Raw genomic sequence first — 57,002 nt, forward strand, 5'->3', positions numbered from 1 at the left:
GCGTAGTTGCGCTGGGCACGGGTGGCGTTGTGAACGGCCGCGGCCACGTCGCTACCGTCGGCTAGGAACCTGTAGATATTTTCCGCGAGGTCGACGGCGATCTGGTCGTTGATGGGCCACAGCGTGGCGATGACATGCCGNTAGCCGGCGAGCTGGAAGGCGGAGGCGAGGTGCATCGCCTCGTCGGAAAGCTCGCCGCCCGGGCGGGCGGTTTCGCACGCGGACAGGTATGCAAGTTCGGCGTCGGTGAGCCTGAGGCGGTTGACGTCCAGAACGGTGAGGGGCTGGTCGTGTAGTAGCAGACGGCTGGTCGATGGGGCGGAGATGGCTGCCTCGCCATGGCAGGCGAAGTGNACCCAGCGTGCCTGCGGCAGGGCGGCCAGCACCGCAGCGCGGGTCGCTTTGTCCTGGACCAGCGTGCTCACCCGTTCGTGCAGAATCCGCGTGAGGATGGCGGCTTCGAGGTGTGCGCCGGGCAGGTCGCCGGCGTCGGGGGTGTGGGGCATCACCACGACCAGCGCGCGCCTGCCCTCGTCGTTCGCTGACGGAAGGCCGACAAGCGTCGCCGCGTCGGGCGCGGTGCGCCGAGCATGGCCCAAGGCGCGGATCGTCGGAGTGTACGAACAGATCACTCTGTCGATCAGCGTGTCCGGCGCCGGATCGAACCGAGCCTGGTGGTGGCCTGCCGCGTGCACGGGAAGGAACGACAACAGCCCCGACAGGCACCACCACATCCGCGGCCACGAGGTGCCCGTTGCCGGTGGTCCGTGGATGTCCAGGCGTTCCAACACCGGTCCGGCGAGGACGTCCCACAGCCAGCCGAAGACGTTCGAGAGCCCCTTCTCGTCGCCGCGTTCGACAGCCGTCAGGAAAGCGAGGACCTGGTCACCAACGGCTTCTTCAGTGAGGTCCGGCAGGGGTAGGAGCTGCACGCCGGCCGTGGTCAGGATCAGGGCATCGCAACGGATCTCGCTGACGTTGACGGCCACGATCGGCCCCTGGCTCGCGGCGTGCCGAAGATCGTCGATGGTTGGTGGCAGAAGAAAACGCTCGAAGTCCGGCAGGCTGCGGATCCCCGAGACGAGGCTTGCGAACCGCGCCGCGCGGGCATGCCGCCGGTCGGCACCGCGTCGTGCCGTGCCCGTCGCGTCGTTTCCGACGAACGGCGGGGACGCCTGCTCCGCCAGCGGTGTGTCGGATCCGTCGAAGGCGGGAGGAGCGTCGAACTCATCCTGAAGCCGCCTGAACAGCGCGGCCTTCTCCGGGTCTCTTGCGGCAAGGAGGGCGAGGTCCGTACGGGCGTCGAGAATCTGGCCGAGGATGACTCCGCGTCCTTGCTCCCAGAGTTCCAGGGCGCGTTCGACCTTGCCGACCTGTAAACACGCTGCGGCGGCCTGCGATCCCAGCCGGGACAGGGTGACGAGACGATACTCCTGGTCTTCGCGGTCAAGGCTGCGCGGCGCGACCTGTCCCAGCAGGTCCACAGCGGTGCTGTAGCCGGCGACAGCCTGCTGCCAGTCGCCCGCGGTGGCCGCCAGGCTCGCCCATGCTCCCGCCGCCTTCGCTCGGATGCTGGGTGCTGCCGTTGCCAGCGCGGCGGCACGTCGAAACACGGCGATACTGACATCCCGATCCGCCGGCCTCCCAGTGTGTTCGAAACGGTTCCACAAACTAAGACCGAGGCCGGACAGGGAAGTGGCAGCATCCGGGTCATCGCCGCGAGCATCGACCGCCATCCGGTACGCCGCCACGGAACCGTCCAGGTCGGGCATGTCTTCTGTCCGGTCAAAGCGGAGATGGAGGGTCTCGCCGAGATTCGACGCCGCGGCCGCGACAAAGGCTCTGTTCTCTTTGGCCTCGGCGGCGGCGAGCGCCGCGCGGGCAGTTTCCACCGCCTCGTCCAGATCTGCGGAGGTACCAGCCAGCCGGGCGCGTCGTGACAGCGCCCTGCAGAGGTTCACCATGACGGGGACCCAAGCCGTGTGCTCCGTCGAGGTGGCAGCCGCCGCCTGTCGGCCGACGGTGACTGCCTCGTCCAGGTCGGCCGCGCGCCCGATTCGATCCGCGCGCAGACCCACCACGGCCCCAAGATTGGTCAGTATCACGGCCCGTTCCGCGTGGCTGGCCGGCGTCGCCACTACCGCCTGCCGGCAGACCTCCACAGCCTCATCCAGGTCAACCAGCAGCCCGACCCGATCAAAACGTGCCCGGAGAATGTTGCCCAGATTGGAGAGACGCCGGGCACGGTCCGGGCTGCCGGGAGGAGTCACAGCCACTGCCCGCCGGGCCGTCTCCACCGCCGTGGTGAGGTCGGAGTCCGTCCCGGTGTGCAGCGCCCGGACCAGCAGCGCAGCACTCAAGTTTCCCAAGACGACCGGAAAGTGCGGATGGCTGGGAGGCGTTACTGTGGCCGCGCGGCCAAAGATATCGATGGCGGCCGTTAGATCCGTCGAGACCCCGGCCTGCACGAAACGCGTCTGCAGCGCGACGGCCAGATTGGTGAGCATCGTCGCGTACTGAGGATGGTGGGCCGGCGTCACATCGACGGCGCGTCGACCCTGTTCCACTGCCTCGTCGAGATCGGCTCGCGCGCCCGTCCACTCGAACCGGGAACGCAGAATGTTACTTAGGTTTGACAGATAACGGCCGCTATTAGGATCTTGTGGCGGGATGACCGCGACCGCCTGCCGGATTGCCTGCAGGGATTCCTCCAGGTCCGCCGGCGACTTCCGGTGCACACATCGCGCCCATAGCGAACCACTGAGACCCGACAGCACCAGGAAGCGGGAAGGGTGGTTCTCCGGTGCCCGGGTGGCGGCCAGCCGGCCGAGGTCGACCGCCTCGTCGATGTCGGAGTCCGAACCCGTCCAGGCGAACCGCGTCTGTAACGCCGTCGCGAGATTGGAAAGGAGCCCGACGTGAAGCGGATGACTCACGGGCGTAACAGCAGACGCGCGTCGGAACAGGGCGATCGCCTCGCTGAGACCGTCGACGTCACCGGTTTTCGTCGACTGGCCGTACAGGTGTTCGGCGCGAAGTGCCAACCTTTCCCGGCTGCTCGGGTTCATGTCAGCCTCGTCAAGGGCGTCACGGATCTCGCTGGGTAGAAGGGTCGGATTCGACCGGTGGACCGATGCCAGCAGTTCCCGTGCCCGCGCCAGGTCCGGCCGGCCATCGTCACCTCCCAGCACAAGATAACGACACCAGTACAGAAGACCGGCCGCGAGCAGAACATCCGTGTCGATGGACGGATCCGGGACGGCGTTCAAGAGACCCATCACCTCCAACACCGCATCGTTGGCCAACACGATCTCGGGGGAGCTTTCGGCGGCGAACAGCTCCAGTCGCCCCTGGACCCTGGCAAGAAGATAGTCCCGCATCGACTCGTTCCCCTCTCCTCTGTGACGAGGCTTCCTCAGCGTCCGGCCTTCCGGGCCGGACCCATACCTGCCGAATTTGCTGGTTTCGAACGTGGCAGAGTCTCCCCTTTGTCCGCAGTGTCTGTCCAGAACCTCGACGTTTGAGAACCTCGACGTTTGAGGAAAAGGACGCGTGACGGTGTTGGCAATGTTGTTGCAGCGAGATCAGAGGGAGATCACGGGGCGGGCTGTGTGAAGTTAGGGGTGTTGTTGTCGGAACCGCGCCAGAGGTAGGCGGTGAGGGCTTGCCCCGCGGGTTTTTCTTCTGCGGGGGTGTGGGGGAGCGGCCAACGAAGGTGGGTGTAGAGCTGGGTGCGGTGAGTGTCGAAGGCGACTTCGATCAGTTCGCCGAACGCCTGCGCACGGGCGGGGATGACGACGGTGACGGTGATGGTGGCGACGGCGAGACCCGCAGGGATGGCAAGCAGGGTGTAGAGGCCACCGGTGGCGGCGAAGAGCAGCGCCCACAGGGTAATGGTGGCGGCAGTGTCGAGGGCGGTGCGGGCGGCGGCGAGGTCGGTCCGGTGGGTGTCAGGGAGCAGAGGCCAGAGACGGGGCCAGCAGATAATGGTGTCCAAGCCGTATTTGTCAGTGGGGCGTCGTTCGGCGGCGCGCAGGATGTTGCCCGTGCGGGTGGCTAGGAAGAAGCCGGGGGCGCCTGGGGATGGATGCTGTCGGCGACGCCGTTCGAGGCGGGTGTAGACGACGAGCTGCCGGTTTGTGGGGGNGTTCGGGGGTTGCACGGCAGTGTGTGCTGTCTGCCAGGCGAGGTCGTCTGCGGCGGCGCGTGCCGCAGCGCGGGCGGCGAGGCGGTGGCGGAGGGGGTCGGCGATGGCCGGCCAGTAGCCCTCAAGCAGTCGGAGCAGCGGAGTGGCAGCGCTGCTGACCAGGACCGCGGTGGCTGCGATGCCGAGTAGGGCGGTGAGGATGGCGAGGGTTTGGATTGCGGGGGTCTGCCGGTCGAGCCAGCTGGTGTGGTTGCTGAGGGTGTGAAGGCCGCCGTGGTGGTAGGTCCAAACGGCGAGGAGGGCGAGCCAGTACACCAGGGCGGGGGCGGCGATCGATGCCCATCGGTCGGCGACTTTCTCGCCGACTGTTTTCCAGAACTCCTCGAGCATGCCTGTCAGCCTCGTACGAGGGTGACCTGGTGGGTGGGGCAGGTGGGGATGGCGCTGCCTAGGTCGGGCCGGTACCAGGTGTAGTCGCCGCGCGGGCAGTTGTACCGGTCGGCGGCGACTGGACCTGGGTCGCCGAGGGGGCTGGGGCGGGGGGTGCGCTGGTAGCGGGGCTGCTGGTCGGGCGGCCTGTAGTGCGGGGCGTCGGCGAGAACATCGCGCAGGAACCGGCCGGTGTGAGGGTGGCCTTCGAGGAGGGCGCGCAGCTGACCAGCCTGGGTTCCTGCGTCGGCCGGGTTGGCAGTGGTGAGCAGGGCGGCGATCCCTTGGTCGAAGGCTGCGGCGTCCTGGGGGGCGAACCAGTCGGCGAGGTAGGGGCGGATGGCACGGCCGGCTTCGATGATGCCGTGGTTGTCGCTGGTCAAGGCGGAGACTCCCTGCAGAAGGGGGTGGGTCGGTCCTGGGGCAGGAGCCGGCGGCGGGTGGGATCAAGCGCCGGCGTGCAGGTGGGATGCCCACACCGACCCGGACCTGTGCCGCTGGCCGGTAGCCCGGCTGCGACGTCGGCGAGGTGGGCGGGCAAGTCGCCGAGCTCGACATGAGGTCGCACCCGGCCAGTAGGCGGAGGTGAACTCCGCCTACTGGCGGACGTCGAGAACATACGCGCCGCCGACCTGGTCTGGCCGAACCGTCAGGTCGATAGGCGGTCGAGGAGGCCGAACCGCTGGGCGAACGCGGATATCTCGTCGCGCTGCTGAACTGGATCGATGGCCGTGGCGCCCACGACGATGCGGGTCACACCCTGCGCGGCGAACGCCTCCACCCGTTCCGGTGTCATGTCGATCGACCCCCATCGCGTGTACTCCAGAGCATCCGGATTACGGCCAGCCTCGAAGGCGGTCGACCGGGCGAGGTCTAGTTGGAGGCTACGCTCATCAGGACCGAGCGCACCGCCGGGAAAGTAGCCGTCGCCTCGCAGCCCGGCCCGGCGTGCAGCCGCCCGACTTGATCCACCAACGTGGATGGGCAGCTGGGTAACGCCGTAGGGCTTCGGGAAGCTGCACAGGTTGTCGAAGTCGAAGAACTCCCCGCGGAAGCTGACCCCGTCCTCGCCCCCGGCCCAGAGCAGTCGCATCACGTCGATCGCCTCGTCGGCGCGGCGACCACGGGTGCTGAAATCCACCCCCACCGCCTGGGCCTCGCCCGGCAAGGTTCCCAGCCCCACGGTCAATAGCCGCATCCGCCCCTTGGACAGCACATCAATGGTGGCCAGTCGCTTGGCGAGGACCACTGGATGGTGGTAGGGAAGCAGCAGCACGCCCGTGCCGAGCAGCATCCGGTTCGTGGCCGCGGCGACGAGGCTCAGGCAATCGAGGGGATCGGCGTAGGGCAGCGACGGCGGGATCTCGATGGACCCGACCATCGCCCCGGGGTACAGCACGATGTGCTCCGGCAGATACAGTGCCTCGAAGCCGCATTCCTCCGCATGCTGGGCGTAGGCAGTGATCCGGTCCGGGTCGACACCGTAGTAGGGCGTGCTGTAGCCGATTGCGAACTTCATCTCATTCTTCCGATCTGCTGATNCCCCATTGCNCCCCGCCCGCCGTTGGCCGGGCGGACAGGGACGTTGAGCTCGATGACTGTTCGTCGGTCAGCGACGGCTACTACGGCCGCATCGCGATCGTTTGAGCGAGCTGGCTCTGCAACTGCTGCCGTACCGCGTCGAGCCGCTTGATACAGACATCGACTTCGGCGAGTTTGCGTCGCAGCACCAGCACAGAGTCCGGGCAAACGTGTCCCGACGTGTTGCCGGCCCGCAAACAGGCGACGAACGGGCGGATGTCGTTGAGGTCGAAGCCCACAGCGAGCAGGGCCCGAATTTCGTGGACGACTCGCAGCTCTGTCTCGTCGTAGACGCGGTAGCCGTTGGCGGAGCGCCGTGGCCGTACCAACCCGTGTGACTCGTAGTAGCGCAGCGTGCGGGTGCTCGTGCCGGCCCGTTCCGCCAGTTCGCCGATCAGCATCCGACCTCCTTCACCCGCCCGGGGCAAGACGCTAAACCTTGTCGCCGGCGTCAGGGCAACGTGCCGCCGGTAAGAAAGTTGCCGGAGGAGGTCACGGTGCCACCGCAGCACGGTGGCCGGGGTGACGAAGAAGACGTCCCAGCGGGCCCGGGGTAACAGCCGGGACAGCGCCGCGAGGATCACCCGATCTACCTCTCCCAGCCCCGCCCAAGCCAGCCCAGATGGAACGTACTGCCTGTCTCGTCTCATCTTGGCAGGTAGGGGGGCTCCGGTTTTCCCCCCGGAGGTGATCGTGCTGGCGGTGCGCCGGTGGACAGCCGATGGACAGGAGTATCGAACACGCGAGGGCTTATCGCATGATTCCGGTGTGGCCGAGGGAGTAGCGCCCGGGCTGCGGCCAGACGGCGAGCCCGTGCGGCTCGTGGCCCACCGGGATCTCGGTCAACAGCCGGCCGGTCGTCGGGTCCGACCCGCCGTTCCCGCCGGTATCGAACACGTACACGACGTTGCTGCGCCGGCCGGACAGCCACAGCCGGGTCCCGTCGGCGTTGACGTTGCCCATATCGGGGGTCCCGCCGCTGGGGATGGCCCAGTTTGCGACGATCTTCCTGGTGGTGAAGGAGATGACCGACACGGAGCCCCGATCACCGGTATGCGGGAACGGGACCATGTCGGAGGTCATCATGCCGCCCCGGTTGACGACGTAGAGATAGCGGCCGTCGCGGCTGGGGTACAGGCCGTGGGCCTCCGGGCCGGTCTGGACAAAGCCGGTTTTGGTGAGGGTGTCCCCGTCGATGAGGTGGACGCCGCCGGCGTTCATGTCGGCGACGTACCAGACCCGGCCCGCAGGATCGATCTTGATGTCCTGGGGGGCCGCGGTGCGTCCGAGATCGAGGTAGCCGAGGACCCGCTCGTGCGCCAGGTCGATCTTGACCAGTTGGCCGGCGAACTCGCAGGTGGCGATCGCATAGGTGCCGTCCGGGGAGAAGTCGACGTGGTTGACGCCCGCGCACCGGCTGCCCACGTCGAGGCTGTGGCGCAGGGCGAAGGTGTGCGGGTCGCGGAAGTCGACGCTGTGGTTCGCCTCGGCGATGACCATCGCGCTCTTTCCGTCGAGGGTGAAGTACAGGTTGTAAGGATCGGTGACCGGTATGGCCCGGCCGGCGAGGCGCCCGGTCCGCGGGTCGATCGGTGACAGACTGTTCCCGACGTTGTTGTTGACCCACAGTGTCCGCAGGTCCCAGGACGGGACCACATGCTGCGGGCCGCGCCCCGTGGGGTAGGTGGCCACTACCCGCAGCGTGTGCTGGTCGATGACGCTGACCGTGCCGTCGGACAGGTTCGGGACATAGACGAGCTGCGGATCGTCGCGCACGACCGGGCTCAGCATCCCGGCATGGGCGTGGGCGTACACATCCACAGCAGTGGTGGTAGCACCAGCAACGGTGGTACCACCAGCAACGGCGGCGGTGGGGCTTGCTCCCGCCCTGGCCGGGGACGCGGCCGGGGACGCGCCCGGGGACGCGCCCGGGGACGCAGGCGGTTGCGGGAGGGCTCCAGCGTTCGCAGCCTGGTTGCCCGGGTCACGGAGGACCCAGCCCGCCAGCAGGGCGACGACAAGGACCACCAGGCCGGCCAGCAGGATCGGGCCGTACGGCCGGGGCCGCTTCCCGGGCCGGGGTTGATGCGATTTCGCCCTGGTTGGCATGCCGACACGCTAGTACCGTCTTTTCACGCGGGGCCCTTCGACCCCGTCGGACGGTCGCATAATCGAATATGGTAGAAAGGCGTTTTACTGATCGCTTGCCTGGTTGTGATCTATCGTCGACAAGAAGGCTCGTGTCGGGGTCTGGCCGCCCGTGGCCTCACGGTACCCGGCTGGTGATCCTGGGTGCCCATCGGGCGCCTCCAGTGGCCGGGATATCCCCGTAGCCGAGATACCCTCAGCGTCATGTCTCAGCCGGCCGGTCGTGGTACCTCTCGTCGTCAGTTCCTGGCTGTGGCCGGTACGGCGGCGGCTACGGGGCTGGCGGGCTGCGGTACCGGTGGCTCGACCCCCTCGGCGCCACCAGCGTCCTCAGGAGCAACGCCGTCACCCTTCGCCCCTGCCCTTGGCGGCACATCGGGTGAGACCGCGGCGGCCTCTTCCGCTGCCGGCGCGGCCGGCGGCCCGGAGCTGGTGCCGGGAGGCGCGGCGGCGGCGGTCACCCACGGACCGCGTGACCGGTCCCGGGTCGCGCTCACCTTCCATCTCGGCCCGCACGAGGCGGGTCAGGATCTGTCCCTGGCCCATCAGCTCCTCACCGACGCCGCCAGGCTCTCGGCACCGATCACCGTGTTTGCGGTCGGGCAATGGCTCGACCGGCACCGCGACCTCGTCCCCGTCATCCTCGCGGCCGGCAACGAACTGGCGAACCACACCTACACCCACCCGGCGCTGACGACGCTTCCAGCCGATCGGGTGACCGCGGAGATCACCGGCTGCCGGGACGTCCTGGCCCGACTGGCCCCGACGCAGGGCCGCTACTTCCGGCCCTCCGGCACGAGCACCGCCACCCCGCTGATCCTCACCGAGGCCGGCGCCGCCGGGTACCGCACGGTTGTGGACTTCGACGTCGACCCGCTCGACTACACCTCCCCCGGAGCCGACACCGTCGTCGCGCGGGTGCGGGCCGGCACCCGGCCAGGCTCCATCGTGAGCATGCATTTCGGCTACCCGGGCACCGTCAGCGCGTTCCCCCGGATCGTCGCGAACCTGCGCACGGCCGGCCTCACCCCGGTACCGGTCCACGACCTGCTCACCTGACCTCGGAAGGGCCGGCCCGGGTGAAACTCCTTGGCTCCTTGGCCGGGCATTTCTTGACCGGGAGTTTCTTGACCGGGCATTCCTCGGGCCCTTCCGACCAGGACGAGATCGTCGCTTCCGCGGAAATGTTGCCGTTGTCAGCCGACGGCGCGGGAGGTGCCGAACATGGTATCCAGGGTGACCGGCTGAAGGTTGCGCTGCTCGATCAGTTGTTGGACCTTGTCGAACAGGCCGAGGATGGTCTGGTGGTTGGCGTGGCCGAGCATTATCGTGCCTGGCTTGAGGTACTGCTCGGCAAGCCCGATGAGCTGCTGCGGGGTGAGTGTGGTCGAGTCGCCGAAGCTGCCGTTCCACAGCAGGACCCGGGTGTAGCCGAGCTCGCCCACGAGCCCGTCGACGTGGGGGTTGTGGGCGCCGTAGGGCGGACGGAACCAGGGCCGGCTGGTGATCCCGAAGGTTCGCTGAATCCACTGCTCGTTCCGCTCTATATCGGCCCGGATCGCGGTGTCCGTCTCGTGCAGCAGGTTCTTGTGGGTCCAGGTGTGGTTGCCGATCTGCACCTGGCCGGACTCCACCAGCGGACGCAGGACGTCGGCGTGGCGGTCCCAGATCGCCCGGTAGGCGCCGTTCGGCGAGAACGTGATGGGGATCTTCGATCGCTGGGCGAACGCCACGTAGCCGGCGACCGTCGCGGCATCGTAGCCGTCGTCGATCGTCAGGGCGATCTGCTGGGTCCGGGCGGGTGCCTGGAAGGTCACGGTGGGTCGGCCTGGATGCGGCGGGGGCATCGGCGGAAACGAGGGCGACGGACCTGTGACCACTCCATCCCCGGGCGTGGCTACGGAATTCCCGGGCGTGGGTACGGGTGCGACCGCTGGGACGGGGCCAGGGCCGCGCACGGTGTCGGTGGCGTGGGTGTCGGGCTTGGCGGGCGCCGTGCCGGCCGAGCATCCGATCAGCGCCTGCGCGGCGCCGATGCCCAGTAGGGAAAGGAGCATCCGTCGATCCATAGACCGACATTAACGGACATATGATTACGCTTTACCATCGGTGCGTGTAATCGCGGTTCTTCCTTGTCGAGTTGCTTCGTATGTTTCTCGAAGGGATCATGCGGTGGCCGTCCCCTTTACAGACCGCCACTCTGGGGTGTCGTAGGACCGTCGCGGAGTGGCGCAGGACTGTTCTGGGGTGGCGCAGGACTGTTCTGGGGTGTCGCAGGACTGCTACTCCACGTGCATCACATCCGTGGACTCCACTCCACGGCCTGTCATCATGACGGTATGACGGGTAGCGATCTCGGGCGATGCCGGTGGAGCATGCTCGTGGTGGGTCTGGTGGCGGCCGTGGTGGTCGCGGGTTGCCGTGACACGGGCGCAGCGGAGGTATCCCGTAGCCGGCAGAACGTCGCGGCAGCGACATCGCAACCTTCTGTGACGACGGTGACACGTTCGCGGCAGGCGATGGTGACCGTGCAGGCGGGACGCTCGCGCACAGTCGTCGGGCTGAGCGCGGTGGCCCTGCACGGCAGGGTCACCGGGCCCGCGGCATCCACAGCGTGGACGATGCTGTCGGGACCGGCCCCGGCCCGATTCGCCGGTGACGCGCCGGACACGACGGTGACCCTCCCGGCTCCGGGCAACTACGTGTTCCAACTGACCGCGACCGACCGGTCCGGCCGTTCACGATCCTCGCGGACCAGGCTGACCGCGCTGCGCTACGTCGCGCTGGGTGACTCGTATTCCTCCGGGGACGGAGCCGGCCCCGTCGCCGACTACCTCCCGGGCAGCTACCGGCCATTCGGTGGCTGCCGACGCTCGACCGATGCCTACCCGGCTCTCGTCCACGCCGCCCTGGCCACCAAGGACCCGCCGCCGTCCGCGACGTCTGATCCACTGTTCACCTTCGGGGCCTGCGCGGGCGCACGCACTCGGGACTTCTCCACGTCGCAGGGGCCTGGCACCCCACCACAGGACACCTATCTGGACGGGTCGGCCGACACCGTCGGACTGGTCACCCTCACCGTCGGCGGCAACGACATCGGTTTCGCCGACATCGCGGTCTACTGTGCGGCACTGCACGTGACCACACTTCTCCCGTCCTGTCGGGACCACTCCGCACCGGCCGTGGGGGCCGCTCTGAACACCCTGCAGCCACAACTCACCGCGACCTACCGGGCTGTCCGACGGGCCCGCAGCCTCGCCCCCGGGGCACGGATCCTCGTCCTGGGCTATCCCCGGCTGTTCCCCGACGCTCTGGACGCACCCTGCCCGGTCAGCGTCCTCGGGAAGCTGGGGGTACGCATCCAGCCGGCCGACGCGGCCTGGTTCAACCAGACCGTCCACGACCTCGACAACACGATCCGCGCCGCCGCGAGGGCGGCCGGCGTGACCTACGTGGACACCGAAAACGCCTTCGCCGGGCACGAGTTCTGCAGCAGTACAGGCAGCCCTCCCGACGTCGACCTCCTCGGAACGCCGTTCTCCGCCGCGTTCCACCCCAACGGCCAGGGGCAGCGTGCGCTGGCCACCGCGATCACCGCCGCCTATCTTCCCACCGGCCGTTGACATCATTCGAGGTTGACATCATTCGAGGTTGACACATCCGAGACTGACACATCCGAGACTGTCTCCGGGTCGGTCAAAAACACCCCGGTCAAAAACACCCCTAGTCGGCGAGAACCAGGCGGTGGAGTTTGTCAGGGTCGAGGATCAGGTCGATGGTGGCGATCCGGCCGTCGCGCACGGTGAGGCCGGCGACGGCGATGACACCGGTCGATGTGCGCGCGACGATCCCGGCGGTGCCGTTGACCAGGGCTGGCTGGCAGTGCCGCGCGAAGCGGGGGCCTTGGATGGCGGTGTGCTGTGCGACGTCCGCGGAGCCGGTGAGCAGCGTGGGCATGAGCCGGGTGCGTGAGCCGGTGTCGACGCGGAACACGACGTCGGGATCGAGCACCGCGACGAGGGCGTCGAAGTCGCCGGCCCGGGCTGCGGCCAGGAACGCGGCGACGACCTTGCGCTGTGCGGCGAGGTCGGGGTCCGGGACCGTCGGGGCGCCTCGCACCCGCCGTCGGGCGCGGCTGGCGAGCTGGCGGGCCGCGGCGGGGGTCCGGTCGACTATCGGGGCGATCTCCTCGAACGGCACGGCGAACATGTCGTGCAGGACGAACGCGAGCCGCTCGGACGGGGTGAGCGTCTCGAGCACGACGAGCAGCGCCAGGCCGACGGAGTCGGCGAGCACGGTCTGCTGCTCCGGGCCGTCACCGTCCTCGGCGCTGACGATCGGCTCGGGCAGCCAGGTGCCCACGAAGTCCTCCCGGCGCGCCTGGCGGGCACGCAGCATGTCGATGCATACCCGACCCACGACCGTCGTCAGCCAACCGCCGAGGTTGTTGATCGCCTCGTCGCCGGAGCGGCTCAGCCGCAGCCATGCCTCCTGGACGGCGTCCTCGGCCTCGCTGAGCGAACCGAGCATGCGGTACGCGACCGCCTGCAGCCGCGGGCGCTGGCGCTCGAACTGCTCGGCCTGCCACGTCGCATCCTCCATTGCCTGCACCTCTCGCTTGCACCCCGCCGAACCAGCCTCTCCTGAGCAGTTGACGAACGCGGCACCGCCGATGTGACGACGCCACCCGTCCGGGTCCGGGGGACGGCTGGTGGCTGGTGGCCGGTGGCCGGTGGGCACGGCGGTCACATCTGTCCGGCGGGATCCGACAGACATCCGACGGACATCCGACAGGCAGGTGATCCGCGTACCCGCGGGTCAGGAGGAGCGCAGCAATGAGGATTGTCGTGTTCGGAGCGAACGGGCCGACTGGCCGGCTGCTGACCGAGCAGGCGCTGGCCGCCGGTTACGACGTCGTCGCGGTGACCAGGCGCCCGGCGGAATTCCCGATCACGCACGAACGGCTCGACGTCGTGGGGGCCGACGTGCACGACGCCCAGGCCGTCGATCGGGCCGTCGAAGGAGCCGACGTGGTGCTGTCGACGCTTGGCGTGCCGTTTACGCGCGAACCGATCAACATCTACAGCGACGGAATCCGGAACATCACTGCGGCGATGTTCCGGCACGGGGTCAAGCGAGTGGTCGTGGTGAGCTCGAGTGCCACCGAGCCGCATCATCATGCCGATGGCGGTTTCCTGCTCAATCGGGTCCTCCAGCCGCTGATCACCGCGACGATCGGCAAGACGACCTACCGCGATATGCGCCGCATGGAGGAACTTCTGCGCGATAGCAACCTAGATTGGACGATCATGCGTCCCTCGGGTCTGTTCGACGCGCCCGCCGTGACGAGCTACGAGCTTCACGAGGACCAGGCGCCGGGTATCTTCACCAGCCGCGCGGACCTGGCCGCGAGCCTGCTCGAACAGGCGATCGAGGTACGGTTCGTACACAAGGCGGTCGCCGTGACGACCCGCGAAGGCGCCCCGACGCTATTTCAGATGTTGCGCCGGGAGGCATTCAAGCGGGACTGACCTCAGTAAACGCGGCCAGCAGCCGGGGCCGGCCTCATGGGACAGGACGGCCGGCGCCCGGCTGACGGCGTTGTTCGTTACTTGTTTCGCTATTCGCTATTCGCTATTTGCTTAGTGCGGCGACGGTGTTCAGCGTCTTGCCGGAGCTGGACGTTCCACCCAGCACGTACACCCGGCCGTCACCACCGGTCGCCGCGGCATGCCCGGCCCGGGTCGAGGGGGAGCTGGTCGGTCCGGCGGCCCACCGGTCGTCCTTCGGGGTGTATACCTGCACCGCCCCGGTGACGTTCCCGGCGCTGTCCCGCCCGCCGATGATGTAGACCCGGCCGTCGGGGCCGGTCGCCCCGGCGGCACCCGCGACGCCGTCCGGCAGGTCGGACATCTGGGCCCACGAACCCTTCTCGGCCGCTTTCGAACCCGGTGTATAGGCGAAGACGTCGGTGGCTGCCCGCGCTGCGGAGCCGCCGCCAGCCCCGATGCCGCCGGCGGCCAGGATCCGGCCGTCCGGCAGGGCCGTCAGGACCGGAGCCCTGTTCCCGGATGGCGGCGCCCCGGCCGTCGACCAGCTGTCCGAGCCGGGGTCGTAGATCGCCAGGGTCTTCGCGTCGAGAACGTAGATCCTGCCGTCGGTGCCGCGGGCCGCGCTCGGGTCACCCATGGCGCTCGGCAGGGGCTTCCCCGTCGACCAGCTTCCGCTGGACGGGGTGTACACCTCGACGATGTCCGTGGGCTGGTTCGAGCTGCCGGACCGGCCGCCGATCGCGTAGATCCGGCCATCGAGGTCGGTCGCGGCGGCGAGGTGGGTACGCGCGGTCGGCAGATCGGGCGCGTCCGTCCAGGCGTTCTTCCGCGGGTCGTAGACCTGGACCGTCCCCACCGGCGTCAGGGGTGCGACGCCCGGCGGTGACGTGGGTGAGCCGGTGCCCGTCGGTGTCCCGGGCGTGGTCGGTGAACCGGTCGGACTCGCGCCGGGTGATCCGGTCAACGTCGCGGTGGGCAGGTCGGTGGTCGGGCTGGTGGTCGGGTCATCGGTTGACGGGCCGAGCGGACCGGCCAGTGGCTTCCGGGTCAGGCTCGCCGGACCCACCGTCGATGTCGTCGTCGCGGAACTTCCGGGCGTCCCGGTGGGGGCCGGCGACTGCGTCGGTGATGCGGGTGCGGTTGGCGAAGTGGGTGTGGTGGTTGGTGAAGTGGGTGTAGTCGGTGACGCGGTCGGGCCGGGCGTCCCCGTAGGCGATCCCGGGGCGCCGCCGCCGGCGCCCGTCTCGGCGGCCTGGCCGCCGATCGCATAGATTCGTCCGTCACATCCCGTGGTGGCCGCGAGATGGACACGGGGAGTCGGCAGGGCGGTAACCGTCTCCCAGCTTTGCAGTGGGCCGGCGATCTGGGGCAGCGACGGGCATCTGCTCGTCGGGCTGCCGGTCGGTGCTGCCGCCTCGGCCACCGAGCTGAGCAGCCCCGGCGCGGCCAGGGCTGCTGCCAGCGTGGCGGTCAGGACGAAGGCGCGCGAGGCGCACCGACGTGATGTACGGGACCAGTTCATGAAGTCTCCCCCCTCTGAGGACCGCGGGTGCGGCCCTGACCGACGGGTGGATGGCATGGGTAGATGACGGTGCACGCACGAGAACTAGCTGTACGTTGTGCATCCTGACGTTGTGCATTCCCATTGATTCGAAGAGTAATCACCATTGGGTTCGGTGCCCGCGGGTCCACCCGGACGGGACGAGTGGGCCTGACGTGGTGCGGGACCATCCCCCGACGGGGGTGAGTGGCGCGGGTCAGAGGTGGCCGCGGCGGACCAGCAGGGCCAGGACGCAGGCCGACGGGGCCATCGGCAGCCATACCGTGATCATCCGGTAGCCGAGGACCGCCGCGAGCGCGATGGCGGCGGACTGGCCGGCAGCCATGATCGCTGCTGTCAGGGCCGCGTCGAGCGAGCCGAAGCCGCCCGGCGAGGGCACCAGGGCCGAGGCCGCGCTCGCCGCGAAGTAGATCGCGAATACCGCGCCGACCCCGAGCGGAAGGTGCAGCGCACGCATGATCGCCCACAGGGTCGCGGCGTGCAGCATCGGGATGGCGGCCGAGCCGCCCCACAGCAGGGCCGCCCGGCTCGGCGACTGCAGGGTGGTCTTCATCGACCGTAGGTGGTCGACGACGCCCGCCCATGCCCGGCGGGCCGCCCGGCGGACCGGGGCGATCAGCCAGCCGAGCAGGCCGAGCAGAGCGAGCCCGGCGAGCACCGCCGGGACCACCATGGCCACCGGCTCGCCGCGGGGTAGGCGTGCCACGTCCACCGGCAGGAATCCCCCCGCCAGGAGCATGATCAGCACGGCCAGGTGCGTGGTGACACCGGCGGCGGTGTCGAGGCCCACCGCCGTCACCGCCTCCCGCAGGGTCAGCCCCGCACGATGCAGGAAACGAAGCTTCACCGCGCCGACCCCGAAGCCCGCCGGCAGCACGTGGTTGGCGACGCTGCCGGCGACCTGGACCGCGAGCAGCGGACCCACTGGCAGGGGCCGGGCCACCGTGCCCTGCTGGCAGGCCGCTCCCGCGATCCAGGTCAACTGGGCGACAGCGACCGCGCCCACCAGCCAGGACGGGTGGGCGCGCGTCAACGCGTCGACACCGCTCTCGACCGTTGTCCACGAACGCGCGAGCCAGACCACCGCCAGCAGCGGCGCGGCCACGGCTGCAACCCCCTTCGCCCGGATGTATCCCATCCGCCGTCTCGCCATGGAATTCAACCGCCTTGGCTCACATCGATCCGGTCTGGAACGATGTCGTCCGAAATCATGCCGCTGGGCCCGATGTTGCTCGAGACGACGCCATCCGGGACCTCCCGATGCGCCGCCGAGGATCCGAAAGAGTGTCCCGCGACACCCTCAAGATCGGAATCTGGCCCGCCCGCGAGCAGTCCGGCGAGCCGCCGGCTCAACTCACCCCAGTTCCAGTTCCGGCACATCCAGTCCCGTCCGGCGAGGCCCATCCGGGCGGATCTCTCGGGGTCGTCGAGCAGGTCGGCGACGGCCGTCGCCACGGCGTGCCGGTCGCGGCCGTCCACGACGACGCCGGTGCGACCGGGCAGGACGACGTCGGGTGCCCCGCCCTGGGCACCGGTGACGACCGGCAGGCCGCTCGCCGCCGCTTCCAGGGCGGACAGTCCGAGACCTTCGAGGTCCAGGCCGAGCAGGCGGGTGCGGGACGGCATTGCGAAGACGTCGGCGGCGTCGAGATAGGCCGGAAGATCCTGCTCCGTGACCGCGCCGGCGAAATGCACCGCGTCGGCGACGCCCACCTGGGTGGCGAGCCGTCGCAACCGGTCCGCGGCGGGACCCTGCCCGACCAGCAGCAGCCGTGCGGCGGGATGACGTCGCAGGACCACCGGCCAGCCTCGGATGAGCATGTCCTGCCCCTTGCGCGCCACCAGGCGGGCCACGCAGATCACGACCGGTCGGTCCGACCAGCCGTGTTGCCGGCGGATCTCCTCGCCCCCGACCCGCGGCCGGAACCGTCCGGTATCCNCCCCGCCGGTCAGCCGCGCGAGTGTCGTGCCCGGCGGGGCGACGGCGAGCAGCCGGCGCCGGGTGAACGCCGTCAGATAGGTCAGGACGTCGGCCCGGGCGGCGACCGCTCGGACGAGCGACCACCCGCCGGGCAGCCGGGACCAGGCGACCTCGTGCCCGTGGCTCGACGACACCACCCGGGAGATCCCGGCCGTTCGCAGCGTCGGGGCGAGCAGGCCGAGCGGCGCCGCGGTGGGAAACCAGGCCGCCTCGCAGTGCTCGGACCGCACGACCGATCGCAGGAGGCGCCGGGATCCGGGGGAGGTGAGGATCCTCTCGTCCATGCGGATCACCGGGAAGGGCAGCGTCCGGTCGAAGGCGGCGGCGCTGGGGGCTGCCGGCGCCACGACCACCACCCGGTCAGCCGGAAGCCCGGCCGCGAGATGGTAGGCGAACGTCTGGATGCCGCCGAGCACCGGGGGGAACTTGTCGGCGACCACCAGCATGCTTGGCACGTCGACCAGGCCGGTACCGGCCCCGGCGGTACCGGCCCCGGCGGTACCGGCCCCGGCAGGATCGGTACCTGAGGCCGGTCCGCTCCTCGCAGGGCGGATCGGCGCGTTCGGATCATCGGTGGGGCCCGGCGGGAGGGGAAGTTCCCTCACGCGTCGTCCGGCCGGCGACAGGGCTGAACGAGCGGCATCGGGCGTGTGGCGTCCCGGTTGACGGGATGCGACGGCAGGGGGTGACCCTTCATGAAGGGAGATGATTGCAGCCTCACGATGTGGCGCTAATGAGACCTGCGATCGTGACGAGCGTCCGCGCCAGGGGCGCATCCCGTGGCGAGCTGGACGGCGGCGGCCCGTGGGGCACGGGACTCCTGGAACCGCCCGGGAGCCTGGGCGTCGGTGCCGGTCCTCTCCTTCGGCCCCACGCCGGCGAGCGAGTACGCCTTCCAGTTGACCGCCGATCTACTGATCCACGGCTGGGATCTGGCGCGGGCGATCGACATGCACGGCCGGCGGGCCGGTGACACCTCGTCGGTGGCGGGTGTCGGCTCTGACCGGGACCTCGTGCACCGGGTCCACGAGCAGCTGGCGTCGCAGATCGACGCCTGGCGGGCGGCCGGCATCTTCGCCCGCCCGGTGCCGGTCCCGGATGACGCCGACGAGTGGACGAGGTTGCTGGCCCTCACCGGCCGCTCGCCCGACTGGCGGCCCGGATCCGGCGGATAGCTCGGCACGACGGATATCAGCACAAGAGCACAAGGGATATCGACACAACGGATATCAGCACAATGGGTAGATGAGGATGGGGGCGCCCGACCCCCCGGGTGCGGAGGTGGCCGGGGCCGTGCAGCTGTGTCGCGGGCTCGGTGCCGTGGGTGTAGGCGGATACTCGCCACTCGGCACCGGGCTTGGCACCGGGTGTTTCGCCCCGCCCACCTCCGTCGGCGTCGGTGACGCGGTGGCCGACGAAGGCCCGCTCTTCAGGGAGGGGCCCGCCGTCAGTGACGAGGGATCCGTGAGTGACGAGGGATCCGAGCCGCCGCCGATGCCCAGCCTGCCGATCGCCGCTGGCAGCGAGCCGTCCTTGGCGATGGCGAGGTCGGCCGCTGCCGCGGCGCCCTCGGCGCGTCCCCAGCTCACCCGTAACCCGGACGTCGCGATCAGACCGCCGACGGCGAACGCGGCCACGGCGCTCACGACGACGAGTAGGGCCAAGAGCAGCCGCACGGTGCGACGGTCACCGGAATCCACCGGAACGCTCACGACCGTCTCCGACCGTCCGGTATATCGATACCTGGAGTGAATACCCGTGAGCACAACTGTAGGCGTCGGTATCGGGCGGCGGCCACGGAATCCCTCCGCATTGGGTGACCGTAGCGGATCGCGACGGGCTCCAAGGGACAGCGGCACGCCGGATGGGAGTCGGATCTCGGGTCGAGGGGCCGCCGGGTCCCGCCGGGCTCAAGAGCTCAGGACGCCGACTCCTGTCCCGGCTCCTGTCCCGGCTCCCATCCCGCCACTCGGTCCCGCCTCCCGCTCGGCCAGCAGCACCGCGAGGTCGTCCTGCAGCCTGCCATCCACGTGGGCGCGCAGAGCCCCGGCGAGACGGTCGAGCGCGTCGTCCTGGCTGCCGCCCCGCAGCAGGTCCAGATGATCGTCCAGAGGGAAGAACCGCCCCCGGCCGTCCCGGGCCTCGGTGAGACCGTCGGTGAACAGCAGCATCCGATCGCCGACCGCCCAGCTCGCCATCGTGACGGAGAAACGCTCGGCCAGCCCGAGCGGCGGACTCGGCGACTTCAGTTCCAGCGTGGTGCACTCGTCCGCCGAGACCAGTCGTGGCGGGTGATGCCCGGCCGAGCACAGGCCCAGCCGACCGTCCGGGTGGATGTCGACGATGAGCGCCGTCACGAAGTCCTCGGGTTCGGCCTCCCGACCCACCGCGCGGGCGCAGGCGGCGGCCACCTGTTCCGGGTCGAGCCAGGTCACTGCCGCCTCGCGGAAGGCACCGAGCACTATCGAGGCCAGCCGGACCGCGGGCAGGCCCTTGCCGCGGACATCGCCGATGATCATCCGGATGCTCTGCGAGGTGGAGACGACCTCGTAGAGATCGCCACCCACCGACGCCTCCTGGGCGGCGGAGAGGTACCGAGCCGCGAAACCGGCCCCGTTGAGCCGGCTCGGGACCGCCGGTAGCAGTGCCCGCTGCGCGACCTCGGCGACCGCTTTGACCTGGTGCAGTTGTGAGCGTTGCCGTTCCCGGCACACGCAGATGCAGACCGCGATCACGGACTGGAGGGCGACCAGCGTGGTTGCGGCGAGATGCGGACCGGTCCCGAACCAATGATCCCAGAAGCCGGAGAGGAGCGCCGCGATCACTGCCAGCGCTCCGACCGCGGCGGTGACCCGGGGTGGACTGGCCGCCGCGATGATCAGTGGCCCGAGACCGAAGTACCCGACCAGGATCAGCCCGGGCGTCGCGTCGAGGATGACGACCGTGACGAGGACGAGCGTTCCGGCTATGAGGGGACGGACGTCCTCCACCCCGCCGAGCCCCTCTAATCCGCCGGGCCCCTCCACCCTGCCGAGTCCGCCGAGTCCGCCGAGTCCGCCAGCGCCTGAACGACGTCTTCGCATGGGTCATTGTCCCGGCCGGATCGGGATCCCGTGAGAGGGCCTCGCATTTCGGCTATTCGGTAACATCCCGCTACCCGTAAGGTCAGATCGGGCCGTGGACCAGGTCGGGCCGTGGACCAGGTCGGATCGGGTGCCCGTCGGGTCAGATCGTCAGATCGCGTGGGCCGAGCGTTCTCCCGGCTGATGGAGGTGCCAGCGCTCGCTGTCCTCCACCTGCGCCGCGAGGGAGATCAGCAGGGTCTCGCTGTTCGCCGGCCCCATCAACTGGGCGCCGACGGGCAGTCCCGCCGCGGTGCGTCCGGCCGGTACGTTGACGGCCGGCCAACCGAGGACGTTCCACGGCCAGGTGTAGGGACACGCCGCCACGATCGCCTGGTCGGTGGCCCAGTTGCTCTCCCGGTTGAGCTCGCCCACCCGGGGCGGCGGAGTGGCGGTCGTCGGGGCGAGTATGACGTCCACCCGCCGGAAGACGCGGCCGATGTTGAGCCGGGCCAGCGGTTCCGCGGCGCGTGTCAGCGGGAGGAACGGGCGCAGCATCCGTCCGGTCCGCGCGTTGGCCATGGTCCGCGGGTCAAGCAGGGTGGGATCGGGCACCCGCCCGGCCCAGTCGCGGATGCCGTCCATGGACCGCGGCAGGAAAATCGTGCCAAGCAGGCCGTAGGGCGGCTCCACCGGCACGATGTCATGCCCGCAGCGGGCCAGGATCTCGGCCATCCGTTCCACGGCGGCCCGGACGGCCGGATCGAGGGCCACCGGCATCCCGCTGTACGGGTGGTGCAGGGAGAGCCCGATCCGCAGGCGGGGAGGGGGATGGCCGGCGGCGGTGAGGAACGGCTCGGCCGGCGCCGGCGGTCGAGCGCGGTCGATGGGCAGGCTGCCGGACAGGACGTCGAGCAGCAGGGCCCCGTCGGCGACGGTTCGGGTTAGCGGGCCGTAGACAGTGAGCCCGTTGAACTGCTCGCGGACCGGGGCGCTCGAGATGCGCCCCCGCTGCGGTTTGATCCCGACCAGGTGGGTCCAGGCGGCGGGGATGCGCACGGAGCCCGCCCCGTCCGAACCGATCGCAGCCGGTACCAGCCCCGCGGCCACCGCGGCCGCCGCGCCTCCGGAGGAACCGCCGGGAGAGTAGTCGAGATCCCACGGGTTGCGGGTCACCCCGAACGCCTGGCCCTCGGTGAACGGCCACTGCCCGAACTCGGGGGTGTTGGTCTTGCCGATGATGATGGCACCGGCCGCCTTCAGCCGTCGCACCATCTCGCTGTCCCGGACCGCGGGGGGGAACTCCCCCATGGCGCCGAAGGCCGTGGGGGTACCGGTCAGGTCGGTGTCATCCTTGATCGCAATGGGCACGCCGAGTAGCGGTCGCCATCCCGGCGTGCTCCACCAGCCGCCGCGGCCGTCCCGGCCGGGACGGCCGCGGCGGGCGGCGAGCGCGACGTCCGCCGCCTCGGCCTCTGTCAGGGCCGCCTCGGCCCGTACCCAGCGGAAGGCGTTAAGGGTGGCCTGGGTCGCCGCTGTCCGGGCCAACGCGGCTTCGACGAGCTCGCGGGACGTCATCTCGCCGGAGGCGAGGCGTGCGGCCAGTGTGCGGATGCCTTCGAGCGGACCGTTCCGGTCGGCTGCGGAGGGCATTGTGGGCACATCCGACATCAGCCACCCCCTGACGCTCATGGCTGCTGTCCGAACCGTAGCCGACGCCGGGTCGTCCGCACCGTCGATCGCCTGATACCTCCCATTGTCCCCTGCTGTGGGCAGGTTGGGGAGAGATGAGCCATGATCGATATATTAGCCGTTATGTGGCATTTATGTGTTTGTGGATAGTGTTGGGCATCGGTGACGCGGCCCCGTGTCCTGTCAGGGCGTCTACATCGGGTTATCCGCATTGATTCCGGGTATGACGATGAGAAGTACGGCTAGTGAACATCCCGCCCGGTCGGCTTTCTCCGCGAGTCACGGGGAGCCGGCGGCAGGTCTGATCGCAGATGTGGCCTGATCGCAGATGTGGCTCGGCGAGGTGGTCCGCGTCGGTCCCGGTCGGACGGGCCGAGCGTGATGCCAGCTCAGCCGTTGACCAGCTCAGCCGTTGATTCCAGATCGGACCCGGTCTCCAGGTCAGACACCGACACCTTCCAGGGAGGAACCGAACGATGCCAATGGACCCGAGTTCAGTGATGCCGGAGCCCGCACGGACCGCGTCGCTTCCCGCCGACGACACGACCACGGCTCCGTTCGCGTGCCCTCCGGTCCCCCCGGTCCCGACCGGTACCGAGAGGGTAGGTGCCGGCCCGGCACCCGGCCTGAACGGTCACGCTTCCCCGGCGCCGAGCCCCGACGTCATCGCCGCGACCACCTCCGCCTCACGTGTCACCGGCCCGGGAAACGTCACCGGCCCGGGAAACGTCAGGGAGCCGGGAAACGTCAGGGAGCCGGGAAACGTCAGCGGCCCGGACCTGGCCGGCCCGGACATGACCACCCCGGGCGCCAGGGCCAGAGTGGCCGGCGGAGCCGCCGAGGTGCGCCAGAAGGTCAACGAGGCCGTCCAGACCCTTGCTCCCCATGTGTCGGTCGCCACCGAGAAGACGAAGGGGGCGGCCGAGAAGACCCTCGCCACCAGCGGGAAAGCCGCGCGGTCCGTCGGGCAGCGGATGCGGAGCAACCCGAAGGCCACGGGTGGGGTCCTGGCCGGCACGGTGGTGCTGCTGCTGGTGGTCCGGCGGGGACGGCGGCGCCGGGGATGAGTAATCCAACCACCTCGTAGGGAGAAAACTAATGATCACCTTCATCGTCGTCATGATTCTGCTCGGACTTGTCGCCGGGGCCGTCGCACGCGTGTTGCTGCCCGGCCGGGATCCCATCGGGATTCTCGGCACCATTGTGGTGGGAATCATCGGATCTTTCGTCGGAGGATTCCTCGGCTACGTCCTGTTCAATAAGGATGTCGGCGAAGGCGCTCTGCAGCCGTCCGGCATTCTCGGGTCCATCATCGGTGCCATCCTGGTTCTCCTGGTGTGGCGGAACGTGGGGGGCCACGGCGGCCGGTCGGGGTCGACCCGCAGCCGTCGTTACGCCCGCCGGTAATCGCGATACCCGCCGGCGACCGGGTGACCGCGATCCGGTCAGCAGCACACAGAGCACCTGCTCTGACCCGACGCCTGCTTCGGCCTGGGTCCTCCACCTGCGGAGGAGCTGGGCCGGAGCCTTCGGTGGTGTCGTTATGCGCCTGTGGTGTCGTTTGGCGCCTGCGGTGTCGTTTGGCGTCGGGTCGATTCCCCTGGCTGCGCCGCGTCGTCATCGTCGTCGTCGTCGCGGGGCGGTGGAGAAGAAGCGGAGCTGTCATGCTCGCTGGTCTCGCTGGTCTCGCTGAAGTTCCGCGCCCGTTCCGCGGCGTCGGCACTCGCGCCGGAGAACAGCCGGGCGTCCTCGGCGGCGTCGGCAGGCGCACCCGTGGGCGCGGTGCTCGTCCCGCCGTCCGTACCGGTCTCCGCCTCCCGGCTCGCGCTGCCGGCGGCGGTAACCGCGGCCGAGTTCGTGGCATCCATGATCGTGGGGGAGAGGAGACCTTGCACTGGGACGGGAACCGCCCGCGCTGGTTCTTCGCCGCGGCGGATGCCGTTCGTCTTGCGGAGCCGGTCGGACCTGCCGTCGGGATGGTCTCCATCGGGATGGTCGCCGTGGGGATGGTCGCGGCCGTGGAGATAGTTGTGCCGGCCGTTGCCGGACGGATCGGGGTGGCGGCCGTCGCGGTCATCGGCCCGGCCCTGATCCGGGATGCGCAGACCGAGCAGGTGCGCGGAGGCGTCGAACTCGATGCGGGTCCGGGGCAGAGCTGTCGGATGGTTGTGCTGGACCCATCGGACGAGTGCCTCGCGCATGTGGCAGCGCAGGTCGAACACGGTCGGTCCGTCCTTGCCGCTGACCAGGACGCGGATGCGGATGTGATCATCGATGGCGTCGGTGACCTGCAGGACGCAGACTCGCTTGTCCCACAGGTCCGTGGCGTCCAGGACCCGGTGCATCTCGGCCCGCATCTCGTCGATCGGGATTGCCCAGTCCAGGTCCAGCTCGACGGCACCGAGGACCGCGGACTCCTTGCGGGTCCAGTTCTGGAACGGTGTCGTGGTGAAGTAGGTCGACGGAAGGACCATCCGCCGGTCATCCCAGATGTGGACGACGACGTAGGTGAGAGTGATCTCCTCGATCCTGCCCCACTCCTTCTCGACCACCACCACATCGTCGACCCGGATGGCGTCGGTGAAGGCCAGTTGGAGTCCGGCGAAGACGTTGGACAGTGAGGTCTGGGCGGCCAACCCCGCGACGATGCCGACCACGCCGGCCGAGGCGAAGATGCTGGCGCCGGCGACGCGGACGCTCGGGAACGTCATGAGCATCGAGGCGCCCGCGATGATCGAGATGATGGCCACCGTGATCCGTCGGAGCAGGGTGACCTGGGTGCGCACCCGGCGGGCATGCCGGTTGTCGACGATATCCATTCGGTAGCGGGCGAGCGCGAGGTCCTCGAAGGCGAACGCGAGCACCGTGACGCACCAGGCGATTCCAGCGATAAGGGCGACATTAGACACTCGCAGGGCTGCCCCGGTCCAGGTCTGTTCAGCCGTGGAGGTGAGGCCGACGAGCAGGGCCACCAGCACGAGCGTGAGTCGCGTCGGCCGCTTACCGCGCTGTGCGAGATCGGCGACGATCTCCGAATGGCGGCCGATCCGTCTGGCCATGCGGTGCAGCAATACGGAGACGGCCAGGGCCAGCAGGACCGCACCGCCCAGGATCGTCAGGACGGCGACGGTCGATTGCATGTCGGAGAAGGACAGATCGGGCGCGGCGCTCAGACGCACAGACAGGCTCCTCGTCCTGGGCCATGGTCAGGGATGAAAAGGCTCGATGTCGGCCTGGGATACGGGTCCGGGTCACAGTGTGCCCGGTTGCCGTTCCCCGCGCCGGGGCCCAGCGCAGGGCTCCGATGGCAGTCGCAGCGAGGGCGTAGCAGTCACATGCATGGGGTTGGTCTGCCCGGAACATTCAGATCCAATGAAGTGATCCGAATCACGTCTGCCTGAAGGGTGGGGCGGACGATTGCGGTGGGTCCCCATCCGACTTCGTTCACGAATATAGACGTGTGGTGCGGACAAGAAAAACGTGGTTCTACCGGCGTCGCCATAGGTGTGATCGTGACACGAACGGGTCCTTCGCGGAAACACGCCGTCCTCCGTCGCCAGATTGTGTCTCGTTGAAAATAGCTACCTGGCAGGGAAGAAAGGTACGCGGGTCTGCAAGATATGGTGTCAACTGCTCGGCGCCGAGCCGGCCGTGGTGGAACACGTCGAGTTCGACGTGTTCCAGAATGCGACCGCCACCCATTCACGGCGGCGAAAGTGGGACTGGAGGCGATGCTCCTGCTGTAGAATCTTTTGTCCAGGTGTGGAAGGGGTATGGGAGTGTGTCGCTGGCGGACCTGGGGTATCGCCCCGCCTACGTGGAGACGCCGGTGTTCGTAGCAGTTGTCGCTAGATCAATGTTCCCGGGGGGGGCAGGAAGCGGTACATCACGTGGAGGTCGACGTCGCCGAGCCAAGGATGGCGGAAGGCCGCCGGAAGGGTCCCGACGAGGCGGAACGCCAGCGAGCGCCACAGCGCGACCAACCGTGGATTGGCTGCGACGACGGCGTTGAGCTGCATCGCCCGGTAGCCGAGATCGGCCGCGTACTCGATCATCTGCTCCGCGGCCTGCCGGCTGACGCTCTCCCAGCGGTCGCCTTCGGCTCCCCGGCCGCCGTAGTAGCTACGTCCCCCGTACGGCCCGTAGCCCCGGTACATTCCGGCCCCGCCGCGCGGAGCCCCGTGATCCACCCGCTTAGGATCAACGAGCAGCATCGCCTGGACGACATGATCTCCCAGACCCGGCTGACTCGGTGTGAGCAGCGCGGTCGCGACGATCGAGGTGTCGCCCGGGCCGTCCTCCTCCATCACCAGAACCTCGGCCGGCGGGGGCAGCATCCACGCGCTTTTCGCGACCTCCTCGTCGGTGTCCGGTGTCCAGGCGCAAGTCTCGCCCTCGACCACAACGGCCCGCCAGATCGGCCAGATCGCGCCCCAGTCCTCCTCTGATGCCCGCCGTGTCCGCACAGATCGATCCTGCCTGTTCACCGGGCCGGAAGGTAACGGCCTGGAGCGCTGAACCCGCGGCAGTCACCCATCCTGGCGTTCGGTGGTTCGGTCACCGGCCGGGTTTTAAGATCGGGTCGACGGCGTAACCGCTGCATCCCTGCAGATGAACCCGGCCCATCAGTTGATCGGGATGGCCGGCGCGGGGCCGCACGGAGAGATTCGTCATGGCATAGCCGTCCGGGTGGTTGATCCAGCGTTCGCCGCTGAGATTCACCGCCCCATCGGTGTAGGTGATCCATACGAGAAACACACCGTGGGGAACCTTCGGATTGGTCGGCAGCGGAGAGAAGTCGAAAGTGGTCCACCGCTGGCAACATCGAGCGTGCCCGTCGAGCTACTTTGTGCCGGTCGCGGCCGGTACGGTCGCCTTGCCGGACGGGCCGGATAGTGGTCCGGTCCGGTGGCGTGCCGCTGATGTGGCGCGGCCGCCGGCGAGGACACTCGAGCGGACGACCTGCTGCGGCGCGCGCTCGGCGCACGCGATCCGACGCTGCTCCCGCATCAGCAGGAGCAGGTGCTCCGCTCGCTGCGCCGCTCGGGGGCCATGGCCTGAAACCGGTATCGCAGCGGCGCGGCTAGGAGGTTTATCCAGGATGGCTCTACATCGTCAGGCGAGTGGTGATCGGGCGGAGGAGACGGTCGACGTACGGCCGCACCTGGCCCCGCTGGGCGAGGAGGTCGTAGTCCCGCGGTTCCGGATGCCGCAGGAGTCGACTGCGCCGGAGACGGCCTACCAGATCGTCCACGACGAGCTGATGCTCGACGGCAAGGCGCGGCTGAACATGGCCACGTTCGTGACCACCTGGATGGACTCGTACGCCGACCGGCTGATGGCCGAGTGCGCCCCGAAGAACATGATCGACAAGGATGAGTATCCGCAGACGGCGGCGCTGGAGGAACGCTGCGTCAACATCCTCGCCGACCTGTGGCACGCCCCCGACGCCGAGCACGCGGTCGGCTGCTCGACCACGGGGTCGTCCGAGGCGTGCATGCTCGCCGGGCTTGCCATGATCCGCCGCTGGCGGGCGCGTCGCCGGTCCGCCGGCGCCCCGGCCGACCGGCCGAACATCGTCATGGGTGTCAACGTGCAGGTGTGCTGGGAGAAGTTCGCCCGGTACTGGGACGTGGAGGCACGGCTGGTGCCGATGGCGCCGGGGCGCACGCATCTGACCGCCGACGAGGCCGTGGCGCACTGCGACGAGAACACCATCGGCGTGGTGGCGATCCTCGGCTCGACGTTCGACGGCAGCTACGAGCCGGTCGCCGGGATCGTGGCCGCGCTGGACCACCTCGCCGCCTCCGGAGGGCCCGATGTTCCGGTACACGTGGATGCCGCGTCCGGCGGGTTCATCGCCCCGTTCTGCGACCCCGATCTGGTCTGGGACTTTCAGCTCGACCGGGTGGTGTCCATCAACACCTCCGGGCACAAGTACGGCCTGGTCTATCCGGGGGTGGGCTGGGTGCTGTGGCGCGACCGGGCGCATCTACCGGCCGAACTCGTCTTCCAGGTGGACTATCTGGGCGGGACGATGCCGACCTTCGCGCTGAACTTCTCCCGGCCGGGCGCACAGGTCGTCGCGCAGTACTACACCCTGCTGCAACTGGGCTATAAGGGCTACCGCCGGGTGGCCCAGGCGTGTCGGGACAACGCCCGCTGGCTGGCCGCCGAGGTGGCGGCGATGGGGCCGTTCGAACTGGTCTCCGACGGTAGCGGCATTCCGGCGTTCGCGTTCAAGCTCCGTGACGACATCACGGACTACACCGTCTTCGACGTCTCCGAGCTGCTGCGCACCCGTGGCTGGCTGGTGCCCGCCTACCGGTTCCCGCCGGGGCTGACCGATCTTGCGGTGTTGCGGGTCGTCGTGCGTCACGAGTTCAGCCGGGACCTCGCCGGGCTGCTCATCGCCGACCTGCGCCGGGTGGTGAACCGGCTGGCCCATCCGGGCCGGCGCACCGCGGGCGACCGGCCCGGCGAGTCATCGTTCCACCACTGAGCCGGGCGCCGGGCGCGGGGGCGAACCCGCCGAAGACGACCGAGTGCCCGCGGGGGGTCAGTGTGTACTCGATCCGCGGGGGTACCTCCACAGCGGGGGTACCTCCACATATGTGGACCGGTGGGGAGGCCATCGCGTCCCAGGCCGCGCAGGGACTCGGTGAGCACCCTGGGCGTGATGCCACGCGGCAGCACTTGGAGCTCGGAGAAGCGCCGCGGGCCGCCGAGGAATTTTTGTCGGTGCCGGGGTCCAAGGTGATGTGGCACGGTCCGCCTGATACGGGTCCGCACGACACGAAGGAGCACATCATGCCCACTCGAGAGACCGCCCCGGCCGGAGCGCCCTGCTGGGTCGACCTGATGACCTCCGACCCGGCCCGGGCTCGGACGTTCTACAGCGAGCTGTTCGGCTGGACGGCGGAGGATCCCGCTGAGGAGTTCGGCGGGTACTTCACCTTCACGAAGGACGGTGTCCAGGTCGCCGGCTGTATGCCCAAGCCGGACGAGGCCGTCCCGGATGGCTGGTCGGTCTACCTGGCCACGCCGGATGCCGAGAAGACCGTCGCCGCCGCCGTGGACCACGGGGGTCAGGTGATCGTCCCGGCGATGGTCGTCGGAGAGCTCGGCGTCATGGCCGTCGTGACCGACGCTGCCGGCGCGGCGATCGGCATGTGGCAGCCGGGGCTGCACCGTGGTTTCGGGGTGCTTGCCGAGCCGGGCGCCCCCGGCTGGTTCGAACTGCTCACCCGCGACTACGCCGCGGCTGTCGGCTTCTACCGGGACGTGTTCGGCTGGGACGTTCACGTCGTCAGCGACACCCCGGAGTTCCGCTACGCGACCTTCGGCAAGGACGAGGGCGCGCTTGCCGGCATCATGGACGCGGCGGGCTTCCTGGCCGAGGGCGTCCCGGCGCACTGGTCGGTGTACTTCGCCGTGCGGGACACCGACGCGGCGCTCGCGAAGACCGCCGAACTCGGTGGGTCGGTGGTGCTGCCCGCCGAGGACACCCCCTACGGCCGCCTCGCGGTCGCCGCCGACCCAACCGGCGCCGTGTTCAAGCTGGTCGGCCCGACCAAGTCTGAGCCCGCCCCCGCCGCCGCGAGCTGACCCGCCCGGCCTGGTTCCCGCCGCGGATGTGCCTGGGGCGCGGCACTGTCGTTGCGGGAACCGAGGGCTGGCCCGTTACTGTCGGCCCCGGCGTCGGTGACCTGGACCAGCACCATGTTGCTCTCCACCGCCTTCGGGTCGACGCGGCCGGGTGCGGCGTCGGCCAGCAGCGCGGCGAGCTCGGCAGCGCGTTGATGGTCCTCCGCGAGCCGGTCGACATGGTGGTGCGGCGCGTGCAGGCCGGCCGCGGCCAACACGCCGGCTTGGCGCATCCCGCCGCCGAGCCGGCGGCGCCACTCCCGGACGGTGCCGACGCGGCCGGCATCACAGACGACCAGGGAGCCGACCGGCGCGCCCAGCCCCTTGGACAGGCACACCGACAGGGTCGTGAAAGCGGCCGCGAGGCGACGCGGCGGGACGGCGCTTGCGACCGCGGCGTTCCACAGCCGCGCGCCGTCGCAGTGCAGCGTCACGCCGGCGGAGTCGGCGATGGCACGGAACTCCGCCAGCCGGCCGAGCGACCAGACCCGGCCGCCGGAAACCGTTGGCCGAGTGGAGCGGATCCGCCCACCTCGCGGGCAGGCCGGTGGACCGCTCACAGGACGCTGAACCGGGTCAGACCTGTGGAGCGGGCTGCTGGAACGGCCGTGCGCTGGTGGTCGCCTCCCACCTCCAAGAAGTGCGTCGAGGCCGGCCGTCGAGCTCACTCCGGCCGGTGCACCACAGCAGCACCTGAGCCGGGTCTCCGTCCGGTGCATCGGGGAACAGACGGCGAAGCACCCGTATGCCCAGGGGTGCTGGGAACCGGCAGGGGACCGTCAGCCCCGCGGCGATGTCCCAGGTATGGAGGAGGATTTCGGCGACGCCCATCGCCGCGAAGCCTTCGGGATCGCATGGCCCCCAATGCCAGGCCTGCGTTGCGGGGTCGGCGGTGGCCAGCGCGCTGCTGAGCAGTCCACCGCACGCGGTGATGACCTGGAGCACCTCGCGCGGTGGCGTGTCCGGGGGAACGGTCAGATCGAAGGGCAGGTAGGCATGGGTGGGCCGGCCCTGCCCCAGCCCGCGGCGCATGAGATCGGCGGCGGTCTCGCTCAAGGTCCGCGATGTGTCTCGCGCGATCGACATCGCCTGCCGATGAAGATCGTCAGGTAGGTCAATCGTAGTGCGCACACCGCGGTCTTAGCGTAGCGACGTAGCGATCGGTCGAGCATGGCATACGGAACGTATATCGCTCGTGTACTCAAGGTTGTATGGGTACGTGTCATTGCACTGTGCCCGACCCTCGGCTATTACCGGCGCGGGCGGTATCGCCGCGTTCCTCGCGGCCTGCGGCAGCTCCGGATCCAGCGCGGACACGGGCGCGGCCGGCGCGTCAGGCGCCGCGGGACGCACCTGGTCGTTCACGTTGCGCAAGGGCGTGCTCTTCTCTGACGGCACCCCGCTGGACGCGCCGACCGTGAAGGCGTCGTTCGACCGGCTGCTGGACCCGGCGAACAAGTCCGCCGCCCTGTCCGCCTTCGCGTCAGTCCTCAAGGCCGGCGGCGTGGCGGTGTCGGGGGCGGACACGGTGGTCTTCCACCTCGAGCGGCCGTTCTCCGACTTCCCTTACCTGGTCTCCGCGGGCAACTACAACGCGGTCGTGCTCAAGAGCGACTACAAGGTCGGCACGTTCGCCACGAAGGCGATCGGCACCGGGCCGTTCCGGCTCGACTCCTACGACGTCGGCCAGGGAGCCTCACTGCGCCGCAACCCGAAGTACCGGGACGCCGGCAAGCCGTACCTCGACGGCGTCAAGGTGACCTTCCACAAGGACGCCCAGGCCGACCTACTGGCATTGCAGAGCGGCGCCATCGACGCGCAGATCCTGTCCGAGGCCGACCTCGTCGTCCCGATCGCCGGAAGCAACTCCATCGCCGTCGACAAGGCCAGCGGTACCAGCCTGACCGCGTTCACCCTACGCGTCGACAGGCCGCCGTTCACGAAGAAGGAGGTCCGGCAGGCCATCTCCTACGCGCTGGACCGGCCGGGTGTCCTCACCGCCGTCTACAACGGGGTCGGCGTCATCGGCAACGACCACCTTCTCGCGCCCGCGTTCGCGGCCGCACCGAAGGACCTCGCGCAACGCGCGAAGGACGCGGCGAAGGTCCGGTCGCTGCTGTCCGCCGCGGGGTCGAGAATCTGCGGTTCACCCTCAGCTTCGACGCCCCGAACAAGGCCTACGCGCTGGTCATCCAGGACCAGCTCAAGCAGGTGGGGATCACCGTCGATCTCGACCAGCAGACCTCCGACGTGTTCTACGGCGGCAATCAGGAGACCGACACCCCCTGGCTGTTCACCACCGCGAACCTCGTCGGCTGGGTGGGCCGCCCGACGCCGAGCCAGTTCATCATCCCGATGGTGAAGAGCCACGGGGTCTGGAACGGTTCGAAATACGCCAACCCCGCCTTGGACGCCGCGGCCGACGCCTACGACGCCGCGACCGACCCCGCCGAGCGGAAGAAGCAGGCCGAGATCATCGCGCGGGCCCTTCACGAGGACGTGCCGGTCATCATCACCGTGTGGTCCGGGGCCGTCCGGGCCTACCGGTCCGACCGGGTCAGGGGGCTACGCGCCCACCCGTCGGCCTTCCTCGACCTGACAACCGTGAGCCGGGCCTGATCCGGCATGGTGCGTTTCCTGGCCCGGAGGTTGGCGGCGATCCCCGTCACCATGCTGGCGGTCAGCTTCCTGGTGTTCATCGCCACCGAACTGATCCCCGTCACCATGCTGGCGGTCAGCTTCCTGGTGTTCATCGCCACCGAACTGATCCCCGGCGACGTGGCGCGCGTCGTGCTGGGTCGGGAGGCCAGCCAGGCGTCGGTGGACGCGCTGCGCCACCAGCTGCGTCTCGACGAGCCGCTGATGCCCCGCTACCTGCACTGGCTGGGTGGGTTCGTCACCGGTGACTGGGGGCGCTCCTACACGCTCGGGGTCGACGTTCGCCCGCTGGTGATCGAACGTCTGCTCGACAGCGCGACGCTTGCCCTGCTCGCCTTCGTCCTGCTGGTGGTCTTCAGCGTGAAGCTGCACTGGCTGCCCTCGTCGGCGCAGGCACCGCCGGGGGCTGATCCGCTGACCTCGATCCGGCATCTGCTGCTGCCCGCGGTCTGCCTGGTCCTGCTGTGCACCGGCTATGTCGCCAGGCACGTGCGGGCGAGTACAGCCGCGGTCCTCGCTAGCCCGTTCATCCGGGCGATGCGGGTGCGTGGCATGTCCGAGGCGCAGCTCGTGCGAGGGCACGTGCTGCGCAACTCGCTGGTGCCGGCGACGAGCGCGCTCGCCGTGCAGCTGCAGTTCCTGCTCGCGGGACTGGTGACCGTCGAGCTGCTGTTCGGTTACCAGGGCATCGGCGACCTGCTGCTGTCGTCGGCGACCTGCTGCTGTCGTCGGCGACCAGCTGCTGTCGTTGGCGACCAGCAAGGACGTGCCGACCCTGCAGGCCGGCGCGATCGTGCTCGGCGCGGTGGGAATGGGCATCTACGTCGTCGCCGACCTGGTGTACGCGCCGCTCGATCCGCGCGTGCGGGTGGGGAGGGCGCGGTGAACGACATCACGGTGGATTCCGCGGCGAGCGTCGCGGCTGGCCCCGCGGTCGGCGGTGCGCCGGGCCGGTCGGCGGCGGATCCGACGCACCGCCGACGGCGCGGATCGCTAGACCAGCGGCGGCTCGTCCGCCGGCCGTCGTTCGCGGTCGTCGACGTGCTCGCGGTCTTCCCGAATCTGGTCGCGGCCGTGGTGGTGGTGGCGCTCGTGGGCCGCTCGACGACCACCCTCGTCCTGGTCATCGGAACGTTCTTCGTCCCGATCGTGACCCGCAGTGTGCGGGCGGCCGTGCTGGTCGAGTGGGAGAAGCCCTATGTCGAGGCCGCCCGGCTGCGCGGCGAGCCGTTCTGGTCGCTGCTGTGGCGGGAGGTGCTGCCCAACGTGACCGGAACCGTGCTGGTCGAGGCGCCGTCGCGGCTGGGCGACGCGGTCTTCGCCGCCTCGACCCTGTCCTTTCTCGGACTCGGCCAGCCACCGGGATCCCCGGAGTGGGGGGCCTCCGTGGCCGACAACCGGGTCTTCCTCCAGCAGGGCTGGTGGACGGTGCTGTTCCCGGCGCTCGCCGTCGGAAGTCTCGTCATCGGTGTCGCGCTGATCGCCGACACCCTGCGGGAACAGGAGACCCGGCGATGAGCGACGCGGCGATGAATGGCCAGGCGATGAATGGCCAGGCGGTGGGCGGCCCGGTGGTGGGCGAGGCCGTGGCCGCCGGGGGGCTTGTCGTCGATGGACTGACGGTGAGCTACCCATCGTCCGGCGGACCGGCCGTTGCGGTCGACGGCGTCAGCCTGCGGGTCCGACCCGGCGAGACCTACGGCCTGGTCGGAGAGTCGGGGTGCGGCAAGAGCACGCTGGCCGCAGCGCTCGCGGACGTGCTGCCCGGCGGGGGTGCCATCGACGCCGGCCGCATCGTGCTCGACGGGATGGACGTGCGGGCCCTGTCCGCCCGGGAGCGCAGGCGGTGGCGGGCCGACGCCTGCGCTATGGTCCACCAGGGCACGAGCAGCAGCCTGGACCCCACCGTGCGGGTCGGCGCGCAGGTGGCGGAGGCCTGCCGGCTGGCGGGGCTATCCCGGGCCGAGGCCCGGTCCCGGGCCGTCGAGCTGCTCGGCGCGGTGCGGCTGCCAGCGCCCGCGACGATCGCGCGACGCTGGCCGCACGAACTCTCCGGGGGCCAGCAGCAGCGGGTCGGCATCGCAGCGGCCCTCGGGCAGCCCCCGCCTGCTCGTCCTGGACGAGCCGACCACCGGCCTTGTCGCCGCCGTCCCGCGGGTGGGGGTGAGCAGGCGGGAACGCAGGATGCCGGCGGTGCCCGGGCAACCGCCGCCGCCGACCGACCGGCCGGTGGGCTGCACCTTCGCCGACCGGTGTGCGCTCGCCGACGAGGTGTGCCATGCGTCCGAGCCGCCGCTCGCCCCCGTCGCCGACTCCCCCGGCGGCCGCGCGGTGCACTGCCATCTGGACGCCGCCGATCTGCCTGTGCTCCCGCCACTGCCGGCGGCGGGCACCGGGGTGATGGCGGAGAAGGAGAATGTCTGATGTCGGAGAAACCGGAGAGGACGCCCCTGCCATGACCGACGAGATTCCCGCCATCGACCTGGAAGCGGCGCTGGCCGAGGACGCGCCCGCGGACCTGCTGCTGCGCGTGCGCGAGGCGGCCGAGCGGATCGGCCTGATCCAGGTGGTCAACCACGGCGTTCCGCTGGAGCTGATCGAGGATTTCGAGCGTCGGGTCGAGCGCGTCCTGCGTCTGCCGCGGCCGGAGAAGGCGAAGTTGGCCAGCCCCACCGGACACCCCTTCCGGGGCTGGCGGCAGTGGCCCGACGACCTCGGCCGCCTCGAACTCGAACGGTATTCCGTGGGCCAGTTCGACAACCCGGCCGATGCCGCCGCCGCAGGCGTGTCCGAACGGTGGCTCGGGCTCTACAAACACGGCAACGTCTGGCCGCCGGAGGACCCCGACCTGCGCGGGGTCACCTTCGCCTACGCCAAGGCGGCCGTGGTGCTGGCCCAGCGGGTGCTCGGCCTGTACGAGCGGCTGCTCGGACTACCGGCAGGCAGCTTCCCGGACGCCGAGCCGCACCACATCAACATGATCGTCAACGACTACCCGACCTGGACCTACCCGGACACGGTCGCTGAGGAGGAGAAGCTTCTCCTGCTGGAGCACACGGACGGCTCGGCGGTGACCATCCTGCACCAGCACGGCGAGTACTCCGGGCTCCAGGCGCAACAGGCCGACGGCACCTGGATTCCGGTGCCCGTCGTGCCCGGGGCGTTGCAGGTGTTCTCGGGGACAATCCTCACCCGCTGGACCAACGGTCTGTTCCGGCCCGTCCGCCACCGGGTCGTGGCCGGCGGCAGTGCGACCCGGCAGTCGACCGGGATCTTCTACCATCCGAGTCTGGACACCGTGCTGGAACCGCTGCCGGCCTTCGTCGGGGAGGACGGCACGGAGTTCGAGCCCGTTGTCCTGGGCGAGATCGACGAGACCAACGTCGAGAACTACCTGAAGGTCTTCGGCCGGCCGGAGCAGGTGGCCGCGTGGCGGGAGGGCCGTCCGTTCGTCTCGGAGCTTGCGGAGACCTCCGCCGGCCGCTGACCTGGGCGGCCGCACTGCCGTCGGAATCCGACCGGTCATTTCATCCCTCTCATCCCATATGCGTCATCTGATCGGCTCCCCAGGTGCCGTAATCGCGTGCCGTAATCGCGTGCCGGAGAGGGTATCGAGGGGCTCCAGGAGGCTGATCACGAGCGGACATTCTCCTTGCGGTTTCGCAACGACTGCGTGTCGGTTATGGAAAGCACCGCCGGCGCGACCCCTCCCTGCGTGTGTCATCGGCTTGATGGCAGAGGCTCCCCAGGTGAGAGGACGTCGACATGATCCGCGGGCTGGCTCGTACCCGGGTCCGGAGCGCGAGGACACGTGACGGGAGGAGAGCTTTCCTGCTCGCGGCCGTAATCATTTTACTTTCCATGGCGACATCGTCGCCGGTCAGGGCGGCCGGCGGTCCCACCCGCGGCGAGGGCGTCGCGGTTCCCTTCGAGGGGTTCACGGATCGAAACGGGGGCCCGACATCGATCGGCGGTGCGGTCGGTGTGGACCTGGTGCTCGGGTCGACCAGCCGACCGTACCTTCCCTGCCAGAACTACGACCCGCGGGCCCGTACGGGCGACGCCTTCGTCAACGCCTGCCAGGAACGGGGAAGTTACACCACCTACTCCCGCTTCCCTCCCGGCGGAGGCCTGCTTTTCCCGGCTGGCTACTTCATGGGCAACAGCCAGCCCGACCTGGTCCGGGGTGGTCTGCTGCGGACCGGCTGGGGAGCGCGCACCGCCGGCCTGTCGTTCGAGTTCTACCCGGATCAGGCGCATGACGCCGAGATCGTCCATTCGCGTTTCTACATCGACCGGTTCGACCATTGGACACACGGCTGGACGTACTCCGTCGCCATCGGCCGCATCGCCCTCACCGCCCTCGGCGACCCCGGAACCGCTCGGATCAGCGGGCAGCTGACCGACCGCGGCCGGCCGCCGGCACCGGGCCGGGTGCGGATCGTCATCTTCGGCGGCCACGCCCGTTCCTCCACCGGCTATCCGATCTCCTCCTTCGCCGTCCGCACCAGCACCGGGTCATCCGACTGGAGCAGCGGAGCGCTCTACGCCGGCCCGCAGCGCATCACCGTCACCGACACCGCGACGCATCGGGAATGCGTCCTGGAACGCCCGCGCGTCCTCGGCCCGGACAGCAGGATCGACCTCGATCTCTCCCGGCCGGGTTTCGGCCAGCCCGGCAGCACCTGCACGCCCTGACCACCCGCGTGGCTTGACCACCCGCTCGGACGTCGTCTACGCAGGGTGATATATCCAGGACATAGGGTGCCTATTCATTCCGGGATGACTGTAGATATTGCACATAGAGTGACGCCGTCGCTCCTTTTGGAAATTCGACGATGCCGGCTCAACGGCGTTTGGCCGAAGGCACATACGATTCCGCTATCACGTCATATGCGATCTTGTGCCGATACTTCGGTGCTCTCGGCATGACGTAACCGCCGCATCAGGACTGCCGTATCAAGGAGGCCTCAGATCGACCGCCACGAGCTCATCGATCTCACTCGACGGGCGCTCAAAATCGCGATGGACAAGACGACCGACATGGTGCCCGCGGAGCGCCGCCAGCCGGCCTTGGCGTACACGGGCCAGGGACGCTTCGAGCGCGAGCGCGAGCTTGTCCTGCGCTCTCCGCAGCTTGTCGGCTACCGCTCTGAGTTGCCGGCCCCCGGAAGCTACTGCACGAAGACCGTCATGGGCGTTCCCGTGCTTCTGACCCGGGGCGAGGACGGCACGGTCAGGGCTTTCCAGAACGTCTGCGCCCATCGCCAGGCGCCAGTCGCGGAGGGCTGTGGCGCGGCAGAGCGGTTCGTCTGCCCGTATCACGCCTGGGTGTATGACGCCCAGGGTGACTTCGTCGGCGGACCCGGCCGTGAAGGTTTCCCCTCGACGATGGCCGGGAAGCCCCGTCTCACGCAACTGCCCGCCGCGGAGCATTCCGGATTCCTGTGGGTCGGTCTCCAGCCGGACAGCGGTCCCCTGGACATCGATGCCCACCTGGGAGAGCTCGGTCCGGAACTCGCGTCCTGGGACATCGGTAGCTGGGCCTCGGTGGGCGAGAAGGTGCTCGACTTCCCGATCAACTGGAAGTTCGCGCTCGACACGTTCGCCGAGAACTATCATTTTGCCACGGTGCACCGGGACACGTTCGCGCTGATCACCAAGAGCAACTGCGCGCTGTTCGACTCCTTCGGCCCGCACCATCGGCTGGTCTTCCCGATGCGGCACATCACGGACCTCGCGGACAAGCCCGAGGAAGAATGGGAACCACTGCACAACCTCGTGGTGATCTACGCACTGTTCCCCAACATCGTCCTGTCGGTCACTGTCGCCAACGGCGAGGTGTTCCGGGTCTATCCCGGGAGCGGACCGGGTCATTCGATCACCTATCACCAGAACGCGTCGCCGATGGATCTCACGGACGAGGCGACGCGAACCGCCGCGGACGAGATCTTCGAGTACGCGCACGCCACGGTGCGCGACGAGGACTACCGCATGGCGATCGACATCCAGAAGAACATGGCGTCGGGGGTGCGGCCCGAGCTTGTCTTCGGACGCAACGAGCCGGGGCTGCACCATCGTCATGCGGTTATCGACGAGGCGCTCGCCGCATTCGGCGGGTAGCGCCGGTCCGGACGGGCCCCGCGCCGACCCCTGGCGCGGGTGGGCCGGGGCCCAGGGCTGCGGCGAGGTAGCAAATCATCATTGATCGACTACGAAGCGTGGCGGCTCTGGTAGCTCCCTCGCGGGGCTGAGAGTCGGGCGGTGTGGTTTCGGCAGTGCGTGGTCGGTCGCTGGCCGCGTGGACGGGAATACTGATTTTTAATGCGTGATGTCGTCGGATCATGACTTCGTGGATCATGATGGTTTCAAGGTCAGATCGACGTCGTCGAAGGCCCGGTTGGCGATCTGCCCGCCTTTGAGTACCGACCACAGCCCTTCCACCGGGTTCAGTTCGGGCGCGTACGAGGGCAGCGCCACCACAGTCAGCCACAGTGTGTTCGCAGCGATGAAAGCGGCCATCTCCGCGCACAGGTGCCGGTTGAGGTTGTCCCAGACCAGCACGACCGGCCGGCCCAGCCGCTTGTGCACGGCCACGACCAGATCCCGGATAGTCCCGCCAGGAGAACGACTTCGGCTCGTCGCGGCGGCCCCGGTGTTTCACCGGTCCGCTTCAACCTGTGCGACCGGCTCGTCCCGGGCGAACCGTTCGGCCGCGTCCCTCCGGACCGGTTCCCGGCGATCCCGTTCCGTGGCGGTCAGCCCGCCACCCGTCGCGTACCTCGTACCAGCCGGCTACCCGAACAGAACGCGCACCACTCACCCAGAGATCACAATAAGGTGAAGGATAATCGTGCTTCCACACAACTTCGCGGATTAAAACTCAGTAGCCCGCCTGGACCGCCTCAAGCTGACGGCAGCCGCCAACACGCGGACCGGGGCTGCGGCCCAGCACCTGCTGCTCATCGCTGTCGCACAGACCGCGCCCTGCAGCGGGGGCTGACCGGATCAACGGGGCATAACCTCACGCACCGCTCCACACTGTCAGTCGGGTCATGTTCGCTGTGCCTCGGCGCCGGACGCTCTCCCACGGGCGGGATTGACGTCGCTGGCGTACTCGCGGTGGACGAACCGCCCAGGTCGAACGCGGCGTTGGCGTCATGGTCGATCACCAGCCGGCAGGCCTCACCACGTGGCTGGGAACCCGCCGCCACCAGGTGGAGAAGGACAAGGCGTTGCTGGCCGGCCTCTGGCCCGGCTGGAAACCGGCCATTCGCTGGGGCCTTGCTCCGGACCTGGCCGCCGCAGTGTAGGGCGGTCTGTAGCCGGGTGCGGACCGTGTCACGAGGGTCTTGGCATGATCGTCAGAACTGTGCGGCAGACTATCGTCCGTGGGGATCAGATTCGCGAGTTGCCGGGCGACCTTCGTGCCGCGTTGCCGGAGGAGCGGGACGAGGGCGACACGTGCGAGCCGCTGATCAAGGCGTACCTGGAGGCCGACCCGGGGTGGACCGAGAGGTTCTCCGAGGTCTGGCAGTGGACAGCCTGGCCTGGCCGTGGCGGGGTGAGTGACATCGGGATCGGCTGAGATCAGAGTCGACGATTCCGCCAGACCGCTCGGCTGCTGGTACGGGCTGGCCAGGAACTTCGGCCCCGAGCACGGCGGCGTCGGTAGCCCATGGCCCGGACGCGGGCGTCCGGCATCCCGTCTTCGCGTGAGATCCCCTCAAGGAGCCCTGTGAGCACCCTCGGTAGTTTCATCTGGTCGATCGCCGACCAGCTTCGGGGTCCCTACCGCCCCAACCAGTACGGCAACGTGATCCTCCCGCTCACGATCCTGCGCCGGCTCGACTGCATCCTCGAGCCCGACCGGGACACGGTCCGCGAGCTCGCGCGGACGTTCGACAACCCGAACCGGCTGAAGATCGAGGTGAAGAAGGCGACCGGCAGGCCGTTCTACAACACTTCCAACTACGGATTCAGCAACCTCCTGGCCGACGCCGACGGGCTGGCGGACAACCTGGCCGACTACGTCGACCGGTTCTCGACGGACGTGGACGTGTTCGAGTACTTCGACTTCAAGAAGGAGATCCTCGCGCTGGAGAAGGCGGGGCTCCTGCGCGAGATCATCACCTCGTTCAAGGCGATCGACCTGCACCCCGATGTGGTGTCGAACGCCGACATGGGCGATGCGTTCGAGTACATCATCCGCAAGTTCAACGAGGCCGCGAACGAGACCTCCGGCGACCACTACACCCCACGCGACGCGATCCGGCTGCTGGTCGACCTGCTCTTCGCCGAGAAGGAGGCCGACCTGTCCGAGGCCGGCATCGTGCGTACCCTCTACGACCCGACCGCGGGCACCGGCGGCATGCTCGCCCTGGCCGAGGAGCACCTGCTCGCGCAGAACCCGGACGCGAACCTGAGCCTGTATGGCCAGGAGTACAACCCGCAGTCGTACGCGATCTGCAAGTCCGACCTGCTCGCCAAGGGCCACGACGCGACCAACATCGCCTTCGGTAACACGCTCACCGACGACGCCTTCAAGGGCAGGAAGTTCGACTTCTGCATGTCCAACCCGCCCTACGGCGTCGACTGGAAGCAGTACGCCAAGAAGGTCACCGAGGAGCGCGACGAGGCGGGCCCGTACGGCCGGTTCGCCCCCGGCCTGCCGGCGACCTCGGACGGGCAGATGCTCTTCCTGCTCCACCTGGCCCACAAGATGCGGGCGCCCAAGGACGGCGGCGGCCGGGTCGGGATCATCATGAACGGCTCGCCGCTCTTCAACGGCGCCGCCGGGTCCGGCCCCTCCGAGATCCGCCGGTGGCTGCTGGAGAACGACCTGGTCGAGGCGATCGTCGCGCTGCCGACCAACATGTTCTTCAACACCGGCATCGCCACGTACATCTGGATCCTCGACAACACCAAGCACCCCGACGCCAGGGGCCTGGTCCAGATCATCGACGGCACCTCGTTCTGGACCAAGATGCGCAAGAACCTCGGTTCCAAGGGCCGTGAGATCTCCGACACCGACCGCGAGAAGGTCGTCAGCCTGTACGTCGACTTCCTCGACGCCGACCCCGACTACTCCAAGGTGCTGAGCAACGACGAGTTCGGCTACTGGACCATCACCGTCGAGCGACCCCTGCTTGGCGAGGACGGCAAGCCGGTCGTCGACCGCAAGGGTCAGCGCAAGCCCGACCCGAAGAAGCGCGACACCGAGAACGTCCCCTTCACCTACGGTGGCTCGACCGCCGGCCGGGCCGGCAAGCTCGACGTCATCAACGCCTACTTCGACGCCGAGGTGAAGCCGCACGTCCCCGACGCCTGGATCGACTGGGCCAAGGTCAAGACCGGCTACGAGATCCCCTTCACCCGCCACTTCTACAAGTACGTCCCACCCCGCCCCCTCGCCGAGATCGACGCCGACCTGGAGAAGCAGGTCGCCAAGATCCTCGACCTGCTGCGAGAGGTCGAGGGATGACACTGACGCAGTTGACCTTCGACCAGTCTTGGGCTGGCAGGATCCCACCTCGCTGGCGCTGGAGCAGGAACAAGGAGCTTCTGACCGAGTCGCTGGCCCTATCGGTCGATGGTGACGAGGAACTTCTCAGCGTATCGCATCTGACGGGCATCACTCCGAGGTCGGAGAAGACCGTGACGATGACGGCTGCAGAGAACCTTGAGGGTTACCGAATCGTGGAGCCTGGGGACCTCGTCATCAACACGATGTGGGCGTGGATGGGTGCGCTCGGCATTGCCAAGCAGGCCGGGATTGTGAGCCCTGCATACGGCGTGTATAGCCCACGTCCAGCCGCGCCGTGTGAGCCCCGCTTCTACGACTACGTCTACCGGTCGGAGCCGTACGTGATGGAGATGACTCGTCTCTCACGGGGCATTTGGTCCTCGCGACTGCGCCTCTACCCGGACGTGTTCCTGAGCATGGCCGTCCCTGTGCCGCCACTGAACGAGCAGCGCGCCATCGCCGACTACCTCGACCGCGAGACCGCCCGCATCGACACGCTTATCGAGGAACAGCAGCGTCTGATCGAAATGCTCCGTGAGCGGCGCCACTCGCTTATCGACGGCGTCTTCGACATGCAGGTGCCTAATTCGCGACTTCAGAATGCCTGTATCGACGTCGTCGACTGTCCGCACACGACTCCTGAGGTACTGGACGACGGCGAGTACGAAGCCGTCCGAACCGCCTCGGTCAGGAACGGAAAGTTCCGCCCTGGGAACGGGCTGCCCATCAGTAGGGAGACCTGGAAGGACCGGAACGCTGGAGGAGCGCCAGCCGTTGGCGACGTTCTGTTCACGCGCGAAGCCCCTGCTGGTGAGGCATGTATGGTCCCTCATGATCAGATCTGTCTCGGTCAGCGCATGGTGCTGTTGCGGATTGATCGCGCGGAATGTGTCGGCAGGTTTCTGCTTTGGCAGATCTACTCGGACCGCGTGCAAGACCACTTCCGACTCTCGGCGAACGGATCGACGGTCGCAAACGTCAGGCTTCCGGTTCTGCGCACAACGCCGATCTGGCTGCCCGAACTCGACGAGCAGCATCGCGTCGCAGCGTATCTTGACGATCAAGCGGCGAAGGTCGACATTCTCATTGCGGAGACCGAGCGGTTCATCGAACTCTCGAAGGAGCGGCGCGCGGCGCTGATCACGGCGGCGGTGACGGGGCAGGTCGATGTGCGGGGGATGGTCTGATGGCCGACTACCACGAGGTCGTCTTCGAGTCCGAGATCTGCGCGTACCTGGAGGCTCATGGGTGGCTGTACTCGGCGGGCGACTCCGGGTATGACCGTGAGCGGGCGCTCTTCCCCGCGGATGTGTTCGGCTGGTTGGAGGAGACTCAGCCGGCGGCGTACGGGAAGGCGCTGAAGGCGGCCGGGTCGGCGGCGAAGTTCCTCGATGTGCTGGCCACGGCGCTCGACAGGCCGCTGGAGCACGGCGGCGGGACGTTGAACATCCTGCGCAACGGGGTCGTCTACATCGGTGGTGGCCGGTTGAAGCTGGCGCAGTTCCGGCCGGAGACCAGCCTGAACGCGACGACGGTGGCGCAGTATGCGGCGATGCGGGTGCGGGTGATGCGGCAGGTGCGCTTCTCCACCGCCGATCAGCGCAGCATCGACCTGGTGTTCTTCGTCAACGGGCTGCCGGTGGCGACGGTGGAGCTGAAGACGGACTTCACGCAGTCGCTGGACGAGGCGATCAGCCAGTACCGCAAGGACCGGCGCCCGGTCACCAACGGCCGGGCGGAGCCGTTGCTGTCGTTCGGGCATCGGGCGCTGGTGCACTTCGCGGTCTCCAACGACCTGGCGGCGATGACCACCAGGTTGGAGGGGGAGAAGACGCACTTTTTGCCGTTCAACATCGGCCACGACGGCGGGGCGGGGAACCCGCCAGGTGCCGAGGGGCGGTCGGCGACGGCGTACCTGTGGGAGCGGGTCTGGGAGAAGGACGCCTGGCTCACCATCGTCGGGCGGCTGATGATCGTGGAGACCCGGGAGGAGTGGGACGTCGCGACGGGGACGTCGGTGCGACGTACCAGCGTGCTCTTCCCGCGGTTCCACCAGTGGGAGGCCGTGACGACCATCGTCGACGCCGTACGCGAGGAGGGCGTCGGCCACCGGTACCTGATCGAGCACTCGGCCGGGTCGGGGAAGACGAACACGATCGCCTGGACCGCACACCGGCTGGCGCGGCTGCACGTGGACGACGAGAAGGTCTTCGACACGGTCCTCGTGGTCGTGGACCGGACGGTGCTTGACGGGCAGCTTCAGGAGGCGATCCGGCAGATCGACGGGTCCGGCAGGATCGTGGCCACGATCAGCCCGGAGGACGTCCGCAAGGCCGGCGCGACGTCGAAGTCCGGGCTGCTGGCCGCCGCGCTGCGGAACGGCGAGCTGATCATCGCGGTGACGGTGCAGACGTTCCCGTTCGCGATGGACGAGATCCAGGCGGACAAGGGGCTGACGGGCAGGAAGTTCGCCGTGATCGCCGACGAGGCGCACTCGTCGCAGTCCGGCAGGATCTCCTCCCAGCTGAAAGCCGTGCTCACCGCCGAGGAGATCAAGGACCTCGCCGACGGCGGCGAGGTCGCCCTGGAATCGCTTCTGGCGGCGCGGATGAGCGAGCGGGCCGACTCGCCGAACATCTCCTACTTCGCGTTCACCGCGACCCCGAAGGCCAAGACGCTGGAGATGTTCGGGCGGAAGGGGCCGGACGGGAAGCCGGTCGAGTTCCACCTGTACTCGATGCGGCAGGCGATCGAGGAGGGGTACATCCTCGACGTTCTGCGTGGCTATCAGTCGTACGACACCGCGCTGAAGATCGCCGGTAAGGCCACCGCCGACAGCGAAGTCGAGGAAAGCGCCGCGCGTAAGGGGCTGATGCGGTGGGTGAAGCTGCACCCGACCAACATCAGCCAGAAAGTCCAGATCATCGTCGAGCACTTCCACGCCAACGTCGCCCACCTGCTGGAGGGCAGGGCGAAGGCGATGGTCGTCACCGACTCGCGCAAGGCCGCGGTGAAGTACAAGAAGGCGATCGACGCCTACATCGCTCGCCGGGTCGCGGAGGATCCGTCGTACACCTACCGCACGCTGGTCGCCTTCTCCGGGTCGGTGACGATGGACGAGAACGAGGTGTGGACCTCGGAGTGGGGGCCGGTGCCGGCGGAGGACGTCGAGTTCACCGAGACCAACCTCAACCCCGGCGCCGGCGCGGACCTGGCCGCGGCGTTCAAGGGCGGGACCTACACGATCATGCTGGTGGCCAACAAGTTCCAGACCGGCTTCGACCAGCCGCTGCTCTCGGCGATGTACGTCGACAAGAAGCTCTCCGGGGTCACCGCCGTGCAGACGCTCTCCCGGCTCAACCGCACCCACCGCACCGCGGGCGGGGAGATCAAGCGCACGACGTTCGTCCTCGACTTCGTGAACACGCCCGACGACATCCGGGCCGCGTTCGAGCCGTACTTCACCGGTGCGACCCTGGAGACCGAGACCGACCCGTACGTCGTCGCCCACCTCGCCGCCAAGCTCGCCCAGACGGGGATCTACACCGCCGACCAGGTACGGAACGTCGCCGAGTTGTGGGTGAAGCGGAAGGGTAACAACGCGCTCTCGGCCGCGATCGCTCCGGCGAAGCACGAGTTCGCGAGCCGCTACGCCGCCGCGATCGAGGCCGACGACAAGGTCACGCTCAGCACCCTCGACCTGTTCCGTCAGGACGTCTCCACCTACGTCCGGCTCTACGACTTCATGAGCCAGATCGTCGACTACGGCGACCCGCACCTGGAGATGCTCTCCATCTTCCTACGCCTCCTGGAGAAGGTCATCGCCGACTCCTCCTGGGCCGCCGAGGTCGACCTCTCCGACGTCGTCCTGGTCGGGGTCAGACACGAGAAGCGGATCGCCGTCGACATCTCGCTGACCGGCGACGGCGAGCTCAAGGGAATCAGCGCCGCCGGAACCGGCGCCCGCAAGGAGCCCAGGTACGTCGCGCTCCAGGTCGTGATCGACAAGATGAACGACCTCTTCGGCGCCGAGTCCTTCACCGAGTCGCAGATCCGCGAGTTCGTCGACGGCCTGGTCCAGCGACTCCTCGCCTACCCCGACCTCGTCAGGCAGACCCAGGTCAACTCGAAGAAGCAGTTCATGGACTCCGACGACTTCAAGGCCGTCGTCACCGAGGCCGTCCTCGACAACCAGGAAGCCCACAACACCATGGCCGACTACTTCTTCAGCGACGGCCCTGGGATCAACAGCGTCATCCTTGCCCTCGCGGACGCCTTCTACGAGGTCGCCACGTCACAGGAGACCGACTGACAGAATGTCCGGTCAGGGGCGCTTTCGTCCCTCGGGAAATCGGCCTGCTCCGAGCCACCGGCATCAGTCGGGTCACGGCGTCCAAAGCGTCGGCATGGCCGTCGCGAGATGACCGAACGCCGCCTACAGAAACCCGATCACCGGATCCTGGCCCTCTGCCTCCGAAGACCGTGACCTACCGAAACCGGTCCCTCACCGCGCCAGTATAGCGGCGCTCCAGAGCCCATAGGCGCGGGTCTCGCGCCGGATCCGCCAGCACCCGTCGTGACCGGCCACCGAGCCCTGGGCGCGCTGCGTCGATCATGCGTGCCTGAGCAAGGGCGTACTCGGCGGGGCGCCACCGGAACCGGTCATGTTCAGCCCGAGGCCGAGCTCGCCTTGCCCGGCCGAGAGTGGTTGGTCCGTGACGGGGCAGGGCGCTGGCTTGGACCATCTCAGGGTGGGTAGGAGACTCATGCCAGCGTGATGGCTACTCAAGATCCACGGTCACGCGGCGCAGGCGCTCGGGTGTGCACCTCGTGAACCCGGACGACGAACCAGCACCCGGCAGCCGCCGGCACCCCGGGACACACAGAGTGCCCGTGACCTGCACGAACACACACATGACGGCACTATGCGATACTAGACGGCAGGCTGTCCTACGGGCTTTTAACCGGCGGGTTTCCCGCCCTGCAGCTGCCGCGAACCTTGAACGATATTGGTTTGGCCTGCATCGTTCGAAAAATTGACCCTCCGGCGCGGGTCCGTCGGGCCGCGCGTGTGCTCGATGTGTGCTCATTGTGTCGTCACCCGCTAAACGATCTCCGTTTGTCGCGCTGCGTCGCGGGCGAACCCGGCCGCCGGGAGAGGCGGGCTCGCGGCGATGTACCAGATGATTTTGATCGCTATGGCGGGCCAGTGCTGCTATGTCGGAGATCAACAAGCCGAGAAGTCCTGATATCTGACTATGCCTGCGGTCGCGCGGTCGGCTCCGACGCACGAGTCTTGTCAACGGTTTCCGAAAACTGGATCTGGATCTGGCTCAGCCACCCCGGGCGCGCTGGACGCCCCGGCCCCCGGCACCGCCACCGCCCCCACCCGCGCCGAACAGCCCGCCCCCGCCGCTCAGAGCTCCGCCTCTGGTGGACGATGAGTTCGTGCGTGCCGACGGCAGCGCCGCGTGCAGGTCGGCGAGGATGACCTGGTTACCGGCGGTGAGGCCGGACGTCACCTCGGTCCGGTCGGCCCCCACCGCCCCGGTGGTCACCCGGACGGTCACCGCCTTGCCCTTCCGCAGGACCGAGACCGTGCTCAGCCCGCCGACCCGGTGCACCGCCGAGGTCGGCACGGTCAGCATGTTCCGGACCTCCCGTACCACGATCGACACGGTCGCGCCGGTGCCGTCGAAGAGCTTCGTCCGCGTCGCCGCCAGTGCGATCTTGACGGGGTAGGTCGTGGTCGACCCGGTTGTGCTGTTCAGGACGCCGATCGAGGAGACGGTGCCGGTCAGCGGCGTCGACACGCCGTCGACGGTGACGTCGGCCCGGTCGCCGGGCCGCACCAGGTCCACGGCGGACAGCGGGACCGTGGTGACGACCTGCTTGCCACCGGCGCCGAGCACGGTGATGGCGTTGGTGCTGGAGAACGCGCCGACGGTCATCCCGGGTGAGATCGAGACGGCGGCCACCGTCCCGGTGACGGGGCTGGTCAGGGTCGTCTCCGCCAGGTTCTGCTGGGCCAGCGCCACCTGCGCGACAGCCGCGTCGATGGCGGCCTGGTCGGCCGCGAGCTGCTCGGCGGTGACGACCCTGGCCGCCCGGCTGGACGTACCGCCGCTGGACGTACCGCCGCTGGACGTACCGCCGCCCACGCTGCGGGACGATCCCGCCGAGCTTCCGGAGCGGACGGTCGATCCTCCACCGGAGGAGCTGGGGGCGGGACCGTGGCTGGGGGCGGGAGCCGGCCCACCCGTCGCACCTGGCACCCACGGGGCCGGCGCGCTCAGCGGACGGGCGCTCGAAGTGGCTGGTTGGGTTGGTTGGGTTGGTTGGGCTGGTTCGGTCGGGATGGCCGAGGCGGCCGGAGCTGTCGGAACGCCGGCTGTCGGAACGCCGGCTGTCGGAACGCCGGCCGTGCCGAGGTCGCGGACCGCAGCGTCCAGGTTCAGTTTGGCGGCGGCGAGTTGGGACACCAGCGTGGCCAGGTCCGACGGCTGTGACGGCCCTGGCGATGTGCTGTACCTGGCGACGAGGGCACCGATCGCGTGCTGGCACTGGAGGGCGTCAACGGAACCGGTCGGGTCGGGATCCTCGATCTTCACCGTGTACGGCGTGCCCGCGTCTAGACCGGTGAAGGCATAGGAACCGGTCACGGAGGCGACCACGGCGCCGTCCCGGAGCAGAGTGATCGCGTCGTCGGCGCCGGCGGTCCCGCTGATCTTCCCGGTGGCGTCCGACGGGGCGGCGAGGACCGGCGTCGTCGTGTACGTGATCGGCGCGCGGGGCGGCCCGGCGACCACCACGCAGCCTCCGCCGGGGGACGTCAGCTTCCCGAGATCGGCGCCGAGGCCGGCCAGCACGCTGTCGAGGGACGACTGGGCATTCTCGACGTCCTGCTGCGCTGTGGTGACCGCCGTCAGGAGGGTGCCCGGCTCCGTCGTCCCGTTGTCCGTCGTCCCGGCTGGAGCCGCCGCCGGGGTCGGCGCCGGGGAGCGTCCGGTCGAGGAACTGATCAGTTCGATGCCGGCGGACGACGAGCCGCCCCGGAACGAGCTGCCCGTCACGTCTGCCAGGGAGGTGGCCACGGCCCCCGCCGCTGTGAACGTGCCCGGGCCCGTCCCCGAAGCGGTCGCCGACGAGGTCTGGCCCGACTCGTCCGCGGTCAGTGCCAGCCGCGCGTTCGCCAGCGTCGCGTTCGCCGCGTCCAGGGCTCGCCGCAGCGGCCCCGGGTCCAGGCCGGCCAGCGTCTGCCCGGCCGTGACCTGGTCACCGATCGCCACCGGCACGGCGGTCACCGTTCCGGCGACCGGAAACGCCAGTGTCGCCTTGTTGACTGTGGCCACCGTTCCGACCGAGGTGAGGGCCTGGGTCACCGACGCCATGCTGGCGGTGGCCAGCCGGTAGGAGGGCCCCGGGCCCGCCGTGACCGCGAGCCCCGTTCCGACGCCGGTACCAGCCAACAGCACCGCTGCCGTGCCGCCCACCACGACCTTGCGGGGCCGACCCAACCGGCGGCGCGACGGCCGCGGCTTCTCCTCAGGCGCTGCCTTCTCGGACACTGCCCCTTCAGGCATTTGTGGACCCGGTGCGACCGAAGCCGGTGGCGCCGGAGCCCGCACTGCCGCCCCCCTGGCCGCCGAAGCCGCCGCCGCCGAAGCCGGCGGTGCAGCGGCCGTTCGTCTTCGGGCTCAGCGTGATGTGGGTCGCCGTGACGGCGCCAGTGTCGTCGGTCTGGCCGTTCGCGGTCGCGCACTGCCCGACGGCCAGTGCCTTGGCCGTCGCGGTGACCGACTGGGTGTACCTGGTGTCCCCGTTGACCTGCGCAGTGTAGGTGATGGCTGCCCCGCTGCCGCTGCCGCTGCCGGTGCCGCTGCCGGTGACGGTGACGGTCGAGCCGGACACCGAGGCCACCTTGCCCTCCGCGCGCGCGCCGAATTCGTCTCGGAAGCCTCCCGGCCCTCGGGTGCCCAGCGAGCGCGGACGCGGGCTGCCGCTCGGCCGGGGCTGGCCGGTCGGCCGTCGCCCGGCGGTCGGCTGTGTGCAGGCGTCCCCGACCGGCTGGCTGATCAGCACCGTCGTGGCGGTGAACGAGGTGGGCCTCGGCCTGGGGCTGGGCGCCGCCGAGTCCGGCGTGCCACCGGTGCCGCCCGCGCCGCCGGCCGGCGAACCGGATGCCCCGTTCCCGGTCGGCACGTCGGCGGCGAAGACGCACACCCCTGGCCTGACGTCGGCGAGGGTCGCGGCGATGATCTGGGTGAACGTGGTCGTCCCGGTGAACTTCACCGTCACCTGCCCCGACGGCTGGCTCTGGACCTCGATGCTGCCGGAGCTGGCGCTGGCGGCGTCGACCTCGGCGATGGTGCCGAACGCGGCCGGGCCGCCGGCGCCGGATCCACGGCCCCCCTGACTGGGCGGGCCGCCCGGCTGGCCGGTGCTCGGACTGCCCTGTGCCGACGCCGCGGTCGAAGAGCCACCGCAGCCGGCGAGCGCCGCGACCAGCATGGTCGTGGCGGCGGCGAGGGCGAGCCGCGTCGGGCGGCCGCCGGTCAGGGACCTGGTGAGCGGTGCTTGACCAGTCAAGATCTCGATCCTCGTCCTGGGATGGCTACTCGCTGCGGAGTGCGTCGATGGGAGCCAGCCGGGCGGCCCGGCTAGCGGGGTAGACGCCGAAGGCGATACCGATGGCGACGGCCACGGCGATCGCGCCGAGCACCGCCCACCACACGATCGCCACCGGGTTGTCGATGAAGTGCGGCAGCACCAGGGCGCCGGTGATGCCCAACAGCGCGCCGACCACCCCGCCGGCGAAGCTGAGCACGGACGCCTCGGCCAGGAACTGGCGTCGGATCGCCGCCGGTGGTGCGCCCAACGCCTTGCGCAGCCCGATCTCGCGGGTGCGCTCGGTCACCGAGACCAGCATGATGTTCATCACGCCGATCCCGCCGACCAGCAGGGACAGTGCCGCGATGCCGGCCAGCAGCACGGTGAGGGTCTTGCTCACCGAGGTCGCGGTGTCCAGCAGCGACTGCTGGCTGGTGATCGTGAAGTCGGCGCTGGCCGGGTTGGCGATGCCGTGCTGGTTCAGCAGCAGGTCGGTCGCCTCCTGATAGGCCGCTGAGAGCGTGGACGACGAACGTGCCTCGATGTAGATCGAGGAGACCGAGGTGCGGGTCGTCCCGCCGAACAGTCGGCTCGCCGCGGTGGACAGCGGCACGACCGCCTGGTCGTCGAGGTTGCTCGTGGTGTTCGAACCGGCCGGATCGAGCACCCCGACCACCGTGAACGGAATGTTGTTGATCGTCACGCTCTGGTCGACCGGGTCGCGTCGGCCGAACAACTGCTCGGCGGTGTCCGAGGCGAGGACGGTCACCGCCGCCGACTGGGCGTCGTCCGTGGTGGTGAGGAAACGGCCCTCGGCGAGGGTGCGGTTGCGCACCGGGCGCCAGGCCGCAGTCGTGCCGACCACCGTCGTCGTCCAGTTCGTGGCCCCGTTCACCAGCGTCAGTTGGCCCTGCTTGACCGGGGCGACCCCGACGATGTCCGGTGTGGAGACCGGTGACGACAATGCGGCCGCGTCCGTCATGGTCAGCGTCGAGGCGGAGCCGAACCCGCCGCGCAGGCCGGTGGTGGGGCTCGTCGAGCTGCCTGGCGAGACGATGAGCAGGTTGCTGCCCAGGGCACTGATCTGCGATCCGACCTTGTTCTGCGTGCCGACGCCGAGGCCCACGGTGAGCACCACCGCGGCGATCCCGATCAGGATGCCCAGCACAGTCAGCCCGGAGCGCAGCCGGTGCGTGCGGATCGCGTCCCACCCGGTGCGCAGCGTCTCCAGCCAGCCCATCAGGATGCCGCCGTGTCGGACTCGACCAGGCCGTCCCGGATCCGCACGACCCGGTGCGCCCGGGCCGCCACGTCCAGCTCATGAGTGATCAGGACGATCGTCCGGCCCTGCTGGTGCAGCTCGTCGAGGAGGTCCAGCACGTCACCGGTGGCGGTGGAGTCCAGGTTTCCGGTCGGCTCGTCGGCCAGGATGAGCGACGGGTCGCCGACCAGCGCCCGGGCCATCGCGACGCGTTGCTGCTGGCCGCCGGACAGCTCGCCCGGCCGGTGCTCAACCCGGTCGGCGAGGCCGACCCGGTCGAGTGCCGCGACGGCCCGCGCCCGGCGGACCTCGCGGCGCATCCCCCGGTAGGTCAGGGGCAGCTCGACGTTGCGCCACGCGGACAGCGACGGCAACAGGTTGAACTGCTGGAACACGAAGCCGATCCGGCGGTTGCGGATCTCGGCCAGGTCGGCCTCGCTCATCCCGCCGACGTCCTCCCCAGAGAGCCGGTAGCTGCCCGAGGTGAGCACGTCGAGGCAGCCGATGATGTGCATCAGCGTCGACTTCCCGGACCCGGACGGCCCGACGATCGCGACGTACTCGCCGGTTCCGATCCGGGCCGAGACACCACGCAGCGCCGTGACGTCCAGCGATCCCGCCCGGTAGGACTTGGTCACCTGGTCCAGCTCGATGACAGGGGCGTTGACGACGAGGGTGTCGTTGTCCGAATACGGCGGGAGCGGCGTCGCCGGACCCGCCGTCCCTCCCGACCTTGCCTGCTCTTGCCCTGCCTGCTCTTGCCCTGCCTGCTCTTGTCCTGTCTGCTCTTGTCCTGCCGGTTCCTCCGGCGTCCAGGCCAGTTCGTTTTCCGTTGTCCCGACCACCTCAGCCACCCCCGCCGAAGCCGCCGCCCCGACCAGCGGAGCCGCCACCCCCGCCTCCGGGGAAACCGCCTCCGCCGCCGAACCCGGCACCGCCCCCGAACCTGCCCGTACCGCCCTGGCCCGTGGCCCGGCCCGGGCCGGTTCCGGACCCGCTCCGGGTGGCCACCTGCGGGGTGTCGACCACGACCTTGTCGCCTTCCGACAGCCCGGAGACGACCTGCGTGAAGCCGCCTCCGGTGGGTCCGGTCGTCACGGTCGTGGCGGTCTTCCTGCCGTTGGACAGGACGTAGACCGTGGGCTTGCCGTCGGCCTGAGTGATCGCCGCTGTCGGTACGACCAGAACGTCGCCGAGCTGCTTGTAGGTCAACGAGACTGTCGCGGTGTCACCCGCGTGCATCCCGCCGGGGCTGCCGGTCACCTTGATCATAACCGGGAAGGCTGCCGTCCCTCCGGAGCTCGACGCGATGAGGCCGACCGACGACACCGTCCCGTAGACCGTGTTCCTGCCGGCGTCGGAGGTGCCCGCACCGCCCTGGCTCGCGGGACCGGAACCGGCTCCCGGCCCGCCGCTACCGCCAGTTCCACCGCCACCGCCGCCACCGCCACCGCCGCCACCGGGGAGCCGGCCGATCGGCACGCCTCCGGTGCCACCCGTGCCCGGCACGATCGTCGCCTGGTCGCCCTTCGCGATCAGACCGACCCCGCTGGAGTCCACGGTGGCGTTTACGATCCACGAGTCGGTGCTGATCACCAGGATCTGTGCGCCGGACGACGAGCCGGACGAGCCCGACCCCGAGCCGGCGGCCGACCCCAGGCCGGACGAGGCGGCGCCGCCCGATCCGGACCCGCCTGCCGAGCTCGCGGATCCGCCGGACTGGCCTGATCCGCTCCCGCCGGAGGATGCCGCCACCTGCTGGCCGACCACCAGGGACAGGCTCGCCACGACACCCTTGACCGGTGCGGTGAGAGTCGCGCCGTCCAGCGCGGCCTGCGCGGTCGACACCCCGTCGGTCGCGGTCGTCACCGAGGCCTGATCGACGGCGAGCTGTGTGCTGGACGCCCCGGAGTCCTGGTCGGAGGCTAGCTTGGCCTGGCTGTTCGCCAGCGTTAGCTTGGCTTGGACGAGACTCGCGGTCAACGACGCCGAGTCGATGGTCGCCAGCGGCTGGCCGGCGTTCACCGGGTCGCCCTCGCCCACCAGGACGCTGGTGACCTTCCCCGCCGCCGTGAAGTTCAGGGCTGCCTCGGTGGCTGGTTCGATCGTTCCGGTCGTCGTGATCGACTGTTTGATGGTCCCGATGCTGGCGGCGACGGTCCGCGACGAGGAGGCGGCCGGCCCGGACGAACCGCCGCGGGTGAACACGTAGGTCGTGACCGCCGCGGCGACGACGACTGCCGTGACCGTGGCGACCACCCACCGGTGGCGCGCGATCAGCCGGACTGGAGAGATCATGAGCCGCCGTTCGCGGATGGCAACTGATTCTGCACGGCGGCAAGCATCGCGGGGATAGCTGAACCTGGCCTTTACGGCACCTGTGCGTCAGCTATGAGTTCACCGGCCCATCGTCGCGGTTGGCGGTCGGGTCGAATGCTGGTGATTGATTGATGTGAATCCGGGGTTTGTGTTGTCGTGCCGTTCCGGCGGTGGTTCGCTGCCGGTGCCATTGCTGCTGGAGGCGATGGTCGACGCGCTGCTGGCCGGAGTGACGTCAGACCTCGACGAGCGCCAGCCCTGGCACGACCAGGTCGCCCAACTCGCTCATCGTCTGCACGAGGCACGGCTGTCTCGCCGCGACGGTGCTCGGCTGTTCGCGGGCGTCTTCTTTCCCCTGCCCGACGCGCTGGCGTACGGCGAACAATTGGTCTCCGCTCTCCGCGTGGGGGGACTGTCCAGCCGAGATGCCGCGTGGTCGACGGACACGATCACTTACTACGTGGTCAGTCACAGCACTGAGGAACAACTGAGGAACAACTCGCCGCCGCTCTGCCCGATCCGTCCGCGAGCGCCGCACGGCTCATTGGCCCGGTCGGTCCACGACGTCACCCGCAGCTGTTCGCTGCGCTCGACCATCTCCCTGCTCCGCACCAGAAGGAGCACTTCGACTTCGGCCTGCGTCTTGTCATCGGCGGCATCCGCCGTGCCGTCGGGTAAACAGGATCATGGGCGGCCGGTGCCTACCCGCGGCGATCCGAGTACCGTCGCCCAGGCCATGAGATGGCCCTCGGCCACGCGCCACGCGCCACGCGCAAGCCGTCCAACACGATCGCGATCCGCGTGGTGCGGTGCTCCCTGCTGGCGGTCGGATTGGCAGACCTGACGGCCTGCTGCTATTGGGAGATCAGGGTATCTGTCATTGGTAGAGTAGAGACACGGTCGACGCCGGCTCGCCGGCCGGTCATTTCATCATCGCGGGCAGCTCCGCACCGCGAGGGGCAGTGGTCCACTCGGGCGCGGGACGTATCGTGCCGCTGCGGACGCGCCCGCTGAGCATGGCCGAGCAGGACGTCGACAAGCCGACTGTGAGCCTCGCCGCGCCACGCCCCCGACGATGTGGCGCTGCAGGAGCAGGCAGAACACGAAGACCGGCAGGCAGGCCAGGTCGCTGCCGGCCCCCAGGCCGCGGCGATCCCGAGCACCGTCGGCACGAAGCCGATGGTGATCCGCACCTGGATGCACAGAGGGATGGCCTTGCTCGGGTGGTAGGCGGCCCGGGTGAGGCCGGTGACCACAGTAGTCGTTGGGGACGGGGCTTCTCGTAGGTCAACTCCTGTACCGGTGTGCCGGAATTTCCTAGAAACCGCGGTCCGTCGCCACCACGATGGTCCCATGATCTTGATTACTGGTGCGACCGGCACCGTCGGTCGCGAGGTGCTGCGCCTCCTAGTCGGCCGGGGCGCCCGGATTCGGGCGATGACGCGAGAACCAGCCCGTCTCCGTCTTCCTGATGGCGCGCTGATCGATGTCGTGCAGGCCGACTTCGAACGTGCTGACTCGCTCCACAGCGCGGTCGCTGGTGTGGACAGCGTCTTCCTGCTGACCGCTCCGAGCCCCACCGGCTCGGTCGCCGAGCATGACCTGGCCATGATTCAGGCGGCCCGTGCCTACGGCGTCCGGAAGGTTGTCAAGCTGTCCGCCATCGGCGGGAAAGCCGATGACGCCGACAATCTGCCCTCGCCCAGGCACCGTGCCGGCGAACAGGCGCTGGTCGCCAGCGGACTGACCTGGTCCGCGCCGGATTCGATCCGTCCATCGCGGACTCCGCCGTCGACGGCTACCAGCTCGTCCGGGACGGCGGTAACGCAGTCATCACCGACGATGTCGACCTGTTCGATATCAGGCCCCCGGCCAGCGCGGCTTCGTACGCGCCGAGTCCTGATGCGCCCAGCGGGCCGGCTCGGGCAGGGCAGATCCCGCCGGATCGGAACCGGGCCATGGCGAGGGCGGCGGCGCTTGAGGATCGGCTGTTCGCGACCGCGCCGCCACCGACGCGGGGCCGGGAACATGGTGCCTTCGGCCGGACCGTGCGCGGGGAGTGGGTGACCGCGGATCTGGTCGGCCCTTCCAACCTGCGCCTTTTCCTCGGCGTCCTCGACCGGCCGCTGGAACCCGCGCAGCTGGGCGCCTACCGCCGGCAGCGTGGCGCCGCCAGCCGCGACTTCGATCGGCTCCAGGTTGCCGTCGGGCGGCGGTTGATGGTCGTCGTGGCCCGTGGCACGGACCGTGAGCCCGACTGGGTGGAAGTGACCGGCCATCTCGGGCCCCCGCAGGCTGGCGAGGTCTGACGCCGGGACCCATCGACGAAGTCTCCCTACGGCGGCGCGCACGGCGACGCTAGAAGGTGTCACAGGGCGGACCCTGAGCGTAGGAGCCGGGGATGGTCAGGGCGTAGCCGATCAAGGTGATGGGCGGGACCGAGGACGGCTTGCCGGGCGGCAGTCGCGAGGATGGCCTGTGCGCGGGCGGGGAGGCCGAGCCGGTTCCAGTGGAAGATCACGTGTAGTGCGATGATGGCACGTATCCAACGGGTAAGCTGGCCCTCTTCGCGGAGCTTCCGGAGCGTTCCGCCCGCGTCCTCGAACGCGTCGAGCCAGCTGCCGAGGAGGTCTGCGCGGGCTTCGCCGACGAGGAGACGGTGGACGTCGCCTGTGAAGGAGGCCCAGACCTGCGGGTCCGACGGCGGGTTGGCGAAGACCGAGCGCTGCTCTGCGATCCGTGCCCAGACATCTCCTTGCTCGTTGAAGTCGAGTCCTGCGGTGCGCATGAGCGCCGTGCACAGCACGAGGGAGTGTTCGCGCCGGTCG

At 69.2% G+C, this 57,002-nt stretch carries 48 protein-coding genes and 2 pseudogenes (1 of these 50 running past the window's edge); 24 read left to right on the forward strand and 26 right to left on the reverse strand.

The window, feature by feature from the left end:
• The 6 genes from BMG523DRAFT_RS05575 to BMG523DRAFT_RS05600 form a co-directional block, all read right to left on the reverse strand.
• Nucleotides 1-3,380, reverse strand: a 3,380-nt coding sequence (locus BMG523DRAFT_RS05575) for a CHAT domain-containing protein (RefSeq protein WP_051623780.1), incomplete at its 3' end; no start/stop codon positions are given.
• Between the two features lie 215 nt (nucleotides 3,381-3,595).
• Complete coding sequence (locus BMG523DRAFT_RS05580; protein WP_043590584.1) at nucleotides 3,596-4,537, reverse strand: hypothetical protein; 942 nt, start codon at nucleotides 4,535-4,537, stop codon at nucleotides 3,596-3,598.
• Nucleotides 4,538-4,542: 5 nt separating this feature from the next.
• A complete protein-coding gene (locus tag BMG523DRAFT_RS05585; RefSeq protein WP_011434632.1) occupies nucleotides 4,543-4,959 on the reverse strand; it encodes a hypothetical protein in 417 nt (138 codons plus the stop codon).
• 266 nt (nucleotides 4,960-5,225) lie between these two features.
• The gene (locus BMG523DRAFT_RS05590; RefSeq protein WP_011434633.1) at nucleotides 5,226-6,095 is read right to left on the reverse strand and encodes a TIGR03619 family F420-dependent LLM class oxidoreductase; all 870 of its coding nucleotides are present in this window, start codon (nucleotides 6,093-6,095) and stop codon (nucleotides 5,226-5,228) included.
• Between the two features lie 103 nt (nucleotides 6,096-6,198).
• The gene (locus BMG523DRAFT_RS05595) at nucleotides 6,199-6,558 is read right to left on the reverse strand and encodes a MerR family transcriptional regulator (RefSeq protein ID WP_011434634.1); all 360 of its coding nucleotides are present in this window, start codon (nucleotides 6,556-6,558) and stop codon (nucleotides 6,199-6,201) included.
• Nucleotides 6,559-6,907: 349 nt separating this feature from the next.
• On the reverse strand, nucleotides 6,908-8,266 hold the full coding sequence (locus BMG523DRAFT_RS05600) for a YncE family protein (protein WP_043590586.1): 1,359 nt from the start codon (nucleotides 8,264-8,266) through the stop codon (nucleotides 6,908-6,910).
• A gap of 471 nt (nucleotides 8,267-8,737) precedes the next feature.
• On the opposite strand from BMG523DRAFT_RS05600, the gene BMG523DRAFT_RS05605 reads away from it, so the two are divergent.
• A complete protein-coding gene (locus BMG523DRAFT_RS05605; RefSeq protein ID WP_023840184.1) occupies nucleotides 8,738-9,364 on the forward strand; it encodes a polysaccharide deacetylase family protein in 627 nt (208 codons plus the stop codon).
• Between the two features lie 137 nt (nucleotides 9,365-9,501).
• Here the strand turns inward: BMG523DRAFT_RS05605 and BMG523DRAFT_RS05610 are convergent, their stop codons facing one another.
• Nucleotides 9,502-10,362, reverse strand: a complete 861-nt coding sequence (locus BMG523DRAFT_RS05610; protein WP_023840183.1) for a polysaccharide deacetylase family protein — start codon at nucleotides 10,360-10,362, stop codon at nucleotides 9,502-9,504.
• A 441-nt stretch (nucleotides 10,363-10,803) separates the two neighbouring features.
• Here BMG523DRAFT_RS05610 and BMG523DRAFT_RS05615 point away from each other — a divergent pair, with 441 nt between their 5' ends.
• Nucleotides 10,804-11,928 (forward strand): SGNH/GDSL hydrolase family protein, encoded by a 1,125-nt coding sequence (locus tag BMG523DRAFT_RS05615; RefSeq protein WP_157858540.1) that lies wholly within the window; start codon nucleotides 10,804-10,806, stop codon nucleotides 11,926-11,928.
• A gap of 100 nt (nucleotides 11,929-12,028) precedes the next feature.
• Here the strand turns inward: BMG523DRAFT_RS05615 and sigJ are convergent, their stop codons facing one another.
• Nucleotides 12,029-12,907, reverse strand: coding sequence for an RNA polymerase sigma factor SigJ (gene sigJ / locus BMG523DRAFT_RS05620; protein WP_011434639.1), 879 nt, complete (start codon nucleotides 12,905-12,907; stop codon nucleotides 12,029-12,031).
• 233 nt (nucleotides 12,908-13,140) lie between these two features.
• On the opposite strand from sigJ, the gene BMG523DRAFT_RS05625 reads away from it, so the two are divergent.
• On the forward strand, nucleotides 13,141-13,836 hold the full coding sequence (locus BMG523DRAFT_RS05625; RefSeq protein ID WP_011434640.1) for an NAD(P)-dependent oxidoreductase: 696 nt from the start codon (nucleotides 13,141-13,143) through the stop codon (nucleotides 13,834-13,836).
• A gap of 103 nt (nucleotides 13,837-13,939) precedes the next feature.
• On the opposite strand, the gene BMG523DRAFT_RS05630 is transcribed toward BMG523DRAFT_RS05625, so the two are convergent.
• The 3 genes from BMG523DRAFT_RS05630 to BMG523DRAFT_RS05640 form a co-directional block, all read right to left on the reverse strand.
• Nucleotides 13,940-15,379, reverse strand: a complete 1,440-nt coding sequence (locus BMG523DRAFT_RS05630; protein ID WP_023840181.1) for a kelch repeat-containing protein — start codon at nucleotides 15,377-15,379, stop codon at nucleotides 13,940-13,942.
• A 235-nt stretch (nucleotides 15,380-15,614) separates the two neighbouring features.
• Nucleotides 15,615-16,556: a lysylphosphatidylglycerol synthase transmembrane domain-containing protein gene (locus BMG523DRAFT_RS05635; RefSeq protein WP_235462892.1), complete on the reverse strand. Its 942-nt coding sequence runs from the start codon at nucleotides 16,554-16,556 to the stop codon at nucleotides 15,615-15,617.
• A gap of 20 nt (nucleotides 16,557-16,576) precedes the next feature.
• Nucleotides 16,577-17,845: a glycosyltransferase family 4 protein gene (locus tag BMG523DRAFT_RS05640; protein ID WP_035941073.1), complete on the reverse strand. Its 1,269-nt coding sequence runs from the start codon at nucleotides 17,843-17,845 to the stop codon at nucleotides 16,577-16,579.
• A gap of 333 nt (nucleotides 17,846-18,178) precedes the next feature.
• Here BMG523DRAFT_RS05640 and BMG523DRAFT_RS05645 point away from each other — a divergent pair, with 333 nt between their 5' ends.
• Complete coding sequence (locus tag BMG523DRAFT_RS05645; RefSeq protein ID WP_011434644.1) at nucleotides 18,179-18,574, forward strand: hypothetical protein; 396 nt, start codon at nucleotides 18,179-18,181, stop codon at nucleotides 18,572-18,574.
• Nucleotides 18,575-18,628: 54 nt separating this feature from the next.
• Here the strand turns inward: BMG523DRAFT_RS05645 and BMG523DRAFT_RS22675 are convergent, their stop codons facing one another.
• From BMG523DRAFT_RS22675 to BMG523DRAFT_RS05660, 3 genes are all read right to left on the reverse strand, one after another.
• Nucleotides 18,629-19,111 (reverse strand): hypothetical protein, encoded by a 483-nt coding sequence (locus BMG523DRAFT_RS22675; protein ID WP_011434645.1) that lies wholly within the window; start codon nucleotides 19,109-19,111, stop codon nucleotides 18,629-18,631.
• Between the two features lie 198 nt (nucleotides 19,112-19,309).
• Nucleotides 19,310-20,482 (reverse strand): PP2C family protein-serine/threonine phosphatase, encoded by a 1,173-nt coding sequence (locus BMG523DRAFT_RS05655; protein WP_011434646.1) that lies wholly within the window; start codon nucleotides 20,480-20,482, stop codon nucleotides 19,310-19,312.
• A gap of 150 nt (nucleotides 20,483-20,632) precedes the next feature.
• Nucleotides 20,633-22,114, reverse strand: a complete 1,482-nt coding sequence (locus BMG523DRAFT_RS05660) for an amidase (RefSeq protein ID WP_235462894.1) — start codon at nucleotides 22,112-22,114, stop codon at nucleotides 20,633-20,635.
• A gap of 515 nt (nucleotides 22,115-22,629) precedes the next feature.
• Between BMG523DRAFT_RS05660 and BMG523DRAFT_RS05665 the strand changes: the two genes are divergently transcribed.
• Nucleotides 22,630-23,220, forward strand: a complete 591-nt coding sequence (locus tag BMG523DRAFT_RS05665; RefSeq protein WP_023840176.1) for a hypothetical protein — start codon at nucleotides 22,630-22,632, stop codon at nucleotides 23,218-23,220.
• Nucleotides 23,221-23,251: 31 nt separating this feature from the next.
• Nucleotides 23,252-23,560 carry a GlsB/YeaQ/YmgE family stress response membrane protein gene (locus BMG523DRAFT_RS05670; protein WP_011434649.1) on the forward strand — a complete coding sequence of 103 codons (309 nt, stop codon included), beginning with the start codon at nucleotides 23,252-23,254 and terminating at the stop codon, nucleotides 23,558-23,560.
• Between the two features lie 134 nt (nucleotides 23,561-23,694).
• Here BMG523DRAFT_RS05670 and BMG523DRAFT_RS05675 read toward each other — a convergent pair whose 3' ends face one another.
• The 3 genes from BMG523DRAFT_RS05675 to BMG523DRAFT_RS05685 all read right to left on the reverse strand — a co-directional run bounded on the left by BMG523DRAFT_RS05675 (nucleotide 23,695) and on the right by BMG523DRAFT_RS05685 (nucleotide 26,875).
• Nucleotides 23,695-25,332, reverse strand: coding sequence for a mechanosensitive ion channel family protein (locus BMG523DRAFT_RS05675; protein WP_011434650.1), 1,638 nt, complete (start codon nucleotides 25,330-25,332; stop codon nucleotides 23,695-23,697).
• A gap of 669 nt (nucleotides 25,333-26,001) precedes the next feature.
• Nucleotides 26,002-26,619, reverse strand: coding sequence for a GNAT family N-acetyltransferase (locus tag BMG523DRAFT_RS05680; RefSeq protein WP_043590589.1), 618 nt, complete (start codon nucleotides 26,617-26,619; stop codon nucleotides 26,002-26,004).
• Between the two features lie 91 nt (nucleotides 26,620-26,710).
• On the reverse strand, nucleotides 26,711-26,875 hold the full coding sequence (locus BMG523DRAFT_RS05685) for a hypothetical protein (RefSeq protein ID WP_160323707.1): 165 nt from the start codon (nucleotides 26,873-26,875) through the stop codon (nucleotides 26,711-26,713).
• A 379-nt stretch (nucleotides 26,876-27,254) separates the two neighbouring features.
• Here BMG523DRAFT_RS05685 and BMG523DRAFT_RS05690 point away from each other — a divergent pair, with 379 nt between their 5' ends.
• Both BMG523DRAFT_RS05690 and BMG523DRAFT_RS05695 read left to right on the forward strand, forming a co-directional pair.
• Nucleotides 27,255-28,655, forward strand: a complete 1,401-nt coding sequence (locus BMG523DRAFT_RS05690; RefSeq protein ID WP_011434653.1) for a glutamate decarboxylase — start codon at nucleotides 27,255-27,257, stop codon at nucleotides 28,653-28,655.
• 308 nt (nucleotides 28,656-28,963) lie between these two features.
• Entirely contained in the window at nucleotides 28,964-29,761 is a 798-nt protein-coding gene (locus tag BMG523DRAFT_RS05695) for a VOC family protein (RefSeq protein ID WP_035941068.1), read from the forward strand.
• An 86-nt stretch (nucleotides 29,762-29,847) separates the two neighbouring features.
• On the opposite strand, the pseudogene BMG523DRAFT_RS05700 reads toward BMG523DRAFT_RS05695, so the two are convergent.
• Nucleotides 29,848-30,300: pseudogene (locus tag BMG523DRAFT_RS05700) on the reverse strand (beta-eliminating lyase-related protein); the annotation flags it as partial.
• 76 nt (nucleotides 30,301-30,376) lie between these two features.
• On the reverse strand, nucleotides 30,377-30,832 hold the full coding sequence (locus tag BMG523DRAFT_RS26255) for a hypothetical protein (RefSeq protein WP_347272503.1): 456 nt from the start codon (nucleotides 30,830-30,832) through the stop codon (nucleotides 30,377-30,379).
• A 187-nt stretch (nucleotides 30,833-31,019) separates the two neighbouring features.
• Between BMG523DRAFT_RS26255 and BMG523DRAFT_RS05710 the strand changes: the two genes are divergently transcribed.
• The 8 genes and pseudogenes from BMG523DRAFT_RS05710 (at nucleotide 31,020) to BMG523DRAFT_RS05750 (ending at nucleotide 38,581) form a co-directional block, all read left to right on the forward strand.
• Nucleotides 31,020-32,162 (forward strand): ABC transporter substrate-binding protein, encoded by a 1,143-nt coding sequence (locus tag BMG523DRAFT_RS05710; protein ID WP_070982161.1) that lies wholly within the window; start codon nucleotides 31,020-31,022, stop codon nucleotides 32,160-32,162.
• Nucleotides 32,156-32,419, forward strand: coding sequence for a hypothetical protein (locus BMG523DRAFT_RS05715; RefSeq protein WP_023840171.1), 264 nt, complete (start codon nucleotides 32,156-32,158; stop codon nucleotides 32,417-32,419). Before BMG523DRAFT_RS05710 ends, BMG523DRAFT_RS05715 begins: the two co-directional genes overlap by 7 nt.
• Before the next feature lie 6 nt (nucleotides 32,420-32,425).
• Nucleotides 32,426-33,976, forward strand: coding sequence for an ABC transporter permease subunit (locus BMG523DRAFT_RS26260; RefSeq protein ID WP_235462898.1), 1,551 nt, complete (start codon nucleotides 32,426-32,428; stop codon nucleotides 33,974-33,976).
• Nucleotides 33,977-34,002: 26 nt separating this feature from the next.
• Nucleotides 34,003-34,500, forward strand: a pseudogene (locus BMG523DRAFT_RS26265) (ATP-binding cassette domain-containing protein); the annotation flags it as partial.
• Between the two features lie 142 nt (nucleotides 34,501-34,642).
• Nucleotides 34,643-34,882: a hypothetical protein gene (locus BMG523DRAFT_RS26270; protein WP_035941046.1), complete on the forward strand. Its 240-nt coding sequence runs from the start codon at nucleotides 34,643-34,645 to the stop codon at nucleotides 34,880-34,882.
• A gap of 31 nt (nucleotides 34,883-34,913) precedes the next feature.
• Complete coding sequence (locus tag BMG523DRAFT_RS05740) at nucleotides 34,914-35,945, forward strand: 2OG-Fe(II) oxygenase family protein (protein WP_011434659.1); 1,032 nt, start codon at nucleotides 34,914-34,916, stop codon at nucleotides 35,943-35,945.
• A gap of 374 nt (nucleotides 35,946-36,319) precedes the next feature.
• The gene (locus BMG523DRAFT_RS05745) at nucleotides 36,320-37,156 is read left to right on the forward strand and encodes a hypothetical protein (protein ID WP_235462900.1); all 837 of its coding nucleotides are present in this window, start codon (nucleotides 36,320-36,322) and stop codon (nucleotides 37,154-37,156) included.
• Between the two features lie 276 nt (nucleotides 37,157-37,432).
• Nucleotides 37,433-38,581 carry an SRPBCC family protein gene (locus BMG523DRAFT_RS05750; protein WP_070982162.1) on the forward strand — a complete coding sequence of 383 codons (1,149 nt, stop codon included), beginning with the start codon at nucleotides 37,433-37,435 and terminating at the stop codon, nucleotides 38,579-38,581.
• Nucleotides 38,582-38,815: 234 nt separating this feature from the next.
• On the opposite strand, the gene BMG523DRAFT_RS05755 is transcribed toward BMG523DRAFT_RS05750, so the two are convergent.
• A complete protein-coding gene (locus BMG523DRAFT_RS05755; protein ID WP_051623782.1) occupies nucleotides 38,816-39,055 on the reverse strand; it encodes a transposase in 240 nt (79 codons plus the stop codon).
• A 563-nt stretch (nucleotides 39,056-39,618) separates the two neighbouring features.
• Here BMG523DRAFT_RS05755 and BMG523DRAFT_RS25205 point away from each other — a divergent pair.
• From BMG523DRAFT_RS25205 to BMG523DRAFT_RS05775, 5 genes are all read left to right on the forward strand, one after another.
• On the forward strand, nucleotides 39,619-39,771 hold the full coding sequence (locus BMG523DRAFT_RS25205; RefSeq protein ID WP_157493328.1) for a hypothetical protein: 153 nt from the start codon (nucleotides 39,619-39,621) through the stop codon (nucleotides 39,769-39,771).
• A 44-nt stretch (nucleotides 39,772-39,815) separates the two neighbouring features.
• Nucleotides 39,816-40,046: a hypothetical protein gene (locus tag BMG523DRAFT_RS05760; protein ID WP_131728897.1), complete on the forward strand. Its 231-nt coding sequence runs from the start codon at nucleotides 39,816-39,818 to the stop codon at nucleotides 40,044-40,046.
• 150 nt (nucleotides 40,047-40,196) lie between these two features.
• Nucleotides 40,197-41,942 carry a class I SAM-dependent DNA methyltransferase gene (locus tag BMG523DRAFT_RS05765; RefSeq protein WP_043590595.1) on the forward strand — a complete coding sequence of 582 codons (1,746 nt, stop codon included), beginning with the start codon at nucleotides 40,197-40,199 and terminating at the stop codon, nucleotides 41,940-41,942.
• Entirely contained in the window at nucleotides 41,939-43,171 is a 1,233-nt protein-coding gene (locus BMG523DRAFT_RS05770) for a restriction endonuclease subunit S (RefSeq protein WP_051623783.1), read from the forward strand. Before BMG523DRAFT_RS05765 ends, BMG523DRAFT_RS05770 begins: the two co-directional genes overlap by 4 nt.
• On the forward strand, nucleotides 43,171-46,296 hold the full coding sequence (locus BMG523DRAFT_RS05775) for a type I restriction endonuclease subunit R (RefSeq protein ID WP_043590596.1): 3,126 nt from the start codon (nucleotides 43,171-43,173) through the stop codon (nucleotides 46,294-46,296). Before BMG523DRAFT_RS05770 ends, BMG523DRAFT_RS05775 begins: the two co-directional genes overlap by 1 nt.
• A gap of 1,021 nt (nucleotides 46,297-47,317) precedes the next feature.
• On the opposite strand, the gene BMG523DRAFT_RS05780 is transcribed toward BMG523DRAFT_RS05775, so the two are convergent.
• The 5 genes from BMG523DRAFT_RS05780 to BMG523DRAFT_RS05800 form a co-directional block, all read right to left on the reverse strand.
• A complete protein-coding gene (locus BMG523DRAFT_RS05780) occupies nucleotides 47,318-49,552 on the reverse strand; it encodes a biotin/lipoyl-binding protein (protein ID WP_235462902.1) in 2,235 nt (744 codons plus the stop codon).
• A gap of 7 nt (nucleotides 49,553-49,559) precedes the next feature.
• Nucleotides 49,560-50,573, reverse strand: a complete 1,014-nt coding sequence (locus tag BMG523DRAFT_RS05785) for a hypothetical protein (protein ID WP_083494755.1) — start codon at nucleotides 50,571-50,573, stop codon at nucleotides 49,560-49,562.
• Nucleotides 50,574-50,598: 25 nt separating this feature from the next.
• A complete protein-coding gene (locus BMG523DRAFT_RS05790; protein ID WP_023840163.1) occupies nucleotides 50,599-51,834 on the reverse strand; it encodes an ABC transporter permease in 1,236 nt (411 codons plus the stop codon).
• Entirely contained in the window at nucleotides 51,834-52,508 is a 675-nt protein-coding gene (locus tag BMG523DRAFT_RS05795) for an ABC transporter ATP-binding protein (protein ID WP_148214928.1), read from the reverse strand. The genes BMG523DRAFT_RS05790 and BMG523DRAFT_RS05795 overlap by 1 nt, the downstream gene beginning before the upstream one ends.
• Before the next feature lie 193 nt (nucleotides 52,509-52,701).
• Nucleotides 52,702-54,153, reverse strand: a complete 1,452-nt coding sequence (locus BMG523DRAFT_RS05800) for an efflux RND transporter periplasmic adaptor subunit (protein ID WP_043590599.1) — start codon at nucleotides 54,151-54,153, stop codon at nucleotides 52,702-52,704.
• Nucleotides 54,154-54,379: 226 nt separating this feature from the next.
• Between BMG523DRAFT_RS05800 and BMG523DRAFT_RS27235 the strand changes: the two genes are divergently transcribed.
• The 3 genes from BMG523DRAFT_RS27235 to BMG523DRAFT_RS05810 all read left to right on the forward strand — a co-directional run bounded on the left by BMG523DRAFT_RS27235 (nucleotide 54,380) and on the right by BMG523DRAFT_RS05810 (nucleotide 56,483).
• Nucleotides 54,380-55,018, forward strand: a complete 639-nt coding sequence (locus BMG523DRAFT_RS27235; RefSeq protein ID WP_368671087.1) for a TetR/AcrR family transcriptional regulator C-terminal domain-containing protein — start codon at nucleotides 54,380-54,382, stop codon at nucleotides 55,016-55,018.
• Nucleotides 55,019-55,527: 509 nt separating this feature from the next.
• Complete coding sequence (locus BMG523DRAFT_RS27240) at nucleotides 55,528-56,241, forward strand: SDR family oxidoreductase (RefSeq protein ID WP_011434673.1); 714 nt, start codon at nucleotides 55,528-55,530, stop codon at nucleotides 56,239-56,241.
• Nucleotides 56,133-56,483, forward strand: coding sequence for a hypothetical protein (locus BMG523DRAFT_RS05810; protein ID WP_023840158.1), 351 nt, complete (start codon nucleotides 56,133-56,135; stop codon nucleotides 56,481-56,483). Before BMG523DRAFT_RS27240 ends, BMG523DRAFT_RS05810 begins: the two co-directional genes overlap by 109 nt.
• Nucleotides 56,484-56,542: 59 nt before the next feature.
• On the opposite strand, the gene BMG523DRAFT_RS05815 is transcribed toward BMG523DRAFT_RS05810, so the two are convergent.
• Nucleotides 56,543-57,002, reverse strand: partial view of a thiopeptide-type bacteriocin biosynthesis protein gene (locus tag BMG523DRAFT_RS05815; RefSeq protein ID WP_083282336.1) — the 3' portion only. The gene runs 374 nt beyond the window's last position; 460 of the gene's 834 nt are visible here — the last part of the coding sequence; its start codon lies beyond the right edge, outside the window; the stop codon is at nucleotides 56,543-56,545.

This window comes from Frankia sp. BMG5.23 (genome assembly GCF_000685765.2).
Classification (GTDB): Bacteria; Actinomycetota; Actinomycetes; order Frankiales; family Frankiaceae; genus Frankia; species Frankia casuarinae.

Coding starts and splice junctions, on each gene's coding strand:
- BMG523DRAFT_RS05770 (WP_051623783.1), top strand. CDS start 41,939: ATGACACTGACGCAGTTGACCTTCGACCAGTCTTGGGCTGGCAGGATC.
- BMG523DRAFT_RS05790 (WP_023840163.1), bottom strand. CDS start 51,834: ATGGGCTGGCTGGAGACGCTGCGCACCGGGTGGGACGCGATCCGCACG.
- BMG523DRAFT_RS05595 (WP_011434634.1), bottom strand. CDS start 6,558: ATGCTGATCGGCGAACTGGCGGAACGGGCCGGCACGAGCACCCGCACG.
- BMG523DRAFT_RS05690 (WP_011434653.1), top strand. CDS start 27,255: ATGGCTCTACATCGTCAGGCGAGTGGTGATCGGGCGGAGGAGACGGTC.
- sigJ (WP_011434639.1), bottom strand. CDS start 12,907: ATGGAGGATGCGACGTGGCAGGCCGAGCAGTTCGAGCGCCAGCGCCCG.
- BMG523DRAFT_RS05760 (WP_131728897.1), top strand. CDS start 39,816: ATGATCGTCAGAACTGTGCGGCAGACTATCGTCCGTGGGGATCAGATT.
- BMG523DRAFT_RS05610 (WP_023840183.1), bottom strand. CDS start 10,362: ATGCTCCTTTCCCTACTGGGCATCGGCGCCGCGCAGGCGCTGATCGGA.
- BMG523DRAFT_RS05655 (WP_011434646.1), bottom strand. CDS start 20,482: ATGCGAAGACGTCGTTCAGGCGCTGGCGGACTCGGCGGACTCGGCGGA.
- BMG523DRAFT_RS05665 (WP_023840176.1), top strand. CDS start 22,630: ATGCCAATGGACCCGAGTTCAGTGATGCCGGAGCCCGCACGGACCGCG.
- BMG523DRAFT_RS05800 (WP_043590599.1), bottom strand. CDS start 54,153: ATGATCTCTCCAGTCCGGCTGATCGCGCGCCACCGGTGGGTGGTCGCC.
- BMG523DRAFT_RS05695 (WP_035941068.1), top strand. CDS start 28,964: ATGCCCACTCGAGAGACCGCCCCGGCCGGAGCGCCCTGCTGGGTCGAC.
- BMG523DRAFT_RS27240 (WP_011434673.1), top strand. CDS start 55,528: ATGATCTTGATTACTGGTGCGACCGGCACCGTCGGTCGCGAGGTGCTG.
- BMG523DRAFT_RS05670 (WP_011434649.1), top strand. CDS start 23,252: ATGATCACCTTCATCGTCGTCATGATTCTGCTCGGACTTGTCGCCGGG.
- BMG523DRAFT_RS25205 (WP_157493328.1), top strand. CDS start 39,619: ATGGTCGATCACCAGCCGGCAGGCCTCACCACGTGGCTGGGAACCCGC.
- BMG523DRAFT_RS05715 (WP_023840171.1), top strand. CDS start 32,156: ATGGTGAAGAGCCACGGGGTCTGGAACGGTTCGAAATACGCCAACCCC.
- BMG523DRAFT_RS26270 (WP_035941046.1), top strand. CDS start 34,643: ATGCCGGCGGTGCCCGGGCAACCGCCGCCGCCGACCGACCGGCCGGTG.
- BMG523DRAFT_RS05745 (WP_235462900.1), top strand. CDS start 36,320: ATGGCGACATCGTCGCCGGTCAGGGCGGCCGGCGGTCCCACCCGCGGC.
- BMG523DRAFT_RS05600 (WP_043590586.1), bottom strand. CDS start 8,266: ATGCCAACCAGGGCGAAATCGCATCAACCCCGGCCCGGGAAGCGGCCC.
- BMG523DRAFT_RS05590 (WP_011434633.1), bottom strand. CDS start 6,095: ATGAAGTTCGCAATCGGCTACAGCACGCCCTACTACGGTGTCGACCCG.
- BMG523DRAFT_RS05740 (WP_011434659.1), top strand. CDS start 34,914: ATGACCGACGAGATTCCCGCCATCGACCTGGAAGCGGCGCTGGCCGAG.
- BMG523DRAFT_RS05775 (WP_043590596.1), top strand. CDS start 43,171: ATGGCCGACTACCACGAGGTCGTCTTCGAGTCCGAGATCTGCGCGTAC.
- BMG523DRAFT_RS26260 (WP_235462898.1), top strand. CDS start 32,426: ATGGTGCGTTTCCTGGCCCGGAGGTTGGCGGCGATCCCCGTCACCATG.
- BMG523DRAFT_RS05635 (WP_235462892.1), bottom strand. CDS start 16,556: ATGGGATACATCCGGGCGAAGGGGGTTGCAGCCGTGGCCGCGCCGCTG.
- BMG523DRAFT_RS27235 (WP_368671087.1), top strand. CDS start 54,380: ATGGTCGACGCGCTGCTGGCCGGAGTGACGTCAGACCTCGACGAGCGC.
- BMG523DRAFT_RS05625 (WP_011434640.1), top strand. CDS start 13,141: ATGAGGATTGTCGTGTTCGGAGCGAACGGGCCGACTGGCCGGCTGCTG.
- BMG523DRAFT_RS05630 (WP_023840181.1), bottom strand. CDS start 15,379: ATGAACTGGTCCCGTACATCACGTCGGTGCGCCTCGCGCGCCTTCGTC.
- BMG523DRAFT_RS05810 (WP_023840158.1), top strand. CDS start 56,133: ATGGCGAGGGCGGCGGCGCTTGAGGATCGGCTGTTCGCGACCGCGCCG.
- BMG523DRAFT_RS05660 (WP_235462894.1), bottom strand. CDS start 22,114: ATGCCCTCCGCAGCCGACCGGAACGGTCCGCTCGAAGGCATCCGCACA.
- BMG523DRAFT_RS26255 (WP_347272503.1), bottom strand. CDS start 30,832: ATGCGCCGCGGGCTGGGGCAGGGCCGGCCCACCCATGCCTACCTGCCC.